The 57671-nt window shown below is 69.6% G+C and carries 29 protein-coding genes (1 of these 29 running past the window's edge); 14 read left to right on the top strand and 15 right to left on the bottom strand.

Going from position 1 to position 57671, the window contains the following annotated elements; all coding sequences use genetic code 11:
- The 6 genes from BEK98_RS29875 to BEK98_RS29900 all read left to right on the top strand — a co-directional run.
- Positions 1 to 2358: acyltransferase domain-containing protein (locus BEK98_RS29875; RefSeq protein WP_143684179.1), on the top strand; the 2358-nt coding region annotated here is incomplete at its 5' end.
- 44 nt (positions 2359 to 2402) lie between these two features.
- Entirely contained in the window at positions 2403 to 7919 is a 5517-nt protein-coding gene (locus BEK98_RS29880) for a type I polyketide synthase (RefSeq protein WP_094219815.1), read from the top strand.
- Positions 7920 to 7950: 31 nt separating this feature from the next.
- Positions 7951 to 9381 (top strand): FAD-dependent monooxygenase, encoded by a 1431-nt coding sequence (locus BEK98_RS29885; protein ID WP_094219816.1) that lies wholly within the window; start codon positions 7951 to 7953, stop codon positions 9379 to 9381.
- The gene (locus BEK98_RS29890) at positions 9378 to 10988 is read left to right on the top strand and encodes an acyl-CoA carboxylase subunit beta (protein WP_094219817.1); all 1611 of its coding nucleotides are present in this window, start codon (positions 9378 to 9380) and stop codon (positions 10986 to 10988) included. The genes BEK98_RS29885 and BEK98_RS29890 overlap by 4 nt, the downstream gene beginning before the upstream one ends.
- 16 nt (positions 10989 to 11004) lie before the next feature.
- A complete protein-coding gene (locus BEK98_RS29895; RefSeq protein ID WP_094219818.1) occupies positions 11005 to 11205 on the top strand; it encodes an acyl-CoA carboxylase subunit epsilon in 201 nt (66 codons plus the stop codon).
- A 17-nt stretch (positions 11206 to 11222) separates the two neighbouring features.
- Entirely contained in the window at positions 11223 to 12977 is a 1755-nt protein-coding gene (locus BEK98_RS29900) for an acetyl/propionyl/methylcrotonyl-CoA carboxylase subunit alpha (protein ID WP_094219842.1), read from the top strand.
- A 101-nt stretch (positions 12978 to 13078) separates the two neighbouring features.
- Here BEK98_RS29900 and BEK98_RS29905 read toward each other — a convergent pair whose 3' ends face one another.
- The 6 genes from BEK98_RS29905 to BEK98_RS29930 form a co-directional block, all read right to left on the bottom strand.
- Complete coding sequence (locus tag BEK98_RS29905; RefSeq protein ID WP_094219819.1) at positions 13079 to 13429, bottom strand: nuclear transport factor 2 family protein; 351 nt, start codon at positions 13427 to 13429, stop codon at positions 13079 to 13081.
- A 64-nt stretch (positions 13430 to 13493) separates the two neighbouring features.
- Complete coding sequence (locus tag BEK98_RS29910; RefSeq protein ID WP_094219820.1) at positions 13494 to 14741, bottom strand: cytochrome P450; 1248 nt, start codon at positions 14739 to 14741, stop codon at positions 13494 to 13496.
- A gap of 33 nt (positions 14742 to 14774) precedes the next feature.
- Positions 14775 to 16049: a cytochrome P450 gene (locus BEK98_RS29915; protein WP_094219821.1), complete on the bottom strand. Its 1275-nt coding sequence runs from the start codon at positions 16047 to 16049 to the stop codon at positions 14775 to 14777.
- 32 nt (positions 16050 to 16081) lie between these two features.
- Positions 16082 to 17788 (bottom strand): acyl-CoA dehydrogenase family protein, encoded by a 1707-nt coding sequence (locus BEK98_RS29920; protein WP_094219822.1) that lies wholly within the window; start codon positions 17786 to 17788, stop codon positions 16082 to 16084.
- Between the two features lie 183 nt (positions 17789 to 17971).
- Positions 17972 to 18316: a nuclear transport factor 2 family protein gene (locus BEK98_RS29925; RefSeq protein WP_094219823.1), complete on the bottom strand. Its 345-nt coding sequence runs from the start codon at positions 18314 to 18316 to the stop codon at positions 17972 to 17974.
- A gap of 272 nt (positions 18317 to 18588) precedes the next feature.
- Positions 18589 to 19314 carry a TetR/AcrR family transcriptional regulator gene (locus BEK98_RS29930; protein WP_094219824.1) on the bottom strand — a complete coding sequence of 242 codons (726 nt, stop codon included), beginning with the start codon at positions 19312 to 19314 and terminating at the stop codon, positions 18589 to 18591.
- 274 nt (positions 19315 to 19588) lie between these two features.
- On the opposite strand from BEK98_RS29930, the gene BEK98_RS29935 reads away from it, so the two are divergent.
- From BEK98_RS29935 to BEK98_RS29945, 3 genes are all read left to right on the top strand, one after another.
- A complete protein-coding gene (locus tag BEK98_RS29935) occupies positions 19589 to 21100 on the top strand; it encodes a GMC family oxidoreductase (RefSeq protein ID WP_167444289.1) in 1512 nt (503 codons plus the stop codon).
- A gap of 197 nt (positions 21101 to 21297) precedes the next feature.
- Positions 21298 to 22770: an MFS transporter gene (locus BEK98_RS29940; protein ID WP_208643270.1), complete on the top strand. Its 1473-nt coding sequence runs from the start codon at positions 21298 to 21300 to the stop codon at positions 22768 to 22770.
- Positions 22771 to 22872: 102 nt separating this feature from the next.
- Positions 22873 to 23622 (top strand): thioesterase II family protein, encoded by a 750-nt coding sequence (locus tag BEK98_RS29945; RefSeq protein ID WP_094219826.1) that lies wholly within the window; start codon positions 22873 to 22875, stop codon positions 23620 to 23622.
- 62 nt (positions 23623 to 23684) lie between these two features.
- On the opposite strand, the gene BEK98_RS29950 is transcribed toward BEK98_RS29945, so the two are convergent.
- From BEK98_RS29950 to BEK98_RS29960, 3 genes are all read right to left on the bottom strand, one after another.
- Positions 23685 to 26570 carry an AAA family ATPase gene (locus BEK98_RS29950; RefSeq protein ID WP_094219827.1) on the bottom strand — a complete coding sequence of 962 codons (2886 nt, stop codon included), beginning with the start codon at positions 26568 to 26570 and terminating at the stop codon, positions 23685 to 23687.
- Positions 26571 to 27207: 637 nt separating this feature from the next.
- On the bottom strand, positions 27208 to 28707 hold the full coding sequence (locus BEK98_RS29955) for an RICIN domain-containing protein (protein WP_244202067.1): 1500 nt from the start codon (positions 28705 to 28707) through the stop codon (positions 27208 to 27210).
- Between the two features lie 260 nt (positions 28708 to 28967).
- Entirely contained in the window at positions 28968 to 29966 is a 999-nt protein-coding gene (locus BEK98_RS29960) for a LacI family DNA-binding transcriptional regulator (RefSeq protein ID WP_094219828.1), read from the bottom strand.
- Between the two features lie 340 nt (positions 29967 to 30306).
- On the opposite strand from BEK98_RS29960, the gene BEK98_RS29965 reads away from it, so the two are divergent.
- The 4 genes from BEK98_RS29965 (at position 30307) to BEK98_RS29980 (ending at position 35554) form a co-directional block, all read left to right on the top strand.
- Complete coding sequence (locus tag BEK98_RS29965) at positions 30307 to 31224, top strand: carbohydrate ABC transporter permease (protein ID WP_094219829.1); 918 nt, start codon at positions 30307 to 30309, stop codon at positions 31222 to 31224.
- Between the two features lie 3 nt (positions 31225 to 31227).
- Positions 31228 to 32157, top strand: coding sequence for a carbohydrate ABC transporter permease (locus BEK98_RS29970; RefSeq protein ID WP_094219830.1), 930 nt, complete (start codon positions 31228 to 31230; stop codon positions 32155 to 32157).
- A 128-nt stretch (positions 32158 to 32285) separates the two neighbouring features.
- Positions 32286 to 33635, top strand: coding sequence for an ABC transporter substrate-binding protein (locus tag BEK98_RS29975; RefSeq protein WP_094219831.1), 1350 nt, complete (start codon positions 32286 to 32288; stop codon positions 33633 to 33635).
- 170 nt (positions 33636 to 33805) lie between these two features.
- Complete coding sequence (locus BEK98_RS29980; RefSeq protein ID WP_094219832.1) at positions 33806 to 35554, top strand: glycoside hydrolase family 35 protein; 1749 nt, start codon at positions 33806 to 33808, stop codon at positions 35552 to 35554.
- 87 nt (positions 35555 to 35641) lie between these two features.
- On the opposite strand, the gene BEK98_RS29985 is transcribed toward BEK98_RS29980, so the two are convergent.
- The 4 genes from BEK98_RS29985 to BEK98_RS30000 form a co-directional block, all read right to left on the bottom strand.
- Entirely contained in the window at positions 35642 to 35989 is a 348-nt protein-coding gene (locus tag BEK98_RS29985; protein WP_143684180.1) for a hypothetical protein, read from the bottom strand.
- Between the two features lie 4 nt (positions 35990 to 35993).
- Positions 35994 to 43142, bottom strand: a complete 7149-nt coding sequence (locus BEK98_RS29990) for a polymorphic toxin-type HINT domain-containing protein (RefSeq protein ID WP_094219834.1) — start codon at positions 43140 to 43142, stop codon at positions 35994 to 35996.
- Positions 43143 to 43402: 260 nt separating this feature from the next.
- Complete coding sequence (locus BEK98_RS29995; protein ID WP_094219835.1) at positions 43403 to 44395, bottom strand: class I SAM-dependent methyltransferase; 993 nt, start codon at positions 44393 to 44395, stop codon at positions 43403 to 43405.
- A gap of 91 nt (positions 44396 to 44486) precedes the next feature.
- On the bottom strand, positions 44487 to 53894 hold the full coding sequence (locus BEK98_RS30000; protein ID WP_094219836.1) for a non-ribosomal peptide synthetase: 9408 nt from the start codon (positions 53892 to 53894) through the stop codon (positions 44487 to 44489).
- Between the two features lie 393 nt (positions 53895 to 54287).
- On the opposite strand from BEK98_RS30000, the gene BEK98_RS30005 reads away from it, so the two are divergent.
- Positions 54288 to 55280, top strand: coding sequence for a glycoside hydrolase family 5 protein (locus BEK98_RS30005; protein ID WP_094219837.1), 993 nt, complete (start codon positions 54288 to 54290; stop codon positions 55278 to 55280).
- Between the two features lie 126 nt (positions 55281 to 55406).
- On the opposite strand, the gene BEK98_RS30010 is transcribed toward BEK98_RS30005, so the two are convergent.
- Both BEK98_RS30010 and BEK98_RS30015 read right to left on the bottom strand, forming a co-directional pair.
- A complete protein-coding gene (locus tag BEK98_RS30010) occupies positions 55407 to 57074 on the bottom strand; it encodes a glycosyltransferase family 2 protein (RefSeq protein WP_094219838.1) in 1668 nt (555 codons plus the stop codon).
- A 395-nt stretch (positions 57075 to 57469) separates the two neighbouring features.
- On the bottom strand, positions 57470 to 57671 hold the final stretch of the coding sequence (locus BEK98_RS30015; protein WP_094219839.1) for a beta-ketoacyl-[acyl-carrier-protein] synthase family protein. Its footprint extends 1022 nt past the window's final position; the window shows 202 of its 1224 coding nt (coding positions 1023-1224); its start codon lies off the right edge, out of view; its stop codon occupies positions 57470 to 57472.

The raw sequence follows: 57671 nt of genomic DNA on the forward strand, positions 1-57671 counted from the left end.
TCCAACATCGGCCACACCCAAGCCGCCGCCGGAGCCGCCGGCGTCATCAAAATGGTCAAAGCCATGCAACACGGGGTCCTCCCCCAGACCCTGCACGCCGACGAGCCTTCGCCGCTCGTCGACTGGGACACCGGTGCCGTCCGCCTCCTCGACCAAACACAACAGTGGCCCGACACGGGCCGCCCCCGCCGCGCCGCCGTCTCCTCCTTCGGCATCAGCGGCACCAACGCCCACGTCATTCTCGAACAAGCACCACCCGTCGAGGAGACCGAACCCGAGCCGGAGCAGGCTCCGCTGCCGGTCACCGTGCTGCCGCTGTCGGCCCGCTCCTCCTCGGCGCTGGCCGCACAGGCCGAACGGCTGGCGGGGGTGCTGGCCACGGAATCGGGCCGCGCCCTCGGATTCTCACTGGCGACCACGCGGGCGCGGCTCGACGTGCGCGCGGTGGTCACGGCGGCCGACGAGGACGGGCTGCTGCGGGGCCTGGAGGCGCTCGCGAACGGCGGCTCCGCGCCGACGCTCGTCCGGGGGCCGCACGGGGAGAGCGACGGCGGCGGCGCCCCGGCGTTCCTGTTCACCGGCCAGGGCAGCCAGCGGCCCGGCATGGGCCGCGAACTGTACGAGGCGTACCCGGTGTTCGCCGAGACGCTGGACACGGTCTGCGCGGCCTTCGACCGGCACCTGGACCGGCCGCTCATGGAGGTCGTGTTCGCGGCGGAGGGCTCGGCGGAAGCCGCGCTGCTCGACGAGACGCTGTACACGCAGACCGCCCTGTTCGCGGTCGAGGTGGCGCTGTTCCGGCTCGCCGAGTCGTGGGGGCTGCGTCCCGGGCATCTGATGGGGCATTCGATCGGCGAGGTGGTGGCCGCTCATGTGGCCGGGGTGTTCTCGCTGGCGGACGCGTGCAGTCTGGTGGCTGCCCGCGGCCGGCTGATGCAGGCGCTGCCGCCCGGCGGCGCGATGCTCTCCGCACTCACCGGCGAGGAGGAGGTCGCGTCCCTGCTGGCCGGTCGTGAACACGAGGTGGGCATCGCGGCCGTCAACGGGCCCGCCTCCACGGTGATCTCGGGCACCGAGACCGCCGTCGCCGCCGTCGACGACGAACTCGCGGCACGCGGCGTCAAGACACGCCGGCTGCGGGTCAGCCACGCCTTCCACTCACCCCTCATGGAGCCGATGCTGGAGGAGTTCAGGTCGGTGGTGGCCGGGCTGTCCCCGCGCGAACCGCAGATCCCGGTGGTGTCTAACCTGTACGGCCGCCCGGCCGAGCCGGAGGAGCTGTGCTCGCCGGAGTACTGGGTGCGTCACGTCCGGGAGGCGGTCCGCTTCCACGACGGGTTCACCGCGCTCGTCGAGGCCGGCGTGACGACCTTCGTGGAGCTGGGCCCGGACGCCGTACTGACCGCGCTGGCGCAGGAGTCGATGGCCGAGCGGCCGGAGGCGGTCGCGCTGGTGCCGGCCCTGCGCCGCGGCCGTCCGCAGGCCGAGACGTTCACTGCCGCCGTCGCCACCGCCCATGTGCGGGGCGCGGACGTGGACTGGCGTGCGGTGTACGCCGGTTCGGGTCCACGGACGGTGGAACTGCCGACGTATCCGTTCCAGCGGCGCCGCTTCTGGATGGAGGCGGCCCCGGCCGTCGCCGCGCCGGCGGCCGGCTCGGTGGAGGCGCGGTTCTGGTCCGCGGTCGAGCAGGAGGACCTGCGGTCGCTGGCGACGGAACTCGGCGCGCGGGAGCAGGCGCTGGGCGAGGTGCTGCCGGTGCTCTCGGCCTGGCGGCGCCGGCACATCGCACCGACCGCGCCCGGGAGCGAGGCGGAGTCCCCGGTGCGGACGGAACCGGTCGAGGACCTGTCCACCGCCCTGGCCGCCCTCTCCCCCGCCGACCGGGAGCGCCGGGTCCTGGACCTGGTGCGCGCCGAGATCGCCGAAGTGCTGCAGTACGGCGGCAAGGACGCCGTCGAGCCCCGCCGGCAGCTCAAGGACCTGGGGTTCGACTCCCTGGCCGCCGTGACCCTGCGCAACAGGCTGGCCGCGGCGACGGGGCTGACGTTGCCCGCGACGCTGGCGTTCGACCACCCGACGCCGGTGTCCCTCGCGGCGCATCTGGTGGAGGAACTCGGCCGGGACACGGCCGCCGTCGACGTGGACGGTGAACTCGACCGGATCGACGCGGCCCTGGCGGCCGCCGACGACGCCGGTGTGCGGGAGCGGGCCGCCGCCCGGCTGCAGGAGCTGCTGGCCCGGCTGGACGTCCCGGCCACGACCGCCGCGGGCGGCGACGACCTGGCGAACCGGCTCGATGACGCCGACGGCGACGACCTGTTCGACCTCATCGACTCCGAACTCGGCTCGGCCTGACCCCTCCGGACGATCACCACCCCCCTGAACCAGCGAGGAACACGATGTCTGAGTCTGACGAGAAGAAGCTCCGGGAGTATCTGAAGCGGGTGACGGTCGAGCTGCGCGAGTCCCGGCAGCGGCTCAAGCAGGCCGAGGAGTCGTGGAACGAGCCCCTCGCCGTCGTCGGCATGAGCTGCCGGCTCCCCGGCGGGGTCCGCTCCCCCGAGGACCTGTGGACACTGGTGGCGAGCGGCACCGACGCGATCTCCGAGTTCCCCTCCGACCGCGGCTGGGACGTGGACGGCCTGTACGACCCCGAGCCGGACCGGCCCGGCAAGTCGTACACCCGGCGGGGCGGATTCCTCTACGACGCCGCCGAGTTCGACGCCGGGTTCTTCGGGATCTCCCCGCGTGAGGCCCTTGCCATGGACCCCCAGCAGCGGTTGTTCCTGGAGTCGTCCTGGGAGGCCCTGGAGCGGGCCGGGATCGATCCGGCGGGCCTGCGCGGCAGCGACACGGGCGTGTTCGCGGGCTGTGTCACCTCCGACTACCAGGTGCTGCTGACCTCGGCGCCGGAGGAGATCGAGGCCTACCGGATGACGGGGTCCGCGACCAGCGTCCTGTCGGGGCGTGTGGCGTACCTGTTCGGTCTGGAGGGCCCTGCGGTCACGGTCGACTCCGCCTGCTCCTCCTCGCTGGTGGCGTTGCACCTGGCCGCGCAGGCGCTGCGTCGCGACGAGTGCTCACTGGCGCTGGTCGGTGGGGTCACCGTGATGGCCACGCCGACCGGCTTCGTGGACTTCAGCCGGCAGCGCGGCTTCTCGCCCGACGGACGCTGCAAGGCGTTCGGCGCCGGAGCCGACGGCACCGGCTTCGCCGAGGGGGTCGGGGTGCTGGTGGTGGAGCGGTTGTCGGACGCCCGCCGCAACGGGCACCGGGTGCTCGCGGTGGTCCGGGGCAGCGCCGTCAACCAGGACGGCGCCAGCAACGGCCTCACCGCTCCCAGCGGTCCCTCCCAGCAGCGCGTCATCCGCGCCGCCCTCGCCTCGGCGGGCCTCGCCCCCGACGACGTGGACGCCGTCGAGGCGCACGGCACCGGCACCCGGCTCGGCGACCCCATCGAAGCGCAGGCGTTGCTGGCGACCTACGGCCAGGGCCGGGACGTGGAGCGGCCTCTGCTGCTGGGCTCACTGAAGTCGAACGTCGGTCACACGCTGGCCGCGGCCGGCGTCGTCGGGGTCATCAAGATGGTCAAGGCGATGGAGCACGGCCTGCTGCCGCGCACCCTGCACGCCGACGAGCCCTCACCGTTCGTCGACTGGGACGCGGGCGCCGTCGAGCTGCTGACCGAGCAGCGGGCCTGGCCAGAGACCGGCCGGGTGCGCCGGGCGGGTGTCTCCGCGTTCGGCATGAGCGGCACCAACGCCCATGTGGTGCTCGAACAGGGGCTGCCCGCCGAGCCCGCCGGGGAACCCGCGTCGGCGGACCCGGAGGTGGTGCCGTACATACTGTCGGCCCGTGGTGAGGCTGCCTTGCGCGCCCAGGCGGCCCGGTTGCGCGCCCACGTGCGCTCCCGCCCCGAGCTTTCGCCCGCGGACGTGGGCCACTCGCTCGTGGTGACCCGCTCGGCCCTGGAGCAGCGGGCGGTGGTCCTCGGCTCGGACACGGGTGAACTGGTCGCCGGCCTGGCGGCCCTGTCCCGTGGCGAGGCGGGCGCGCAACTCGTCACCGGTGTGGCGAAGGACCGCGGGAAGACCGTGTTCGTGTTCCCCGGGCAGGGCTCGCAGTGGGCCGGGATGGCGGTGGAACTGCTGGACTCGGCGCCGGTGTTCGCCGAGCGGCTGCGCGCCTGTGACGCCGCCGTCGGCGCTCATGTCGGCTGGTCGGTCGAGGAGGTTCTGCGGGAGCGCCCGGGTGCGCCGTCGCTGGAGCGGATCGAGGTCGTGCAGCCGGTTCTGTTCTCGGTGATGGTGTCGCTCGCGGAGCTGTGGCGGCACCACGGAGTGGAGCCGGACGCGGTGGTGGGCCACTCGCAGGGCGAGATCGCGGCCGCGTGCGTCTCCGGCGCGCTCACCCTGGAGGACGCGGCACGGATCGTGGTCCTGCGCTCGCAGCTGTTCGCCGACGAGTTGGTGGGGCGCGGCGCCGTGGCGTCCGTCGCCCTGTCCCGGCGCGAGGCCGAGGAGTGGCTGGCGCCTTACGGGGACCGGCTGGCGGTCGCGGGCGTCAACAGCCCCCGCCTGGTGACCGTGGCCGGCGCTCCCGAGCCCCTGGAGGAACTGGTTGCGGCGCTGACGGAACGGGGTGTCCGGGCGCGGATCGTTCCCGCCACGGTCGCCTCGCACTCCCCGCAGGTCGACCGGCTGCGCGGCCGGATCGCCGAGCTGCTGTCCTTCGTACGTCCCCGCAAGGGGCGCGTGCCGCTGTACTCGACCGTGACCGGCGAGGTCCTGCGGGGCGACGAGCTGACGGCCGACTACTGGTTCGAGAACTGCCGCCGCCCCGTGGACTTCGAGCCCGTGGTGCGCAGGCTCCTCGACGACGGCCACGACGTGTTCGTCGAGTCCAGCGCCCACCCGGTGCTGGTGCTCGGGGTGGCGGAGACTGTCGAGGACGCCGGCACCGATGCCCTGGTGACCGGCACCCTGCGGCGCGGCAGCGGCGGCCTGAAGCGGTTTCTCACCTCGCTCGCGGAGGCATACGTGGGCGGACTGCCGGTCGACTGGCAGACGGTGCTCGGCACCGGGCGCCGCACGGTCGAGCTCCCCACCTATCCCTTCCAGCGGCAGCGCTACTGGGTGGAACCGGCCGCGGGCCGCGCAGGTGACGACGACGCGGTGGACGCCGCCTTCTGGGACGCGGTGGAACGCGGCGACCTGGAGGGCCTGGCCGCGTCACTGCGGCTGGCGGACACCTCGGCCCTCGCCGAACTGCTGCCGGCGCTGTCCTCGTGGCGGCGGGACAGCAGGGAGCTGGGTGCCGTGGACTCCTGGCGCTACCAGGTGATGTGGCGGCCCGCCGCCGAGCCCGCCGCGACCGCGCTGTCCGGGTCGTGGCTGGTGGTGCGGCCCGCGCATCCAGCGGCCGACGGTCTGTCCTCCCGACTCACCGCACTGCTGGCGCAGGCAGGTGCGCGTCCCCTCGCCCTCACGGTCGAGGACGGCGCGGACCGGGAGGGGCTCGCGCGGCGGATCGGCGAGGCGGTCGAGTCCCTGGAGGGCGTGCGGCCCGCGGGTGTCCTCTCCCTGCTGCCGCTGTCGCCGCGGGGGCACGAGGTGGTGTCCGCGGGACTCGCGGGGACGGTTCTGCTGCTGCAGGCCCTGGCCGATGCCGACGTGGCGACCCCCTTGTGGAGCGTGACGAGCGGCGCGGTCCGGGCCGTGGAAGACGACCGGGTCGCCGCGCCGGAGCGCGCCCAGGTGTGGGGGCTGGGGCAGGTCGCGGCGCTGGAGTCGTCGCAGACGTGGGGCGGTCTGGTGGACCTGCCCGAAGAGCCGGACGAGCGGGCGCTGTCCCGCCTGGTCGCCCTGATCGCGGCGGACGGCGGCGAGAACCAGGCGGCCGTACGGCCCTCGGGCGTATACGTACGCCGACTGGTGCCGGCTTCCTCGCCCGCGTCCGTACGGGAGTTGGCCGCCGAGCGGGGCACCTGGCTCGTCACCGACGGGGTCACCGGCCCGGGCGCGCACGTCGCGCGGCTGCTGGCCGGAGCGGGCGGGCCGCGGCTGTTGCTCACGGCCGGGCCGGGCACCGACGCGGGACTGATCGCCGCCACCGAGGCCGAACTGGCCGCACTGGGCGCCGAGGTGACGGTCGCCGTGTGTGACGTGGCCGACCGGGAGGCGCTCGCCGAGGTGTTGGCCGACATCGCGCCGGACGCGCCGCTGACCGCCGTGGTGCACACGGCCGGGCTGTTGGAGGACACCCCGCTGGAGAGCCTGACCCTGCCGGAACTGGAGCGTCTGCTGCGCACCAAGGTGCTGGGCGCCCGGAACCTGCACGAACTGACCAGCGGAACCGACCTGTCGGCGTTCGTGCTGTTCTCCTCGGTGACCGCCACGTTCGGCGGCGGCCTCGGCCTCGCCGCGCACGCCGCGGCCAACGCGCACCTGGACGCGCTCGCCGCCCACCGTCGTGCCCTGGGCCTGCCGGCGCTGGCCCAGGCGTGGGGCGTGTGGCGGGAGGAGCCCGCCGACGAGGCCGACCGGGAGCTGGAGGAGTCCCGCCGCGAGCGGCTGGGCCGTCGCGGGCTGCCCCTGCTGCGCCCGGAACCGGCGACCGCCGCGTTCGAGCGGGCCCTGGACTTCCCCTCCGCGTCGATCGTGCTGGCCGACGTCGACTGGGGCCGGTTCACGCGGGTCTTCGACGGCACCCGGCCCAGCCCGTTCGTCTCCGAGATCGCCCAGGTGCGGCAGGCCCGCAAGGACTCCGCGGATGCGGGCGGCGCGCCCGGCCTGCCGGCCCGCCTGGCCGGACTGCCCGCGGCTCGGCGCCGCGAACTGCTGCTGGACCTGGTCCGCACGGAGGTCGCCGCGGTCCTCGGGCACACCGATCCCGCCGCGGTGGTGGCCGGGCGCGAGTTCCTGGAGCTGGGCATGGACTCGGTGACGACCGTCGCCCTGCGCAACCGCGTCAACACGGCGACCGGACTCCAGCTGTCGGCCCGGACGATCCTGGAGCATCGCTCGCCGGACGCACTGGCCCGCCATCTGGCCGAGGAACTCGCCGGAGACGGCAGGGAAGACACCGCTGCCGACGATCCGGCCGCCCGGTTCACGGCGGCGTTCGCCGTCGGCGACGGCACGGACGCCCTGGACCGACTGGCGGGGGCGGCACGGCAGCGGGACTCGTTCACCGTGCCGAGCCCGGACGACCTGCCGCGACCGGTGCGGCTCGCGCGGGGCCAGGCCGGGCCGAAGCTGCTGTGCTTCCCGACGGTGCTGGCGACCTCGGGCCCGCACCAGTACGCCCGGTTCGCCGCTCCCTTCGCCGGCCGGCGCGACGTACTGGCCCTCGCCCTACCCGGCTTCCGGCAGGAGGAACGCCTGCCCGCGACGCTGGACGCCCTGGCCGAGGCGGCGGCGGGCGCGGTGCACAACAGCGCGGACGGCGGCCCGTTCGTGCTGGTCGGCTACTCCTCCGGCGGCATCGTCGCCCACGAGGCCGCCCGGCTGCTGGAGGCGTCCGGGGTGTTCCCCGAGGCCCTCGTCCTGCTGGACACCTACGCGCCCGACGACCCGGGGCTGCGCGCCGCCACCCCCTCGATCCTGGCCGGCATGGCAAGCAGGCTGGACGAGTTGGGGCCGGCCGACGAGGCGTCGCTGGTCGCGATGGGCGGCTATCTGCGGCTGCTGGACAGCTGGCGGCCCACGCCGGTCAAGGCCCCGACCCTGCTGGTCCGGCCGGCCGACCCGCTGCCGGGCGCGCCGGCCGAAGCACCGCGGCCGTCGTGGCAGCGGGAGCACGAGACCGTGGGCGTCCCCGGAGACCACTTCTCGATCATCGAGGAGCACGCGCCCGCGACGGCCGAGGCGGTCCTCACCTGGCTCGCCGCCCTCACCAGCCGGGAACCGGCGTGAACCCCCAGGAACGAACGGAGGCGACAGCGACATGACGAGCAGGACGACAGTGGTGATCGTGGGGGCCGGCCCGGTCGGCCTCGCCGCCGCCTGTGCGCTCTGGCAGCGCGGCATCCACGCACGCCTTCTGGAGGCACAGGACGGACCGCAGCGCGGTTCGCGCGCCGTCCAGTTGCACGCGCCGACCCTGCGGATCTTCCGCGAGCTGGGAATCCTGGAGGAGGCCGAGCGGCGGGGCCTCAGGATCCGCGCCAACGAGTACCACCTGGCCGGCGGCCGCACCCTGAGGATCGAACTGGGCACGCGCAACGAGCCGTTGATGCTCCCTCAGGAGATCACCTGCGAGCTGTTGGAGCGCCGCCTCAAGCAGCTCGGCGGCCGGGTGGAGCGCGGCGTCGAGGTCACCAGCACCATTCCCCACGACGACCTCGTGGCCGTGGAGGCGCACGGCCCGGACGGTGTGAAGCACCTCGAGGCCGACTGGCTGATCGCCGCCGACGGGGTGCGCAGCCGGGTCCGTGAGCAGCTCGGCATCGACTTCGCCGGCAGCCCGGTCCCCGTCAACTTCCTGCTGGCCGAGGGCAGGATCGACGGGCGGCCGGCGGACGACGCGGTCCACTACTTCCTGGGTCTCGCCGGGTCGTTGGTCTTCGCCTCTCTGCCCGGCGACCGGGTGCGCGTCTCCGGGGCCGTCCCGGCCGGCCACCCGCTCACCGAGGAAGGCGTGCAGCGGATCCTGGACGAGCGCGGCCCAGGTGGGCTGCGCGTCGCCTCCCTCGACACCGTCAACAGCTTCAGCAGCCAGGAGCGGATCGCCGAACGGCTGCGCGACGGCCGCGTCTTCCTGGTCGGGGACGCCGCCCACACCCACTCCCCGCTGGGTGGGCAGGGCCTCAACCTCGGTTTCCAGGACGTGCACAACCTGGTCTGGAAGCTGGCCGGGGTCATCGACGGCACGCTGGACCCCGCGGTGCTCGACAGCTACGCCACCGAGCGCCGGTCCGCCGCCGAGCAGATCGTCCGCAACACCCACCAGTTCCTGCGGGTGTTCACGCTGGGCCCGGCCGCCGCACGGGCACGCAACACGAGCTGGGCCACCTTGGAGTCCCTGGGCGTGCTGCGCCGTTGGTTCGCGCCGCTGCTGGCCGGCTGGCGGGTGCGCTACCCCGCCGACGGACGGGGCGGGCGCGGACTGCCGCGTCCGGGCACCCGCTCGCCCCACTGGTCCGCTCCGGCCGTCGTCGACGACCGCTACCGGCTGGTGACCCGCGGAAACCGCGGAACGAAGCTGCGCGGGCTGGCCCTCGCCGCACTGCGGCCCGGCCTGGTCGGCCACCGCCACATCGAGCGCGGCGGCCCCGGTTTCGTACTCCTGCGTCCCGACGGATACGTCGCCGCGAGTGGCACGACCTCCGCCGACTGGAAGCACGCCGAACGCCTGCTCGCCGAGAACGCGGCATGACCCGCCCGACCGCCTTGGTGCCGGATCCGGCACGACACGCCGAGAAGGAGCATGCCTTGACGACCCAGGAACGCCTCGACGAACTGCACTCCCTGAAGCAGGCGGCGCGGCAGGGTCCCGATCCGCGGGCCACCGAGCGGCAGCACGCCCGCGGCAAGCTGACCGCCCACGAACGCATCGAACTCCTGCTGGACAAGGGCTCGTTCCAGGAGATCGAGGCCCTGCGCCGGCACCGCGCCACGGGCTTCGGACTGCAGGAAAAACGCTACCCGTCCGACGGCGTCGTGACCGGCTGGGGCACCGTGCACGGCCGGACCGTCTTCGTCTACGCCCATGACTTCCGCGTCTTCGGCGGCGCCCTGGGCGAGGCACACGCCGCCAAGATCCACAAGCTGATGGACCTCGCCGAGGCGTCCGGGGCGCCGCTCGTCAGCCTCAACGACGGCGCGGGCGCCCGCATCCAGGAAGGCGTCACCGCCCTCGCCGGATACGGCGGCATCTTCCGCCGCAACACCCGCAACTCCGGTGTCATCCCCCAGATCAGCGTGATGCTCGGCCCCTGCGCGGGCGGCGCCGCCTACTCCCCCGCCCTGACCGACTTCGTCTTCATGGTCCGCGACACCGCGCAGATGTTCATCACCGGGCCCGACGTGGTGCAGACGGTGACCGGCGAGTCGGTCACGATGGACGGCCTCGGCGGCGCCGACGTGCACGCCTCGGTCTCCGGTGTGGCGCAGTTCGCCTACGACGACGAGGAGAGCTGCCTGGAGGAGGTCCGCTACCTGCTGTCGCTGCTCCCCGCCAACAACCGTGAACTCGCCCCGGTGACCCCGACGTCCGACCCGGTCGACCGGCGCAACGACGCGCTGCTGGACCTCGTCCCGCAGGACCCCAACCAGGCCTACGACATGCGGGCCGTGATCGAGGAGATCGTCGACGACGGCGAGTACTTCGAGGTCCACGCGGCCTGGGCCACCAACATCCTGTGCGCCCTGGCCCGCCTGGACGGGCACGTGGTCGGCATCGTCGCCAACCAGCCGTCCTCCCTCGCCGGCGTGCTCGACATCCACGCCAGCGAGAAGGCGGCCCGCTTCGTCTCCACGTGCGACTCCTTCAACATCCCCCTGGTCACCCTGGTGGACGTCCCCGGCTTCCTGCCCGGCGTCGGCCAGGAGCACGGCGGCATCATCCGGCACGGCGCCAAACTGCTCTACGCGTACTGCAACGCCACGGTCCCCCGGGTCTCCCTGGTCGTACGCAAGGCCTACGGTGGCGCGTACATCGTGATGGACTCCCGCTCCATCGGCACGGACGTGGCCCTGGCCTGGCCGTCGAACGAGATCGCCGTCATGGGCGCCGAGGGCGCGGCCAACGTGATCTTCCGCCGCGAGATCAACGCCGCGGACGACCCCGACACGATGCGCCGCCAGAAGATCGACGAGTACAGGACGGAGTTGATGCACCCGTACTACGCGGCCGAGCGCGGGCTCGTCGACGACGTGATCGACCCGCGGGACACCCGACAGGTGCTGATCCGCTCCCTGGACATGCTGCGGACGAAACACGCCGACCTGCCGTCGCGCAAGCACGGCAACCTTCCGGCGTGAGAACGAAGGCGGAGAGATGAACGCTGTGAAAGTCGTGCACGGAAATCCCAGCGAGGAGGAGCTGGCCGCGGTGCTGGCCGTGCTGCTGTCGGTCGGACAGCAGCACGGCCACGCGGCTGCCGCCGAGGGGCCGAAGCCTTCGTCGCAGGAGGCCAGTTGGAGCCGGGGCGGTCGCGCGTACCCGGCGCCTGCCGCGTCGTGGAGGTTCGGGTCATGAGTGTGCCGAGGAGCAGGCTGCGCAAGGTGCTCATCGCCAACCGGGGCGAAATCGCTGTCCGCGTGGCCCGCGCCTGCCGGGACGCCGGGATCGCGAGCGTGGCCGTGTACGCCGACCCGGACCGGGACGCTCTGCATGTCCGCGCCGCGGATGAGGCGTTCGCCCTGGGCGGTGACTCCCCGGCGAGCAGTTACCTGGACATCGCCAAGGTGCTGGCCGCCGCCGAGGAGTCCGGTGCGGATGCCGTCCATCCCGGTTACGGCTTCCTGTCGGAGAACGCCGAGTTCGCGCAGGCGGTCCTGGACGCGGGGCTGATCTGGATCGGGCCGCCGCCGCAGGCCATCCGGGATCTGGGGGACAAGGTCGCGGCGCGGCACATCGCCCAGCGCGCCGGGGCTCCGTTGGTGGCCGGTACGCCGGACCCGGTGTCCGGTGCGGACGAGGTCGTCGCCTTTGCCGAGGAGCACGGGCTGCCGATCGCGATCAAGGCCGCGTTCGGTGGTGGCGGGCGCGGTCTGAAGGTGGCCCGGTCGCTGGAAGAGGTGCCCGAGCTGTACGAGTCGGCGGTGCGTGAGGCGGTGGCCGCGTTCGGTCGCGGTGAGTGCTTCGTCGAGCGCTATCTGGACAGGCCACGGCATGTGGAGACGCAGTGCCTGGCCGACACGCACGGCAACGTGGTCGTCGTGTCGACGCGCGACTGCTCGCTGCAGCGCCGGCACCAGAAGCTGGTCGAGGAGGCCCCGGCGCCCTTCCTGTCGGACGCGCAGGTCGCCGAGCTGTACCGCGCCTCCAAGGCCATCCTGCGGGAGGCGGGGTATGTGGGTGCGGGGACGTGTGAGTTCCTGGTCGGGCAGGACGGCACGATCTCGTTCCTGGAGGTGAACACGCGCCTTCAGGTGGAGCATCCGGTCACCGAGGAGGTCGCCGGCATCGACCTGGTGCGGGAGATGTTCCGGATCGCCGCCGGCGAGGAACTGGGCTACGGGGACCCGGAGTTGCGGGGGCATTCGTTCGAGTTCCGGATCAACGGCGAGGATCCGGGGCGGGGGTTCCTGCCCGCTCCGGGCACGGTCACCCGGTTCGACCCGCCTTCCGGCCCGGGTGTCCGGCTGGACGCGGGAGTGGAGTCGGGCTCGGTCATCGGCCCGGCCTGGGACTCCCTGCTGGCCAAGCTGATCGTCACCGGCGCCACCCGCGAGCAGGCCCTCCAGCGCGCCGCCCGCGCACTCGCCGAGTTCACGGTCGAGGGCATGGCCACCGCCATCCCCTTCCACCGCGCGGTGGTCACCGACCCGGCGTTCACCTCGGACCCGTTCACGGTTCACACCCGCTGGATCGAGACCGAGTTCGTCAACGAGATCGAGCCCTTCGCCGCCCCGGCCGAGGCCGAGGCGGAGGAGGAGACGGGCCGCGAGACGGTCGTCGTCGAGGTCGGCGGCAAGCGCCTGGAGGTCTCCCTCCCGGCCTCCCTGGGCATGTCCCTGGCCCGCACCGGCCTCGCGGCGGGCGCCAAGCCCAAGCGCCGCGCGGCCAGGAAGTCCGGCCCGGTGGCCTCCGGCGACACCCTCGCCTCCCCGATGCAGGGCACGATCGTCAAGGTCGCGGTCGAGGAGGGCCAGGAGGTCAAGGAAGGCGACCTGGTCGTCGTGCTCGAAGCGATGAAGATGGAACAGCCCCTCAACGCCCACAAGGCGGGCACCGTCAAGGGCCTGAGCCTGGAGGTCGGCGCGTCCGTCAGCTCCGGCGCCGCCATCTGCGAGATCAAGGACTGAGATCAGCCAGAAGACCCGAGCGCCCCCAAGGAGGCAGCCGACACCGTGCACGCACAGGACCGCCGGGCCGAATGGCCCGGCGGTCCTTTGTCGGCCTGTGTTCAGGAGAAGAACCCGTACAGCCGCCGCACCCGCCCGTTCTCCAGCGCGATGAAGTCGTGGCCCACAGCCAGCGGCGCCCCGCCGGCCGGGCCGACCTGCCAGCTGAACCGGCCGAGGTCGTGATGCGTGCTCACCTCGCTCACCAGCGCGAACACACTGCCGGGAAGCTGCTTCTGGGTCTCCGCGATGTAGGCGTCCAGCGCGGCCCACCCCTCGATGTGCACGTTGGGGTCGGCGTACTCGACGTTCTCGGTGAACAACTCCTCGATCGCGGCGCGGCGTTCGTCGCCGTCGACGATGTTCCAGGTCTCGATGTATCGCTTCACCACGGTGGTGATGTCACTGCTCACGTGCCGGGTCTCCTCTTTCTGCGGTCTACGGTTCTACGGGCGGCCGGGGTGGTCCGGCGCCGGTTCAGGAAGCGGTGCGCGGCCGGATCGTCACCGGCAGTTCGGCCAGGCTCCGGATGGCGAGGGCTCCGTTGGTCGGCGGGGTCTGGGTCTGCAGCTCGACGTCGTACTGGACGAGGGCGTTCAGCGCGACCTCGATGACCAGCTTGGCGATCGGGGCGGCCACGCAGTAGTGGATGCCGTGCCCGAACCCGAGGTTCCTGGTGCCGCGCCGGGTCAGGTCGAGACGATCGGCGTCCTCGTACGCCGCAGGGTCGCGGTTGGCCGCGCCGAGCAGCATGAAGACCTCTTCGCCGGCCTTGACCGGGACGCCGCCGACCTCGGTGTCCTCCAGCGCCGTGCGGTTGATCAGCTGCACGGCCGCGTCGTACCTCATCAGCTCCTCCACCGAACCCGCGCCCTCCTCGGGGTGGTTGCGGTACCACTCCAGCTGGTCGGGGTGGCGCAGCAGGGAGAGCGCGGCCAGGCCCATCGCGGCCTGCGGTGCGCTGAAGCCGGCGAGGAAGATGTTGGCGACCGTGGTGAGCAGCTCGATCTCGGTGAGCCGCTCACCGTCCTGCTCGGCCAGGACCAGTTCGCTCATCAGGTCGTCGACCGGCTGGGCCCGGCGCTCGGCGATCAGTTCCTCGGCGATGGCGACGTAACCGTCCCGGGCCTTGAGCCGGTTGGCGAGGGCATCGGGCGAGAGGGTGTAGGCCGGGTCGAGGCCACGGCCGGCGTCGTTGGCGTACTCGATGCACTGGGCGAGGTACTTCTCCGGTACTCCGACCAGGATGTTCAGCACGCCGGCGCCGAGCGGCCGGAACAGCACGGGGGTGAGGTCGACCGTGCCGTGCGCGGCCGACTCGCCGGCCGCCTGCGCGACCAGCTTGGCCGCGAGTTCCTCGGCGGGCTGCCGCAGCCGCTCGATGGCACGCGGGGTGAACGCCTTGTTGACCAGAGCCCGTATGCGGGTGTGGTCCGGCGGGTCCATGAACATCACCGCGGGCCGAAGGCCCTCGGGGGTGGGTATCAGGGTGTCCTGGTAGCCGGCACCCTCGCCGCGGCCCAGCTTGGGGTTGCGCAGTACGGCGTGGACCTCGTGGTAGCCCAGGGCCGCCACACCCGCTCCGGTGCGGATCACGGATCCGCCAGTGGCTCGCAGCCTGGTGTAGGTGGTGTACGGGTCGGAGTGGAAGGCGGGGTCGAACGGATCGTAGGGCAGGACCTCCGGGAGGTCCTCGGTGGCCGTGGTCTCCACGGTCTCGGTCATGTCAGGTATCCCGTCTGGTCTGAAATCGGATGATCAGCCGGCGTCCGTGTGCGGAACCAGTTCCACCGGCATGTCGAGGATCACGGTGTGTTTGTTGTTGGGGGCGTGGACGACCGGCCCGGTGAGACGGATGTCCGCCACCTTGTCCAGCAGGGCTTCCAGGAAGAGCCGTATCTCGAGGCGGGCCACCTGGTCGCCGAGGCAGAAGTGGGTGCCGGTGCCGAAGGAGAGGTGCGGGTTGTGGGTGCGGCTGATGTCGAAGGCCGACGCGTGGTCGAAGACGTCCTCGTCGCGGTTGGCCGACGGCCACCAGAAGGTGACCTTGTCGCCGGCCTTGATGTGGTGTCCGTGGAGTACGACATCGCGGGTGGCGGTGCGCCGGTTGTACGGGTTGGGCGGGGCCCAGCGCAGGATCTCCTCGATCGCCCGGGGCAGCAGCGAGCGGTCCTTGCGCAGGGCCTGCCACTGGTCCGGGTGCTGGGCGAGGGCGAGGACGCCGCTGGCGATGGTGTTGCGCGGCTGCTCGAAGCCGGTGATCAGGATGAGTACGGCGTTGGCGTCCCGCTCCTGACCGGTGAGCGGCGGCTCGCCGCCTCCCGTCTCGATGGCGCCGCCGGCGAGGAGCGAGCCGAGGTCCTGCGCGGGTGCCTCACGCTTGCGGTCCAGCAGGTCCTTGAAGTAGGCGGACATGGCGTGGAAGATCTCGGTCGAACCGGCGTCGACCGTGCCGGTCAGCCGGTTGACGAACCCGAGGTTGAGGCGGCCCCAGTCCGCGAGCCGGTCCCAGTCGTCCCGCGGGGCGCCCAGCAGGAGGGACACCGCGCGCAGGGCGTAGGGCTCGCTGAGGTCCTTCATGAAGTCGACGCGGCCGCCCCGGTCCAGTGCGTCCGTCAGCAGCTCCTGCGCGATCTCTCGCAGCGGGTCGGTCAGGCCCTCCGCCACCTCGCCCGTCACGGCGGGCCTCAGCAGCCGTCGGATCAGGTCGTGGCGCGGATTGTCCATCATGGCGAACAGCACCCCGGCGTGCACACCGACGGGCAAGTCCTCCAGGTGGGAGCCACCGCCGGCGCGGTCGCCGCCGCCCTGGGCGGAGAAGTCCGGGGACGCGGCCGCGGCCACGATGTCGGCGTGCCGGGTCAGCACCCAGAATCCGTCGCCGTCCGCGGTCCGTCCCCCGGGGTGGAAGAGGACGGGCGCCTCCGTGCGCAGCCGGGCGAACAGGCCGTAGGGAACTCCGGCAGCGAACCGGGACTGGTCCGCGAGGTCGAACCCGCCCAGTACCGCCGGGAGTTCGTGGTCGGTCGTCATGTGGTCCTCTCGGGTTCGGCGTGCGCCACGGTTCAGTGGCGGACGAGTCGGTCGTGACTGCCCGCGAGCCAGCGGCGACTGATCTTGGCGTGGTCGGGCTCGGTCTCGGTCCTCAGCCGGGCGAGGAGACCGGCGAGCCGGTGGCGCGCCTCGACGCTGTGCACGTCGGCGAGTTCCTGGTGCTGCCACGGCTCGTCGCCGGTCGGGGCGTCGTCGGACGCGGCACGCGCCAGTACGGCGACGGCGTTGAAGAGTTCGCCCGCGATGCGGCCGAGGAGCACGACCGTGCGCTCTTTGGCGTACAGCTGCTCGGGGTCCGGGTACCGGCGCACCAGGCCGACGGCGATCTCCCGCACGCTGTGCACGAGTCGGGTGAGAACCCGCAGATGGTCCTGGTTCGCCGGTGACAACCCCGGTGCCCCGGTCTGCGCGTGCCGACCGGCGGTCTCCGTGGCGGTCCGCGCGTCGGCGTAGTACTGCGCGAGCAGCATCCGGCCGAGCTGGTTGTCGAGCTGGAAGTCGACGTTGCCGGCGACGCGCAGTCCCCGCGCGTCACGGAAGGCCCGCTCCAGCGGCACCGCGGGCGCGCCCCGGCGGACCTTGCTCGCGACCGTCTCGAAACCCTCGCCCCCGTGCAGGGACACGGTCCGGTCGACGGTCCGCCAAGCCCCGCGCACCAGGAGGTTCTTGGTGACGAACCGCTCGAACCAGCGGTCGGCCAGACCTCCGGCGAGGCTCCAGCGCACCGCCGACTCCATGGCGTACACCTCGGCGAGGGTGGCCGTGACCGTGCGCTGGATCTCTTCGTACTCGCCGAGCGGGCGTCCGTCGATCGTGCGTCGGGCGATGAACTCGCGTGACCAGGCGAGGCAGTTCCTGGCGATCGCCATCGCGGGGGCACCGGTGAAGTGGATACGGCCGAGCAGCGCCACCAGGCCCACCAGTGGCGGGAGCTGGTCGCCGTCGGGGTCGAGGAGCGCCTGGCCGGCCGGGACGAGTACGTCGTCGAAGCGCAGCGACGCGTTCGGCAGCCCCCGGCTGCCCATGAACTCCACGCGCGACCCGACGGAGAAACCGGGGGTGCTGGTGTCGAGGAAGAAGGCACCGACCTTGGGTGCGCCGTCGCCGGGTACGGTCGCGGACACCGCGATCAGGTCGGCGACGGGACCGTTGCCGGTGAAGAGCTTTTCACCGCGCAGCAGATAGCCGCCGTCGACCGGGGTGGCGGTGAGTGTCGGGCGGGCGTTGTTCTGCCCCGAGCGGTCGGTGTCGCCGAACCCCGAGACGGTGCCGGCGGCGATCCGCCCGCTGACGAACTCCCGCAGGGGGCCGGGGGGCAGGGCCGGGAGCATCGCCGCCGCGCCGACGCCGTTCTGGATGGCCACGATCTGCCCGACGGGCACGGAGTGGGCGCAGGCCTGGGCGATCACACGGAAGGCGGTGTACGGCGCCAGTCCGAGGCCGCCGAGTTCCGGCGGAACCACGAGCCTCAGATAGCCGCGCTGCTGCAGCTCGTCGAGGAGCCCGTCGGGCAGGACGCGGGTGTCGTCCAGCTCGGTGGGATCGACGCGCTGCGCGAAGAACTCCTCGGCCTCGGCGACCAGACGGTCGCCGAGTTCCTCCTCGGCACGGCTCGGCCGGGGAAAGTCACGCCAGGCGTTCCAGTCGAGATGCCCCTTGAGTAAATCCGCCAGGAGAGAATGGGGTGCTATTCCAGCATCGGATGGTGCGGCGGTCATCGGAGAATCCTCTTTCGGTCGACGCGCGGCACCTGAAAAGCTAGTGACACTCTCCCCCTATCGCCAACCCCAGTTTTCACCGGCGCCGACCCCTATTTCCCGGAGAAAGCCGTACGGGCCGGACGCGGAGAACGCGTCCGGCCCATACTGGGTTCAGTGTCGCGGGCGGGTGGCCCGGTCTGCTCAGCCGAAGAAGTTGTACGCCAGCTCGATAACGCCATCCTCGAGCTGGAGGACTCCGTAGCCCTTGGCGATCGGCTCGGCGGCGGGGCCGAGGTGCCAGGTGTACAGCACGGCGTCGTTGTGGGAGCCGATGACCGTGGTCAGGTCGAGCGGCAGGTCACCGAGCTTCTCGCGCGCCGCGCCGATGGCCTCCACGATGGCGTGCACACCCTCGGCCACCCAGTCGGGGTCGATGATCTTGGCCTTCTTGGCGAAGATCGACTCGAGGGTGGCCTTGCGACTGTCGGCATCGAAGTCGTTCCACGCCTTGAAGTAGGTCTCAACGATCTGAGTGGCATCGCTCATGGGAAAAGGCCCTTCCGAATACAGGTAAGAACCCCGTGAAGGCAGATCGCCTCCACAGGCGCCCCGGGCGTCGCGGCCGCGGGTGAGCGCACATCGGCCGACTAGTGAAGTACACGCCGTTCAGTTGCACTACGGCCAACAGTAGCGCAACGCCGTTCACTGTCAAGTGCGCTGATTTTCGAGCCAGTTGACGGAAAATCGACCACGAAAAACAGCGCTGGGACCGCACCCGGAGGTGCGGTCCCAGCGCTGCGCGAAGGAAGCCGGCGGGGTCAGTCGGCCATGGCGGACACGGGTGCCGTGAGACCCAGCAGATGCGTGAGGTCGACCAGTTCGGCGTGGTAGAGCCTGGCCGGATCCTGAACCTGGGGCCGCAGATGGCCGTAGATCTCGAGCGAGACGAGTCCGTGCAGACGTCCCCACAGCCGCATCGCCAGGGCGACGGCGGACGGATGCAGGTCAGGGAAGGCCGAGCGCACCGTCTTGATGAACTCGGGGTCGTAGTCCTCCCAGGTGTAGCCCTGGTCGGCGTGCAGCCGCTGGGCCCAGGGCCAGGCCGAGACCACCACTCCGGTCAGCGCCGTACAGGCACGGTGCTCGGCCTCGGCGGCGGGACCGCACAGCGGGACCTGGTAGTCCGGCACGGGATCGCCGTAGACGAGCCGGAACTCCTGCGGATTGGCCACCGCCCAGTTCCGGTACGCCTGTCCGTACGCCATCACCTGGGCGACGGGCCCCTCGGGCGCGGCGGCGACGGCCTCCTCCAGCGCCTGCGCCAGGGAGTTGTAGACATCGGCGACAAGGGCCGTGATCAGGTCGTCCCGGGTGTCGTAGTAGCTGTAGATCGCACCGGCGGTCATCCCCATCTCACGAGCGATCGCGCGCAGGGACACGGCTGCCGTGCCGTTCTCCGCCATGTGCTTCAGCGCGATCGTCTTGATCTCCTGGGCGGCTTCTGCGCGGAGGCGTTCTCGCCTGCTCGGTTTCGGGTCTGCCATGGCGCCATCGTAACAGCGTAAAGTTCGATAGCTGCCGATCAGTTAGTGATCGGCGTGTACTCTCTGCTCGGCACACGGCATGGCCAACCTCGCCGTCCCCAGGCCGGAACCCCTATCGGAGGCCGTTCCGAGCCCGCTGCGGGGACGTGATCTAGGGGTTGCCCTTAGGGGTGAGCCTCCCCATAGCGTCGGCTCGCACAAAACCGGCGGAATTCACCCCGAGGCAGGCCGCCATTGCCGAAAGCGCTCTCCCATCACCTGCGGAAGGTTGGAAATGGTCAGTTCTACTACGGAATGGGATTACATCATCGTCGGCGGCGGTGCCGCCGGGTCGGCCCTCGCGTCCCGGCTTTCCGAGGATTCATCGGCGAATGTTCTCCTACTGGAGACGGGAAAGGACATCCGTCCGGCGAACAGGCCGCAGAATTTCGTCGGCCGTGAATTCGATCTGGACATGGGAGCCCAGCCCGACTTCTGGTGGCACGGCCTGCAGACCAGGATCCATCCCACACTCGACCCGATCCCCTTCCAGGCGGGTCGGGGTGTCGGCGGCACCTCTCAGGTGAACGGGCTCTTCTCCATCCGCGGAGTACGAGACGACTTCGACCGCTGGGTCGCGCAGGGAGCGGAAGGCTGGTCGTTCGACGAGGCCCTCCCCTACTACCGGAAGCTGGAGGACGATCTGGACTTCCCGGACGCCCCCTACCACGGGCGGGGCGGCCCGCTCCCCATCTACCGCGAGCCCCAGAAGAACTGGGGCGGCGCCGACAACGCCTTCCGGGACGCGGCGCTCGACCTCGGCGTGCCCTGGCACGACGACACCAACGCGCCGGAGGCGACCGGCCTCTCACCGTTCGCCATGCACCTCCGCGATGGCAAGCGCGTGGCGGCCAACGACGGCTACCTGGAGCCCGCACGCGAGCGCGGCAACCTGACCATCCGAGGCGAGGCGCTGGTGGACAGCGTGACCTTCGGCCCCGGCGGAAAGGTCACGACGGGGGTGCGGCTGGCGGGCGGGGAGACCATCCGGCTCGCTCCGGGCGGCGAGGTGATCCTCTCCGCGGGCGGCACGCTCTCCCCCGCCCTGCTGGTGCGTTCGGGCATCGGCACCACCGAGGACCTGACGAGGCTCGGCATCGACCAGGTGGCCGACCTTCCGGTGGGCCAGGAGCTGACCGAGCACCCCTTCATCGTCCTCGCCCTGCCCATCCCGCCGGAGAAGGCGGCCAGCCCCTTCGGGCGCACCGTGAACGTCACTTGGCGCTACTCGTCGGGCCTGGCCGACGCCGGCGCCAACGACATGATGATCATCCCGAACAACGGCTGGCTCGGCATCCCCGGCATCTGCATCTGGCAGATGCACGCCGTCAGCCGCGGCAAGCTGCTCTTCACCTCGCGCGACCCGCTCGCGGGCCCCTTCGTGGAGATGCGCATGCTCACCGAGCAGAGTGACACGCTGCGCGCGAAGGACGCCCTGGAGCGTGTCGGCGAGCTGGTCCACCACCGCGCCTTCGCGGCCATCCTGGCCGACAAGCCCGAGCTGCCCTCCGCGGAGGAGCTGCCGAACGTGACGTTCGCCAGTCATCACGTGGCCACCACGGCCCGGATGGGCTCGCCGTACGACACGACGACAGTGGTCGATCCCGACTGCCGCGTCCTGGGCGTCGACGGCCTGCGCGTCATCGACCAGTCGGTCATGCCCGAGGTCATCCGGGGCAATCCGCTGCTGACCGTGTTGATGCTCGCCGAGCGGATGGCGGACCGGATCAAGGCCGCCCGCACCTGATTCCGGCCATGCGGGGCCAGGCCCAACAGGCCTGGCCCGTACACCGTTTGACAGTCGAGCACCGTTGAGTCAGACTCCACCGTGTTGTTACTGAACACCGTGTACTCAAAATGCTGAACACCGTGTACCGCAACGTCGCTCACCACCGCCGGGCCCACCGTGAGCACCGGCCCCAGTGACAGAAGGAAGCCCCTGTCGTGGTTGACACCGTCCCCAAGAGCCAGCACCGGCCCGGGCTCATGCTCGCGCTGCTGGCATTCGCCCAGTTCATCGTTGCCGCCGACTACAACATCGTGTACGTGGCGCTCCCCGACATCGGCAGCGCACTCGGCTTCACCACTCAGTCGCTGCAGTGGGTGGTCAGTGCCTATGCCGTGGCCTTCGGTGGTCTCCTGCTCTTCGGCGGCCGGCTGGTCGACCGCATCGGCGGCCGCCGGATCTTCATCCTCGGCGCGGTGGTCTTCGGTCTGGCCTGCCTCGTCGGCGGTCTGGCCAAGGACCCCGGTGTCCTGATCGCCGCCCGCGCCGTCCAGGGTGTCGGCGGCGCGCTGCTCTCGCCGGCCACGCTCATGCTGGTGAACACCAAGTTCGAGGAGGGCGCCGAGCGCAACCGCGCGCTGGCTGTCTGGGGTGCCTGCGGCAGCGGTGGCCTGGCGGCCGGCGCCCTGCTCGGCGGCCTGCTGACCAACGCCTGGGGCTGGGAGTGGGTGCTGTTCATCCTGGTCCCGATGGCTCTGCTGGCCGCGGTGGCCGCCCCGTCCGTCCTGCCCGCCGACGAGCGCTCCGGCAGCGACGCCAGCTTCGACGTGCCCGGCGCGGTGCTCGCCACCGCCGGTTCGTCTCTCCTGGTCCTCGGTCTCGTCAGCGGCCCGGAGGCGGGCTGGGGTTCGCTGCGCGGTGCCGGTTCCATCGTCGCCGGCGCGGTGCTCCTCGCCGTCTTCGCCCTGGTGGAAAGCAGGACCCGCGCACCGCTCGCGCCGATGCGCCTGTTCACCAACCGCAGCCTGGTGACCGCGATCCTGATCATCCTCGTGTTCCAGAGCGCGTTGTCGGGCTCGTACTACCTGTTCACCAACTACGTGCAGGACGTGCTCGGTTACGACGCGCTGGAGGCGGGTCTCGCCTTCCTGCCGCTCACCGTCATCTCGATGCTCGCCTCTCTCAAGCTCACCGGCATCCTGCTGGCGAAGTGGGGGCCGCGGACGACGCTCTTCATCGGCATGCTGATCAACGGCGTGGGAATGATCGCCCTCGCCCTGGCGATGACCACGGACGCCTCCTTCTGGCAGCTCCTGATCGGCCTGGTCATCTGGGGTGTCGGCGGCGGCGTCACCTTCCCGGCGATGTTCATCTGCGCCGCGTCCGGCGTCGACCCGAGCGAGGCGGGCATCGCCTCCGCACTCGCCAGCGCCTCCCAGCAGATCGGCGGTGCCGCGGGGCTCGCCGTCCTGGTGGCCATCGCCAACGCGGGCCTCGATCTGAGCTCCGACGCCAAGCCGGCCGTCTCCGCAGTCGCGGACGGCCTGCGTACGGCGACCTGGGTGGGCGGCGTGGCGGCGGTCGTCGGCGGTCTGCTGGCCTTCACCCTCAGGAAGCCCGGCAGCGCGGCCCAGGAGTCGGCCGACCGTCAGCCCGACCAGGCCGATGAGATCGGTGCCGTCTCGCACTGAGCACGACCGAGCGGCACCGCACCACGAACGCGGGGCCGTGGCCGGGCACATCCCCCGACCGGCCACGGCCCCGCCCTGCTTCCGGCATGGAGAGGTCGACGCATGCAGGTCAGCACAGAAGAGCAGAGCTCTTGGACTCGCCGTTTCATCGAGCCGGTCGACAGCGAGTTACGACTCGTCTGCTTTCCACACGCCGGCGGGTCGGCGGCGTACTTCCGGCCGTTGGCGCAGTCCCTCGCGCCCCGCGTCGAAGCACTGTGCGTGCAGTATCCGGGGCGGCAGGACCGGCGCCACGAACCCCTTCTCGACAGCGTTCCGGCGCTCGCCGATGCCGCCTTCGCGGCTCTGCGCCCCACTCTCGACGGGCCGTTCGCCTTCTTCGGTCACAGCCTCGGTGCGCTCGTCGCCTTCGAAGTGGCCCGCCGCTTCGAGCAGTTGACCGCGCAGGGGCCGGTACGGCTGTTCGCCTCGGCTCGGCGTGCCCCGTCCGTCGCGCGGGATGAACGGGTACATCTGCGCGACGACGCAGGCCTGATCGCGGAACTGACCCGTCTGGGTGGTACGGCTGACGCCCTGCTCACCGACGACGATCTGCGCGCACTGGTGCTCCCCGCCGTCAGGGCGGACTACCGAGCGGCGGAGACCTACACCGCCGTACCGGCCAACGCCCGGCTGACGTGTCCCATTTCGGTCTTCGTCGGAGACGCCGATCCCGTCGCCCTGGTGCCCGAGGCCCGCGCCTGGGAAGCCCACACCACCGGAAGTACCGACCTTCGGGTGTTCACCGGCGGCCACTTCTACTTGGACGGGAACACCGCGGCGGTCGCCAGGGCGGTTCTCGACACGCTATGACACACGACGAGGCCTCCCAAGCGGAAAACCGTTCCTGCCAGGGAGGCCTCGTCGTGTTCGCGCTAGCTGGCCAGTTCGTCGCGCTCCGTCGGCTCGACGTTCTGCAGCGCGCCGACGAGATCCGTCCTTCGCCTTATGTTGAGCTTGCGGTAGACCCTCGTGAGGTGCTGCTCCACGGTGCTCACCGTCACGAACAACCGACTCGCGATCTGCCGGTTGCTGTAACCGCCGACAGCAAGCTGCGCGACCCTCGTCTCGGCGTCACTGAGAGCCTCGGTGGCGCCCATGTCCCCGGTCCCCGGCTGGGGACTCGGGCTGCTCTGCTCGTCCCCGACCGATCGCATCGCAGCCGGCGACGGGATCCGCACGCCCCGGCGCTCGGCCATCAGGCCGGCCCGGCGCATGATCTGCCGCCCCTTGCTGTACTGCCCCTGCTCCTGCCACGCCCATCCGAGATCATGGAGCGCAAACGACAGTTCGAGCGGAGCCTCACACATCTGCAGATACTCGGACGCCTTGGTCAGCAGCCTGGGCCGCTCGGAGATGGTGTTGGTGGCGGCCAGCACCCTCAACGTCTCGGCGTGGATGCGCGGATACTCGGGACCGCACCTGCGCAACTGTTCGACGAGAAGGACCTGGGCCTGTTTGCAGTCCCCGAGCCGTATGAGGGCCTGCGCAGCACTCGATCGCCATGGAATCACGACCGGATTGTCCAGGCCCAGTCGCTCGGCCAGCTCCCCGGCGGCCAGGAAGTCATCGAGCGCCGCCGAGACCTGCCCCGACGCCAGATACCGATGACCGCGAGCTCGCAGAAGACGCATTCCGTACGGCGTCTCGAAGATGACCTGGGGCATGGCGCACTGTGCTTCTTCCGCCACTGCGCTGGCATGCCCCGTCAGGGTGTTGGCATGCAGCACGGTACTCAACGGCAGGCCCAGCATGACGCCCCAGTTCCGCGCGGGAAGCAGCGTCAGGGCGTGCTCGACCTCGCGTTCGGCGGACGCCGGCTCCCCCTGACGCAGGAGGATCTCGGCACGTGCCGCACGAAACATGGCATGCCATACGGTGAAGGAGCCCTGCCGGGCCTGGGCGATCAGCTCCTCGGCCCATTCATGAGCCTCCTGCAACCGCTCCGCGTACATCAGGGTGTACAGGGCGGCCATCAGGAGCGGTGCGGTGCCCTCGGTGAGTCCGTAGTGCCGCAGCGCCTGCTGCGCCTCGTTCAGCTGCCTGACATCGGGCGCCACGGTGAGGTTGCCACGGAATATCTCAGCCGCGCGCCCCTTGGCCCAGGCCTCTGGCGAGACACCACTGGCGGCCGGTTCGCCACCATGGGGAATTCCCGGCGCCCGTCCGTTCCCACGGCGCGGATAGATCGTCTCCAGCCAGGCCTTGGACGCCTCGAGATGAGAGGCCGCCACCATGTCGTGGGCCTTCGACGCCGCTTCGAACCCGCGCAGCAGCAGCTCGTTCGCTTCTTCGGGGCGCCCGAACCAGATCAACGCGTCGATGACGGATGAAGCGCGCCATCCCGAAAGATGTCCCGCCCGCGAATCCTCGATCAGTCCGCCGACCAGTCGATATGCGGCATAGGGATCCCGGCGCCAGGTAGCCCTCACGATCATCGCCGTGGTGGTCGCCTTCCGCCGCTCGTCGGTGTCGTACTGGAGCGCGATCCGAAGGCAGTCCACCGCGAAGTCCACATTCCCCTCGGACACCGCCTGCTGGGCCGCCTCGTGGAGAATCGGAATCGCGCAGTCGGTGTCGACACGGCTCGCTCCCAGAAGGTGGCCCGCCACCGTCATGGCCGGAAAGCCCTTCTTGAAAAGGACATTGGCGGTGTGGACGTGGAGATCGGCCCGTTGCACCGCCGTCATGCCACTCAGCACCACCCCCTTGGCGTGAGAGTGCCGGAACATCCCTCCGGAGAGGAGCCCGGTCTCGTGCAAGAGATCCAGGGCCTGGGCAGTGGTCTCCTGGTCCATGTCCGCGAGCTGGGCGAGCACCGGGACCGAGGGAACGTCATCGAGCACCGCCAGATGGCGAGCGACCTGCAAGACCTCGGGTTCGCAGCGGAACAGGCAGCTGATCAGGGCCTGGCCGAATCCGTCGGCCACCCGGAACTGCGGTGCGTCCGCTTCGACGGTGCTGCGGTTGTCCTCGATGAGCCCGTGGAGCAGTGCCGTATTGCCTCCGGTGACCCGAAAGGCGTCGGCTGCGAGCACCTGAGCCGCCGCGCGCCCCAGGTGAAGGGCCATCACCTCCTCGACACCCTGCGGAGACAGCAACGGCAGCTTCAGGAAACGCACGAGCGGCTCGGCCGGCAACTCGGCTTCGGACAACGTTGCGAGTCGACGCGAGTGGGGCGACTCGTTCAACACGACGAGCAACCGTGCGGACCGAAGCCTGCGAACGACGTACGACAGGCAGCGCAGTGACGCCGTGTCGGCGTAGTGCACGTCGTCGATACCGAGCACCACAGGACTCTGCGCCTGCTCCACGACGTCCAGCAGCGTCATGCACATCTCATGGAAGATCCGCGGCGCCACATCATCCGCGGAGTCGCCCACGCCATCACGGCCGGTCGATTCGGATCGCGCCGCGGCTGCGCAGCGCTCGACTTTCTCCCTCAAATGAGCATTGATCTTGTCACTGTGCAGCAAATGGGCGAGCAGCCCAAAGGGCACCGTCTGCTCGGCCCGGGAAGCGATTGCTCCGAGGTAGACCCCCTCTCGGGCTTCCACGTAAGCAGCGAAGTCATTCAGCAACTCCGTCTTGCCACACCCTACGGGCCCGTAGACGACCGCAACCCTGCTGTCTCCGCGTCGACTCCCTTCGAACATCCTGCGTAGTTCGCCAAGTAACCTGACTCGCTCAGGCAGTTCGTACGAGCAGTCTCGGTCTGCGGAGCGTTCACGGCATTTTTCAGGCATGCCAGCAATAGCCATACTCGTTCGTTCCCCCTGAAGACGAGTGTCGGCGTCAGGGACATAGATGCCCCTTGAATGACTTCGACATTAAAATACCTGGCGATCGCCCCTGTCAACGGTTATTGATCTTGCCCTTACACGCCGGAAGCCTGCGATTCACCCCAGGCCAAGCGCCCCGGAGCCGACCAGTCCAGGCCATCGAGCAGGCGCAGTGAAATGCGTCACACAATGAAGTGAACGCCCCGATCTGCAGAGATGTGTGTCAGTCATTTTAAGCGTGGATTAAAAATTCACGGTCAAGGTCCGCACGCATGAGCCCAATGGGCACACTGTTCACAATTCAGACAAATATCACCACAATCGGAATCAGACCTTCCGACTTCTTATTTGAGCGCCCTCGACGTGGCACCGCGCATTTGCTGCGCCATTTCGAAGGGCCATAATCGCACAGGTTTTATATCCGCTCCCTGATTTATCATGGCGCCGTGAATCAATTGTGTGGCCGTCTACATAGTGATGACACTCATCTCACTCCTGGGCCGGCGACATAAGACAGGCCTCCCGCGGTGCGGCCCGCGGAGATCGACTTCCGCGGGCCGCACCTGTTCCCGAGCCGTGCCGGCGGTCGGACCTCGGCCCGAGCGCGACCGGATGGCTAGGACAGGTTCCACTGCTGGCTCGAGGGGCCGGTGCCCGTCTCCTGGTCCACCGCGGCTCCGGCCGTCGTGGAGCCGCCGGAGACGCTGACGGTCAGGTTGTTCTGCACGCCGATGAGCATGTACTTGCTACCGGTGTAGCTGCCGACGAGGTCGAGGAACCACTGCTGGTTGGCGCCGCCGTTGCAGGTCCACTGCTGCAACTGCAGCCCCACGGTGGAGGACTGGTCCGGTACGTCCAGGCAGAGCCCGCTCTTCACGCTCCTGACCGTGTAGACGTTGTCGGCGACCTTGGTGAAGGTCCACTGCTGGTTCGTGCCGCCGTTCGACTGCCACTGGATGACCTTGGCGCCGTCCGCGGTGGACCCGCCCGACACGTCCATCAGCTGCGAACTGCCGGCGTTGCTGAGCGTGTGGGTGCCGGAGGACGGGAGGCCGCTGCCGGGTGTCCATGTGCCGGCGGTCGTGTCGAGCGACCAGGTGGGGTACTGGCCCATGTTCACCGTGGTTCCCCGGATGGTCAGGGGCAGCCAGATGAGCTGCGAGGAGCCGAGGTCCGAAGGATTCCATCGGTCACCCGCGTAGATGTAGCTGGTCCCCGAACTTCCCTGGACGGTGATGATGTTGGCCGTCTGGCTGCCGTAGGTGTTGGTGCCGGGGGCCGCGAAGGTCCGGACCGGGGACCAGGGGCCGTTCAGCGATGTCGCGGTGGTGTAGACGTTGTCGTTGACGCTCCAGCCGGTCAGATGCGAACCGAAGAGGTAGTAGGTGCCGTTGACCTTGATCATGGCCGGCGCCTCGTAGTTGTCGGTGCCGCCGCCGGTGCCCACCTTGGACACGGCGCTCGCCACCGACAGGTAGTCGTCGGAGAGCCGGTAGACGCGCAGACCGTTGTTGCGGTCCTCGCTCAGCAGGTAGCCGGTTCCGTCGGTGTCCTGGAAGAGGCTGATGTCACGGCTCTGGTTGCCCAGCGGCTGGAAGCTGCCCCGGTAGGTGTACGGGCCGCAGGGGGTGCTGCTGGTGGCGACACCGACCTTGGCCTCGGAGTAGTTCGTGTTGTCGATGTGCACGTACATGACGTACGTGTTCGTCGAAGCGTTGAAGATGACCTTCGGCCGCTCCACGATGCGGTTCGGCCCGAGGTCACCGCTGCTCTGCAGGGTCAGGGCGTTGCTCTGGCGGGTCCAGTTGGCCAGATCGGTCGAGGTGTAGCAGGCGACGGCCTGGAAGGTGGCGTCGGACGAGGTCTTGCCGGTCTTGTCCTCGCCGAAGCCGTACCAGGTGCCGCCGACCTTGATGATGCCGAGGCCGTGGAGTTGGAGTGTGTTGCCCGCGGTATCGGTGCGCGCGGCACCCACGGTGAACGTGGCCGTGGCGGCCTGTGCCTGCGTGGCGGGTATCAGAAGCGCCGCGAGGGCGCCGAGGAGCGTCAGGAACGTGGCGGCGGCTCGTCCCAGCGGGCCGGCCGGTCTGGCGGAAACTCCCTTGGGCATGGTCATTTCTCTTCCATGGGGGTGATGTTCCGGCGTCGGGCGACCGACCCGCGGTGTCAGTCGCCCGAAACGAGCCCATGACAGTCCTGAAACCTGCCTGCCGTCAAGGCGTCATCTCGCATTTTGTTGGTTTTTGATAGAAGGCTTCTGCGCGTTACTGCTTGATTCTGGTGGAAGTAGAGCCATCTGAGGCACCGTCAGCCCTGCCGCTCGTTCGGGCACGCCCCGGAAGGCCGATGAGGCCACCCCGCGAGTGCTCCGACCCCCTACCGGGCCCGACGGTCCGGCGGAGCGGCGGTACTGTCCCGCAGGACAAGCCGGGTGGGGACGAGGGTGGTGCCCTGGTCAGCGGCCTGGTTGCGGATCTGCCGCAGCACTCCTTGGACGCAGAGCCGGCCGACCTCGCCGAAGTCCTGGTGGACGGTGGTGAGGGGAGGGATGAAGTCGGACGCGTCGGCGATGTCGTCGAAGCCGACCACGCTGACGTCCTGCGGAACCCGTTTGCCGCGCTCGTGGAGCGCGCGGAGCAGTCCGAGTGCCATCTGGTCGTTGGCCGCGAACACGGCGGTGCATCCGGGCTGGTCCGCCAGCCACAGGCCCGCCTCATAGCCGGACTTGGCGGACCAGTCGCCCCGGACGAGGGGAGGCACGGTGCGGTTCGCCTGCTGAAGAACCCTCTGCCAGGCGTCCGCGCGCCGCTGGGCCGCGAAGGATCCTTCCGGCCCCGTGAGATGCCAGACGGTGTCATGGCCGAGGTCGATCAGATGCCGGACGGCCATGCGCGCGCCCTCGCTCTGGTCGGTGTCGACCACGCTGTACCGATCGCCCGCGTCGGAATCAGCGACGACGACCTGGATGTGCGGGGGAAGCGAAATGGTGGCGGCGTCGAGGAGGTGGACCTCCATGATCGCGATGATCCCGTCCACGGCGAGCTCGCCCAGCCTGGTGAAGGCTCCGTGCAGGCCGGTCTGGGTGGGCACGGCCACCGGCATGAGCGTGATGGCGTAGCCCTCCATCGCCGCCGACTCCGTGATCGCCTCCAGGGTGCGGACGTTGCCCGTCGTCGAGAGGGTGAACAGGATGACGCCCAGCGTGCGGAACTCGCCGGCCTTCAGGGCGCGGGCGGCGCTGTTGGGCCGGTAGCCCAGTTCCTTCATGGCGGCCAGGACGCGCTGACGCGTCTCCTCGACCACTCCCTGGCTGCCGTTCGAGACCCGGGAGACGGTCTGCGAAGAGACACCCGCCAGATGTGCGACGTCGGCCATGGACGCCCCTCGCCGCCTTCGGCGTCCGCCCTCCGCGACGTCCGCGGGGGATGCGACGGAAGCGACTTCCGTGGACGGCACTACGTCCCTTGCCCTGCTCACGTATCCCCCTCCTGGTGGTAACCCGGCGTAACACGCCCGCAACACGCAGCGGGCCCAAGTCCGCCCTTGACGCTTCTCCAGGTGCAGTGTAAACATCACACCCAATCCCATGTTTACGCAAACGTCACGCACTCGAACCCGTCGATGTTTACGTAAACATCAGCCACTGCCGTACACGCCGCGTTGTAGCGGGCGCCGTGGGCGAGCAGCGCGACACCACCTTCATCACGGGACGGTTATGACGATCACCTCACCCCCCGCTGCCGGCCGCGCAGCCCCGCCGCGCAGACGGAACCGAACCGGACTGGCCGGCTGGGGCTTCATCGGGCCGTTCCTGGCCGTCTTCGCTCTGGTCTTCCTCGCGCCCATCGGGTACTCGATCTACCTCAGCCTGTTCCAGGACCGCCTCATCGGTGGCACCACCTTCGTCGGACTCGACCACTACCGGCAGGCCTTCGAGGACGCGCAGTTCTGGTCCGGCTTCGGGCGGGTGGCGCTCTTCCTGGCCGTCCAGGTCCCCGTCATGCTCGGCATCGCCCTGCTGGTCGCCCTGGCACTGGACAGCGGGCGGCTGTACGGAAAGAACTTCTTCCGCATCACGGTGTTCCTGCCCTACGCGGTCCCGGCCGTCGTGGCGACCCTGATGTGGGGCTTCCTCTACGGCTCGCGCTTCGGTCTCGTCGGGGACATCAACCGCACCTTCGGCGTCTCGCTGCCCGACCCGCTGTCGCCGGGGCTCATCCTCGCCAGCATCGGCAACATCGTGACCTGGGAGTTCGTCGGCTACAACATGCTCATCTTCTACTCGGCGCTGCGCGTCATCCCCGCCTCCCTGTACGAGGCGGCCGAGATCGACGGCGCCGGGCAGTGGCGGGTCATCACGGCGATCAAGCTGCCGGCGATCCGCGGGGCCCTGGTCATCGCCACCATCTTCTCGATCATCGGCACGTTCCAGCTGTTCAACGAGCCGAGCATCCTCAAGAGCCTGGCGCCCAACGCGATCACCACCTACTACACCCCGAACGTCTACACCTACTCGCTGTCCTTCGCGGGGCAACAGCAGAACTACGCCGCGACCGTGGCGATCGTCATGGGTGTCATCACCATGATCGTCGCCTACGCCTTCCAGCTGCGCGGCATGCGAAAGGAGGCGTGACCGATGTCCACCGTCACCGACGCCCCGACCCGGCCCCGTACACCGTCCGCCCCCGCATCTCGAACAGCACGTCTACGTCGTTCGGCCGATCGCCCCCGCCGGAGTCTGCCGCTCACTCTCCTCACCGGCCTGGTGCTGCTCTACACGCTGGTTCCGCTGGCCTGGCTCGTGATCAGCGCGACCAAGACCGAGAAGACCCTGCTCGACTCCCCGGGCATGTGGTTCAGCGGCCACTTCGCGCTCTGGGACAACATCAGGCAGACGCTCACCTACAACGACGGCATCTTCGGCCGCTGGCTGCTCAACACCCTGCTCTACGTGGTGCTCGGTGCCGGCGGCGCCACGTTCCTGGCCGTGCTCGGCGGCTACGGCCTGGCGAAGTTCGACTTCCGCGGCAAGAAGACCGTCCTCGCCGTCGTCATGGGCGCCGTGGCCGTTCCCGCGACCGCCCTGGCCGTCCCCACGTTCCTGATGTTCAGCAAGATGGGCCTGACGAACACGCCGTGGGCCGTCATCATCCCCTCGCTGATCTCCCCGTTCGGGCTCTACCTGATGTGGGTCTTCGCCACCGAGTCGATCCCGGGCGAACTGCTGGAGGCGGCACGGGTCGACGGATCGAGCGAGCTGCGCACCTTCTTCCAGATCAGCCTTCCGCTGCTCGCCCCCGGCATCGTCACCGTGCTCCTGTTCACCACGGTCGCGACATGGAACAACTACTTCCTGCCGCTGATCATGATCAAGGACCCGGACTGGTACCCGCTCACGCTCGGCCTCAACGCCTGGAACGACCAGGCGGCCACCGCCGGCGGCGAACCCGTGTTCAACCTCGTGATCACCGGCTCTCTGCTCACGATCCTTCCCCTGATCGCGGCCTTCCTCCTGCTCCAGCGGTACTGGCAGTCCGGCCTGTCCGCGGGAAGCGTCAAGGAGTGATCCCGCTCCCGGGCACATCCCTGCTCTCCTGACACACCCCCTCCACACGACCCGCGGCGCAGCATCGCCGCCGGGCCATCCCGACCTGCCACCCCCTCCTCCACCCACCTCTGCATCGGAGTCCTCCCATGAGAACCAAGGTTGTCCGCCACACGCTGCGTGGCGCCGGTCTGGTGTGCGCCGCCGCGCTCGCCCTCACCGCATGCAGCAGCAACTCCAGCTCGGATTCCGGCTCCGACGGCGGCGCGGTGTCCGCCTCGGCCCTCGACGCGGCGCTCAACAAGGGCGGAACGATCACCGTCTGGGCGTGGGAGCCCACCCTCAAGAAGGTCGTCACCGACTTCGAGGCCAAGTACCCCAAGGTCCACGTCAACCTGGTCAACGCGGGTACGGGTGACAAGCAGTACACCGCCCTGCAGAACGCGGTCCAGGCCGGCAGAGGCGCGCCCGACGTCGCCCAGATCGAGTACTACGCGCTCGGTCAGTTCGCGCTCGGCAAGTCGCTGCAGGACCTGTCCAAGTACGGCGCGTCCAGCCTCTCCAAGCAGTACTCGCCCGGCCCGTGGAACTCCGTCAGCCTGAACGGAGGCGTGTACGCGCTGCCCATGGACTCCGGGCCGATGGCGCTCTTCTACAACAAGAAGGTCTTCGACAAGTACAAGCTCAAGGTGCCCACCACCTGGGACGAGTACGTCAGCGACGCCCAGAAGCTGCACGCCGCCAACCCCAAGGCGTACATCACCAACGACGCCGGCGACGCCGGCTTCACCACCAGCATGATCTGGCAGGCCGGCGGCCACCCCTACACGGTGAACGGCACCAAGGTCTCCGTCGACTTCGGCGACGCGGGCAGCAAGAAGTTCGCCGGCACCTGGCAGAAGCTTCTCTCCGACAAGCTGGTGGCACCGATCACCTCCTGGAGCGACCAGTGGTACAAGGGTCTGGGCGACGGCACCATCGCCACCCTCGCCATCGGCGCGTGGATGCCCGCCAACCTCAGCTCGGGTGTCCCCTCGGCCTCGGGTGACTGGCGCGTCGCACCGCTGCCGCAGTGGCAGAAGGGCCAGACCGCCAGCTCCGAGAACGGCGGCAGCTCGCTCGCGGTCATGAAGTCCAGCACCAAGCAGGACCTCGCCTACGGGTTCCTGAAGTTCGCCAACGCCGGCGCGGGCGTCCAGGACCGCATCAAGGGCGGCGCCTTCCCCGCCACCGTGGCCGACCTGAACTCGCCCACCTTCCTGAACACCCCCTTCCCGTACTTCGGCGGCCAGAAGGCCAACCAGGTCTTCTCCGCATCCGCCAAGAACGCGGTGACCGGCTGGCAGTACCTGCCCTTCCAGGTCTACGCCAACTCGATCTTCAACGACACGGTGGGCAAGGCCTACGTCTCCAAGACCACCCTGTCCTCCGGCCTGAAGTCCTGGCAGGACGCCTCCGTCAAGTACGGCAGCGAACAGGGCTTCACCACCGGCAAGTAACACCGCCGAGCCGGACCCCGGCGGCACACCTCCCCCGCGTCTCGCGGGTGTCCTCCGTGCCGCTGGGACCACCCGGCCCAGGGGCGGAACCCCTGACCACCGCCGCAACGAGCGGATCAGCTGCATCCGGCCCCCTGGGCCGCCCGACGACTTACGGAGTACCCAGCGCCATGCCCGTCCTGCAGATCGAAGGCGACAACTTCACGCTCGACGGAGAGCCGTTCCGGATCATCTCCGGTGGCCTGCACTACTTCCGCGTGCACCCCGACCAGTGGGCCGACCGTCTGCGCAAGGCCCGTCTGATGGGCCTCAACACGGTCGAGACCTATGTCCCGTGGAACCTCCACCAGCCACGGCCCGACACCTTCCGCCTCGACGCGGAACTCGACCTCCCGGCCTTCCTCGACCTCGCGGCCGCCGAAGGCCTGTACGTCCTGCTGCGTCCCGGCCCGTACATCTGCGCCGAGTGGGAAGGCGGCGGCCTGCCGTCCTGGCTCCTGTCCACCCCCGGCATCCGCCTGCGCAGCCAGGACCAGACCTACCTCGACGCCGTGGCGGACTACTTCTCCCGACTGCTTCCCCCGCTGCTGGACCGACTGGCCACCCGTGGCGGTCCCGTCCTGGCGGTGCAGGTGGAGAACGAGTACGGCGCCTACGACGACGACACCGCCCACCTCGCCCACCTGGCCGACCTGCTGCGCGGCCTGGGCGTGGACGTCCCGTTGTTCACCTGCGACCAGCCGGGCGATCTCGCACGCGGCACCCTCCCCGGCACGCTCGCCACCGCCAACTTCGGCAGCCAGTCCCGGCGCGGGCTCGCGGCCCTGCGCGCCCACCAGCCCACCGGCCCGTTGATGTGCACCGAGTTCTGGAACGGCTGGTTCGACCGCTGGGGCGGTCACCACGTCACCCGTGACCCCGCCCAGGCCGCCCAGGAACTCGACGAACTGCTGGGCATGGGCGCGTCGGTCAACCTGTACATGTTCCACGGCGGCACCAGCTTCGGCTTCACCAACGGCGCCAACGACAAGCACACCTACCGGCCCACCGTCAGCTCGTACGACTACGACGCCCCCCTCGACGAGAGCGGCGACCCCACCGACAAGTACGACGCGTTCCGCGAGGTCATCGCCAAGTACGCGCCCGTGCCGACGGATCCGGTACCCCGGCGCGGCGCGAAGTTCACCGCACTCGGCGTCGCCCTGGCCGAGAGCGCCGCGCTGTTCGACAACCTGCCGGCCCTGGGCGCCCCGGTGACCGCCGAGCGCCCGCTGACCATGGAACAGCTCGGGCAGGACTTCGGATTCGTCCTCTACGAGACCGTCCTGCCCACGGCAGGCCCCGCGCTCCTGGAGCTGGAGGACATACGCGACCGCGCCCAGATCTTCGTCGACGGCCAACCCGTCGGCGTCCTGGAGCGTGAGAACCACGAGCACGCCATCGCTCTCGTCGTCCCGCGCGCGGGCAGCGTCCTGCGCCTGCTGGTGGAGAACCAGGGACGGGTCAACTACGGGCCGGCCATCCACGACCGGAAGGGACTCCTCGGGCAGGTCCGCCTCAACGGCACCGAACTCACCGGCTGGACCCAGCACCCGCTCCCCCTGCACTCGCTCGACGGGCTCGCCTTCACGAGCGGCCCGCCCGCCGTGGGTCCGGTCTTCCACCGCGGCACGTTCGACGTCGACGTACCGGCCGACACCTTCGTCCACCTGCCCGGCTGGACCAAGGGCAACGTGTGGGTGAACGGCTTCCACCTCGGCCGGTTCTGGTCCCGCGGTCCCCAGCGCTCGCTCTACGTGCCCGGACCCGTCCTGCGCCCGGGGCCGAACGAGATCACCGTGCTGGAGCTGCACGCCGCCCACCTGGCGCGCACCATCGATCTGCGTGCCACACCCGACCTCGGACCGACAGAGGAATAGCCGGACGTCCACCACGACGCAATGGGGTGCCTGGAGAGGACGTTGCCCCCTCCAGGCACCCCTGGTCGCACACCGTCGGATCCCGGTTCACTCCCTAAGGACGTGAAAAGTTCCACACACTACGAACCCTTCGCCAACCCCGTCCGAGACGATGAGCTTCATGTAGCGAGAGCGATGGCGCTCGGGGATGTTCACGAAATCGTCGATCTCGGCAAGGTGTTCGGCAGGGGCGATCGACAAGCTGGCGTAGTTGGATTTCAGTTTCATCCCCAACACGTCCAGGAACACGACGTCCACCGTCTCGCCGAACTCGCCACCGGCCTGGCTTCGCAAGACGAGTCTGCGGTGAGACACCTCGTACAGCCACGGGCGAAACGGGCGCCCGAAGTGCAGAGGAAGTTCCTCTTGGTGATCATCCATCGCCAGATCCTTCACGGCTTCAGCCTCCGGAGAACGGGTTGCCGACGACCTCGCCGTCCGAATACCAGGTTACTCGGGCTTGCGCAGACGCTGGGGCGGCCTTGATCTGCGCCAGCTCCCAAGCCGTGTAGTCACCAGGGTCGGGAGAGGCTACGCCTTTTTGTGATTCGGCGAGCCCGACAGGGTCCTCGATTCCGTCGAGATTGAAGTGAATCTGCGTACTGCTCTTCGGAGCAAGAGAGTTCCTGACAGTCGTCATCCAACTCGAGTCCTGAGGCCAGTCGGTGTACATCTTGGCGCCGGTGCGGTCTGCGAAGTCGGCGAGCGAGAACGGGTTGTCCTCGGTTTCCGTAAGTCCCAGCGCAATGGACGTGGGGCAGCCGTTGGAATTGTGAACCAGGATCGGCGTGGTACCGGCCAGCACATAGTACGTGTGCAGTTGCTGGACGGTGAGGTTGTACATGTCCGCCGCGCCCGGGCGTGCCCGGACGGTGAGGATGCGGACGTGCCCGTTCGTGGCGGTGTTCAGGACGTGGTCGGTCTTGAGGTGGCCCGCCGGCACCCACGTGTGATCCGTGTCGTCCCAGAAGGGGTGATGGGACGTGGTGTGGATGATCGAGGAGTGGCCTGGTGCGGTCTGAACGGTGATGTCGACGAGGTCGTCGTCGTGGTGGACGAGTCTGGCCAGGACCTTACGAGAACCCTGGTGTCTGCCGGTGTGGGGATCGGCGGCTTCGACGCGGTCACCCGGTTTGATCTTGCCGATGGGTTTGGTCTTCCGGCCTGCCATCAGCACCGGTGTCCGCGGATCGAAGCTGCAGAAGGGAACACCCTCCAGCACAGCCTCTTCCTCCAGGCCCTCGAGGCCGCCGCCGGCCATACCCGCGGCCAGATCACCGAGAGACTGGCACAGGCTTATGGCCTCGCAAGGGTTGCTCGGGACGTGCTTGATGTCGTCCCAGTGGTGATAGAACTGCTGGAACCCCTGGCAGGAGCTGGTCCACAGAAGATCTTCACCGTTGCACCGCTCACGGAAATAGAGCTCGACGTTACGCAGCGGGGAGAGGTCCGCACGGTAGGTCCCGTACCGCGCCATCATCCTGACGGTCGGGATGGGATGGGCCCGGTTGAAGCTCTTCAAGAGCTTCATCGGAGGCAGTGAGCCCTCGTCACCGGGGGCGTCGTAGCTGGTCCCGTCGTAGTCGGACGACTCCGGGTCGTTGTGCGACTTGTAGGTCCCGTAGGTGCCGTTACTGCCGGAGCAGAAGTGCGGGTAGCAGGATTCGAGCCCGCTCGGGTCGGACGAGGCGACCGGGTTGTCAGCGGCGTAGGTGTAGCCGCCCAGCTGCTGGGGGCTGGTCGTTTCCAGTATCGGGTCGGCGCTGATGAATTGGCCGAGGGTGGGGTCGTACTTGCGGGCGCCGATGTCGGTGTAGCCGGTGCTGGTGTCCTGGGGTTTGCCGAGGTAGGAGCGGGTGGGGTCGGGCCAGGCTGTGGTGTTGGCGCTGGAGCGTTGCTGGCCGTAGGGGGTGTACTGCTGGCGGGCGACCTGCTGGGTGGTGGCGTCCATGGCCAGGGCCGCGGTGCCGTGCGGGTCGGTGAACAGGTACTTCAGTCCGCCGCCGGACAGGCTGGAGCGGACCGCGACGGGCTGTCCGGCGGCGCCGCCGTGGGTGTAGGTGCGCAGCGCCCCCAGCAGGACGTTGGGGGTGACGCCGGTGTTGACGACGATCTCGGTGTCGCCGGCGAAGAGGGTGGTCTGCGCCGGGTCACGGCGGATGAGCTGGTTGCCGTCGGCGTCGTACAGGTACTTGGTCGCGGTCGGGCTGGAGCCGGTCGTGTCGACCTCGGCCAGGTGACCCTCGTCGTCCCAGCTCAGGCTCTGACCCGGACCGGTGGTAGGCGTGCGCGTGTGCAGGTTGCCGTCGGCGTCGTAGACGAAGTTGGTGGGGTTGGTGCCGCCGGTGGTGGCGGTCAGGGTGTGGGGCTGGGCGCCGGTGGGGGTGCAGTTGGTGGTGCAGCCGTCGGTGTAGGTGGTGGTGCTGGTGGTGCCGGAGCTGCCGATGGCGTGGTCGACGCTCTGGTGGCGGTTGCCGATGGCGTCGTAGCTGAAGGACTGCCAGTAGGAACCGGGGCTGGTCGTGAGGGTGCTGCTGGTGGGCGGGTTGGCCGCGCAGTTGTCGTTGGCGGTCCAGGCGTCGGTCAGCCGGTCCAGGGTGTCGTAGCTGTAGCACTGCTGGTCGGTGACCGTGTTGCCGGTCTCCGACTGCTGGTCGGTGGTGGACGTCGGGTTACCCGAGGCGTCGTACGAGTACTTCGTGTCGTCCACCGTGGGTCCGGGCGCCTGGGTCCGCTCGACCAGACGGTCGGTCAGCCGACGGGTCTGGTCGTCGTAGCTGTACGTCGCCCACGCCGGGTTGGTCGAGGCACCGAAGGTGACCTTGGACGGCTCGGCGTAGTTGGTGTAGACGGTCGCGTCGACGTAAGTGTTGATGCTGCTGCTGGTCCTCGCCGGATTGCCCAGCGCGTCGCGGTCGTAGGTGATCGTCTCGTTGTTCAGGCCCTGCGTGCGCGGGTCGGCCTGGGTCTTCAGCAGCTGGTCGTTGGTCGAGTACGTGTAGGTCGTGGTGTACGTCGACGGCAGCGGCGCCTCGGAGGCCGGCAGGGTGATCTTCGTGCCGGTGGGCTTGCCGAGGGTGGTGTAGCCGGTGGTGGCGACCGTGTAGCCGCCGGTGGTGCCCTGGACGTAGCGGGTGGAGGAAGTCGGCAGGCCGATGCGCAGGGTGTCGTACGCCCAGGAGGCGAACTGGAAGTTGGACTTGGACTTGTCCGTGGCGGTGAGCTTGCGGCCCAGGAGGTCGTAGGTGTAGTCGAGTTCGACCTTCTTGGCGTCCGTGGCAGAGGTCAGGTTGCCCGCGTCGTCGTAGCCGTAGCTGCTCCCGCCCGCGTCCGGGTCGGTCTGGGACTTCTTGCGGCCGAGCAGGTCGTAGTCGAACGTCCACACCGACTTGTCCGGGCCCGTGACCTGATGCTGCTGACCCGCGGCGGTGTAGCCATAGGTGGTGGCCGAGGTGGTACCACCCGTGGTGGTGAAGCCGGAGGCGGCGGACCCGGACAGGCTCGGCGCGCTGGTGTACTGGTCCAGCTCGGTGGTCTGACCGCGGGCATTGACCACCTTGGAGGAGGCAACCCCGCCCTTCGGGGGCAGGACGGTGGTCCTGTCCCCGGTGTAGGCGGTGGTCGTGGCCCAGGTCTTGGCGCCGTCGTGCTCCTCGGTGACCAGGTCGGCCCGGCCCTGCCCGTCGTAGTCGGTGACGGTGGTGTCGGGGAGAGAGACCTGGGAGACCGAGATCAGAGCGTTGCCGGGGTTGCCGCCCACGGCGTAGGCGTTGTTGGTGGAGACCGTCCAGCCGTGCGAGTCATACTGGGTGTCCGAGACCTCGGTGCTGGAGTTCTCCCCCGTCGCCTGGACCTGGAGCGGCCGCAGCATGGCGTCGTACAGCGTCTCGCTGGTCTGGTAACTACCGCTGTCCAGCAGCGAGTTGGATGCGACGACCGACGGTGCCGACTGGGACAGGCTGTAGGTGTAGGTCATGTTCGCCGGCGCGCTGTTGGCCTTGACCTCGTTCGGCAGCCACACCGCCGTGAGGCGGCCGAGCGCGTCGTACGTCAGTGAGGTCAGCAGGCCGGCCGCGTCCGTCTTGGCGGTGGGCAGGGCCCGGGCCGGGTCCAGGGTGGCGGTGGTGAGCTGGCAGTCCTTGGACGAGACCGTGACCGTGGAGCAGTCCACCCCGGGCGTGACCTGGGTGATGGTCGTGTTGCTGGTGGGAAGCGCGCCGCTGGCGGGAGTGTAGGAGGTGAGGACGGTCTGGGCGAGGCTCTTGCCGTCCGGCGAGGTGGAGTTGGGGGTTCGGGTGGCCTTCGTGGCACGGCCGTAGGAGTCGTATCGGGTGGCGGTCTGGTCGACGAAGGCCGTGCCGGTCGCGCCACTGGCGGACGACGCCTTCTGGACCAGGGTGACGTCACCCAACTTGGGCAGGGCCGGGTTCTGCTGGCCGTCGCCGTCATAGGCGAAGCCGTTGGTGTCGTAGGAGGTGCGGGTGTCGGCGATCAGCGTGCCGCTGGGGGTGGCGCCGGCGCTGGAGCAGTCCTGGGCCGTGGTGATGGTCTCGGCCGGCAGCACCAGGGTGTCCGGACTCCCGGTGAGATAGCGGGTGTAGGTGCACTTGGCGACGTTGTCGCTGTCAGCGGTCTCGCCCCGGTCGTCGGCCTGAACGGCCATGCCCGTCGTGGACTTGCCCAGGGTCGTGTTGTAGAAGGTGTCGGCCTCTGTCTTGCGCCAGCCGTACGACACGGACTGACGGGTCAGGCTCTTGGCGGGGCGGACCATCTGTGCCGTCAGGTCCGGCAGGCCGCTGCGGTTGCGGCTGGCCGTGGGACCGATGACCGTGGGCACGCTCACAACAGCCTTGTCCAGGCTGCCCGTGGCGCTGGTGTAGGTGTCGGTCTCGAACGTCTGCCCCGCCAGCGCGTTGTCGTCGGCGACCGACGTGGCACCGTCCTGGCTGGTCAGGGCGGGCACCGAACGGGTCTTGCCGCCGGGCAGGGTGTCCCCGTTCATGCCCAGGAAGTAGTACGTCTTCGTCAGCGTCTTCTGGTCGTGGACCTGGGCGCCGTTCGTTTTGTGGAAGACGTTGGGGTCACCGGTGGTGACGTCCACCTCCGGGTAGCCCCGGAACTGCCCCCAGGTGCGGTTCTTGGCCTTGACGAGTTCGTTGTCGTCGTGGTGCCAGCCGGGGTTGCCCTTGTAGGCGTAGTCCGTCTCCAGCTCGGGCTGGGTGCCGTCCTGGTAGGAGTTGTGCTTGTCTTCGGTGACGACCGAGCTGACCTTGTACCTGTAGAACCAGTCCATCCATGGCGCCGGCTGACCCGTCGGCGTCCAGTACACCGGGAAGCACGAGAGCGTGTTGGTCGACGCGAACGTCTGGGCTGCCGCGTCCGTCGGGTCGTTCGGGTCGCTCGCCGGGGCGCTGGAACAGTCCGGGCGGTCGTAGGTGACGGTGGTCTCGGCGCCCGTCTCGCTGGTGACCGTCTGGATGCGGTCGTGGTACATCAGCGGCATCTGCGGGATCGTCCCGACCCGGTTGGGCAGTTGCAGCGGCGGGTCGAAACTCACCGTCGGCGTGGAGGTGCTGCCAGTGGCGCCGCCCAGGGTGTCCAGGCCGGTGTGCTGGACGGAGTCCAGCCACAGGGTGGGGGCGTGGTCGCCGCCGTCCGGGAAGGACTCGGTGAAGCTGTACTTGTCGACCTGCTTCGTCGCCCCGCCCACCTGGATCTGCGTGGTGATCGTGGTCAGCCGCTTGCGCGACCAGAAGCTCGGGCCGTGGTTGGTGCAATTGGTCGAGCCCGAGGTGCAGTTCAGGTCTACCGGCACGTCCGGCCAGTACGCGGCGTTGGCGGCGGTGAACTGGCTGTCGGCGCATGTGTTGCCGGACGGGGTGCCCGGGATGCAGCGTTCCGCGGTGTCGAAGAGGATCTGCGCCGGCGCGGTGCCCGAGTAGACCGTCGACGACGTCATGCCGTAGTCGATCCGGGACAGGGTGCCGCCGCGGATGTAGGAAACCGCGGTGTCCTTCACGTCCGCGCCGTAGTAGCCCGTTTCCGGCGAGTAGTACCAGGCCGTGGCGTTGCCATGGGTGTCGACCGCGTAGTCCAGGTTGAACCGGTACCCCAACGTGCACGAGGTGGACGCGAAGTCCGTGCTGTCCGGGCAGTCGGATACGCCACCGTGGGCGTGGTAGACCGGCTCGGTCCACACGGACTTCGTCTCGTCCTTGCCGCTGGACCAGCCCGGCAGCCGGTTGAGGCCGAAGAAGTACTGCACGCCCCCTTCGGTGACCTTGAAGTACTCGCCGTTCGCCGTGCCGTTCGTGGCGTTGGTCAAGTCCTCGATCTTGGTGGTGGCGCTGTCGTCAGCCGGGTGGAACGTCTTGGTCGAGTCGTCGTAGACGATGTCGGTGGACTTGCCGTTCAGCGACAGAGTGAGGATCTGGCCCGCCCAGCACTGGTCGCCGTCGTTCTTCGGCGCCCCGGACGAGGAGTCGTCTTTGCAGGACTTGTACGTGCGCTCTACGTAGTTCTCCGTCGAACTCCAGCCGTCGCCCAGCCACGAGGACTGGTTGTTGGTCCCCTCGGTGCGCGCGTCCTGGCTGGAGGAGCTGTAGGAGAGATCGACGTTCGGGACCGCGCCGCCGGTCGCCGGTGGCACCGAGATCGGGTAGCTGTACGTGAACGCGCCCGTGTTTCCCGAGGTCGACCAGGAGCCGCCCGGCGACAGGCTCGTCGCCGAGTAGTCACCGGCGGAGCCCGAGGTGCCCGAGGTCGCGGCCATGACGACCATCGCGCCGGACGACGCCGTCGCCGACCGGGCCGAGCCGACGGCACTGGAAGCGGCCACGGCCGCACCAGGTACGGAGACCTGCGCGGACAGCGGCGTTCCGGGAGCGGTGCGCACCGGAGCCTGGACCTGGCACTTGGCCAGCTTCGGCGTGGTCAGCGCGCAGGCGGGCAGCTGTACCAGGTGCAGGCGCGCGGCGAAGTCGCCGCCGAAGGCGTAGCGGAACGACGAGTCGTCGACCCGCAGTGCGACCTTTCCGCCACCCGGGCGGGTGCGCTGGAGAGTGAAGAGCAGACCGTGAACACCCGCCGCGTGCGCGGCCTTCTGGTCCAGCACGGTCACCCGCACGCGCTGGGCTTCGGTGACGGCGGTGGCCGCAGGCCGAGTACCGGCTCCGGCGGCGAGCAGGACGGGTGTGTGACCGGCCCGCACTTGAGTCGCCCTGGCGGTCAGCCGCGTGGAGGCAGCCGCGACGGGCAGCGTGACCTCGGCGCTGCCCGGCGCGGGGAGCTTCGCGTGCCCGGCCGGGTCGAAGTGCTTGAACCCCTTCCGCGCGGGGCCGCGCTTGGGCGTGGCGTGAGTGAAGGGGATCCGCTTGTCGTGCGGAGCCGCCGGCGCCGACACGTGTCGGTGTTCCGGAGAGGCCGCGACGGCCACACCGGCCGGCAGCAGACCCAGCACCAGGGTGCCTGTGCTGATCACCGCCGTGCGCCGAACCCGCCGGGCGACCCGGGTCGCCCGGCCGGATCTCCACCCCGTGGTCCACGCCATGTTCTACGTCCCCTCCTGGTCCAAGAGGGAGACACAAGTCGTCCACGCCCCCCGCAGGCGCTCACGCTAGGGCGTGGAGTCGACACAAGTCGCAAAGCATCTGCACATGAACAGCAAAGGAATCATCCGGACTCGAACGCAAGTCAGTGCAGATCCATCAATTGCAGTCTGTGAACTGATACTTGACGATCCATGGGCGATGGACGGACCCCCGGCAGCAGGACCCGGGCGGGGGCCGTCGGCCCCGCACCCGCTGTGGTTCAGTGCTTCTTCGCGATGAACAGCCGGCCCGTGGGGAACCGGTGCGGCAGGCACCGGACGTCCGAGAAGCCGGCCGACAGCAGCTTGTCGGTCCACTCCTGCTCGTTGAGCAACCGCCTACGCATGAACTGCTGGTGGTAGTACGTCACGATCGCGCTGAACCGGCGTTCCCTCGGGTCGGGCACGTACGGCACCGCCTCCGTGAGCGCCATCATGCCGCCCGGCCGCAACGCGTCCCGGCAATTGGCCAGGGTCCGGTCGGCGATGTCCTCCTCCTCGGGCATCATGTCGTGGAAGACGAACCCGGCGTGCACCACATCGGCGTCCTTCACCGGCGTCGGGTCGGAGGCCACCGACTGGATCGACCGCTCGTACACGGTGATCCGGTCGGCCACCCCCGCTCGCTCGGCCGCCAGCTGCGCCTCCCGGCACGCCTCGGCGTCCAGGTCGAGCGCCACGGCCGTGGTGTCCTGCAGGGTCAGCATGATCTCGATGAGCAGCCGGGCGGTGCCCGCACCGAGGTCGACCACGTGCGAGGGACGGGCGTCGAGGATGGTCCGCAGCGCCACGGGATAGAAGCCGAACGAACCCATCCACTGCGAACTCACAGCGACCTGCCGGCCGTCGCGGCTGTGCCGCTTGCCGGCGGCCACGTTGTCGGTGAGGAACTCGACCGCGTTCTCCACGAAGGGCCGGTTCGCGTTGAGCGCCCAGGACAGGTACCCGGACTCGTACAGGATCTGGTCGAAGTCCGACGCCACCTGGTACGTCCCGTCCGACTCGACCACCAGCGCCGCCGAGGTCAGAGCCTCCAGGTAGTTCGCCACGCTCTGCCTCGGCAGCCCGGTGGCCGACACCAGCCTGTCGACGTCGACCCGCTGGCCCTTGTCGATGTGCGGCAGCACCCCGATCCGGTCGCCGATCTCCAGCAGCGCGGCCGCTCCCGCCGCGTCCGCTGCCGTCTCACGGGCCGGGTTCTGGTTCGCTGTCATCCAGGGGTTCCTTTCAGTCTTTTCTCGATCACTGTCGGAATGTCTCGAACAGATCGACCAGCGACTTTCGGAGTTGCCGCCCGCAGGTCGGTCACGGATGCCGCGTCTCCCGGAGCATGCGGTTGACGACACGGCTGATCTCGGCCGCGTTGCGCGGCCAGTACATCTCGTTGTGGGCGCAGGCGACGTCGAAGCGCTGGACGTGACCGTCGACGTACGCGTGCCACAGCACGTCCATTTCCGCGTCCAGATGGCGTTTGTCGTGGGTCTCCGGATCGAGGAGCGCGTTGAAGAAGACGACATCGCCGCGGTACCGGGGCGAGGTGTAGCGCCGCATCTGCTCCAGGTGCTCGATGAAGATCTCCGAAGCGGTGCCGACCAGGAACTCGTACTCCTCCATTCCCTTGAGGTGGCCCATGTAGTTGACGAGGAACATCCGCACCATGTCCTCGTCGAGGAGTTCGAGGTCGGCGAAGTGGCTGGCGGGCGCCGAGTCCAGCAACGCGAGCAGGGCGACCTCCTCGCCGCGGCGCTGCAGCTCCGCTGCCATCGCGTGGGCCAGGGTGCCGCCGAAGGACCAGCCGAGCAGGTAGTACGGTCCGTTCGGCTGGACGTCCCGCACCTGCCGCACATAGTCCTCGACCATGTCCTCGATGGAGGTCGCCCGGGGCGTGACCCCGTCGAAGCCGCGCGCCTGGATGCCGTAGAGCGGCCAGGACGGGTCGATGTGCCGCCCGAAGCTCAGGTAGGGCCAGCTCAGGCCGCCACCGGGGTGCAGCCACCACAGTGGCGGCCTGTCCCCCTCGGTGCGGATCGGCAGGAGGGCGGCGAACGGGTCCTCGAAGGTGACCTCCGCGTCCGCGGACAGCCGCTCCGCCAGTTCGGCCACCGTGGGGTACTGGAACACCGTCCGGATCGGGACCTCCATGCCCAGCTTCTCGTGGATCTGCCAGACCAGACGGGTCAGCCGCAGGGAATGGCCGCCGCAGGCGAAGAAGTCGTCGTCGATCCCGATCCGGTCCAGGCCCAGCACCTCGGCGAACAACCCGGCCAGAGCCTCCTCGCGCGGTGTGCGCGGGGCGCGGTACTCACCGCCGGTCGGGTCGGGGTCGGGCAGTGCGGCGCGGTCCACCTTCCCGTTCTTGGTGAGCGGCAGCCGGTCGAGGAGCATGATCTCGCTCGGCACCATGAACGCCGGCAGTTCGCGGGTCAGTTCCTCGCGCAGCTGCGACGGCAGCCGGGACGCACGGCCGGAGACCGCGGGCGTGTTGACGAGCCGCCCGGACGGCGTCGGCGCGGGCCGGTACACGCCGTCGCAGACAGGGGCGTCGACGTCGGGCAGCAGCACCGCCTCGAAGTGCTCCGCCGACTCCGGCGACCAGGTGCAGTACACCGCGAGCCCCTGTGCGGTGCCCCAGGCCTCCAGCTCGGCCGGGTCGAGCGCGCCCCGGTCGTCGATCGGACCACCCCACTCGCCGGCCTCGCTGACCAGCCTGGCGTTCGGCACCCGGGTGAGGCGGACCCGGCCGTGCCGCGCGAGCGCGGTCGCCACGTCGGACAGCTGGTGGACGTCGCTTCCCCAGGCCGCCACCGGCAGGTCCGCGAGGTCCAGGGCCCGGTTCGGGCCCTTGTGCAGTACGACCTCGTAGCGGTGACGGGTCAGCTCGTTGTGGTGGCTGCCCTGCTTGAGACGGATGTCGGTGGCGACCACGTCCGGATGCGCGTCGGCCCACTGCGTGAAGTAGTCCGGATCGATGACCAGTTCCTTCTCGTCCACCAGCGCGCGGGACACCGCGGCCTGCACGGCGGCGGCCCGGTCGTCCGGGTGCCGCGAACGGTGGACCGCCGCGGTGAACGCCTTCTGGGTGCGGTGGTTGCGGATGTCACCGACGACGATCCGCCCGCCCGGGGCCAGCCTGGCCAGCGCGATGTCGAGCACCCTGGCGAGGTAGTCGGCGTCCGGGAAGTACGACACGATCGAGTTGAGGATCACCGTGTCGAAGTGCGCGAGGGGAAGGTCGCCCGCCTCGTCGGCGGGCCCGCAGCGCAGGGTCACCTTCTCCGACAGTCGCCGGTCGGCGCCGACCTGGGCCCGCAGCCGCTCGATGACGGGGGCGGAGAAGTCGACGCCCCAGTACTCCGTCACCTCCGGCGCGAGCGGTCCCAGCAGCAGGCCCGAACCGACACCGATCTCCAGCACCCGCCGCGGGCGCAGCGCGCGCACCCGCCCCACCATGGCATCCCGCCACTCCCGCATCTCGGGCAACGGGATGGCCTGACCGGTGTAGGAGCTGTTCCACCCGGTGAAGTCGTCGCCGACTCCGCCCAGGTCCACCTCGGTCTCGCCGTACACGGAGTCGTAGATCTCGCGCCACTCCCCGACCTGCTGGTCGGCCTCGTCGTCGGACGACCCCGACGCGTCGGGCACCACGTAGGCGACGAGATGCCGTTCACCGAGCCGGTCCTCGCGGCCGACCACGACCGCCTGTGCCACACCCTCGCGCCTGCGCAGCGCCGCCTCGACCTCACCCGGCTCCACCCGGAAACCCTGGATCTTGATCTGGTCGTCCACCCGGCCGACGTATTCCAGATGCCCGGCGGAACTCCAGCGCACCAGGTCACCCGTGCGGTACATGCGCGCCCCGGGCGACCCGAACGGGTCGGCGACGAACCGCCCCCCGCTCAGGCCCGGGCGGCCCGCGTACCCGCGAGCCACGCCGGCGCCCCCGATGTACAGCTCACCGACCACGCCGGGCGGCACGGGCTGGAGCCGCTCGTCCAGGACATGCAGCACGGTGCCCTGCATGGGGCCACCGATCGGCACCGGGTCGGCACAGTCGTCGACCGAGGTCATCCGGTACCTGGCGGCGAACGCCGTGGTCTCCGTCGGCCCGTACCCGTTCACCACGGTGAGGCCGGGGCAGGCACCGAGCACCTGGCGGACGGCGGAGGGCGGCATGACCTCACCGCCCGCCCACACCTCGGCCACGCCCGCGAAGCACTCCGGGTGCTGCTCGACCATCACGGCGAACAGGCCCGTGGTCAGGCACACGTCGGTCACTTCGCGCTCCACGATCACGGCGGCCAGCACCGCGGTGTCCAGCTGACCGGCGGCCGCCACCACAGCGGTGCCGCCGTTGAGCAGCGGCACCCACAGCTCGTAGGTGGCCGCGTCGAACGTGTGCGCCGAGTGGATCAGGACGCGACGGTACGTCCCGTCCGCCCAGCAGTCGTCGAGCGCGAGGTCGACCACGTTCCGGTGGGTCACCTCGACACCCTTGGGCTGGCCCGTGGAACCGGAGGTGTACATCACGTACGCGGTGCTGTGCTCCCCGACGCCGATTTCGGGTGCCGAGTCAGGGTGAGCAGTGAGGTCCTCGCCCGCGAGGGTGTCGTCCACTACGACGGCGGGGGTGAGGTCGGCGAGCATGAACTCGATGCGCTCGGGCGGATAGGTGGGGTCGACCGGCACGTAGGCGGCGCCCGTCTTCAGCACCCCGAGGATCGCCGCGACCAGCAGGGGCGAGCGTTCGAGCACGAGCGCCACCCGGGTGTGCGGGCGGGCGCCTCGTGCCCGGAGGTGGTGGGCGATGCGGTTGGACCAGCGGTCCAGTTCGGCGTAGGTCCAGCTGTGCGCGCCGTCCGCGGAGACCAGAGCGGTCGCGTCCGGGGACGCGGCGGCCGTGGCGGCGAACCGCTGGTGAACGGTGCCGGCCTCGAACCCGGCGTCCCGGCCCTGGCCGCCCCACCGGGTGAGCGTCCCGCGCTCGCCGTCGGCGAGGATGTCCACCGACCCGATGGGCGTGTCCGGGGCGGCCACCACCTGACGCAGGAAGTGCAGCCATCGGTCGAGCATCGTGGTGATCGTCCCGGCGTCGAACAGCTCGGTCGCGTACTCCGCGAACCCCTCGATCCGGGCCCGTGCGCCGTCGTCGTCCTGTTCGCCGAGGTTGATGGACAGGTCGAAGTGCGCGACACCCGGGCTGAACAGCTCCTCGGTCACGCTCAGGCCCGGCAGGGTGAACTCCGCTGCCGCGTTGTTCTGCAGTACCAGGAGCACCTGGAAGAGCGAGTGGTGCGCGGTCGAGCGCACCGGGTTCAGCACCTCGACCAGGTGCTCGAAGGGAATGTCCTGGTGGTCGTACGCGGCGAGGCTCATCTCCCGTACGCGGCCGATGAGTTCGGCGAACCCGGGGTCGCCGGAGGTGTCCGCGCGCAGCACCCAGGTGTTGACGAAGAAGCCGACCAGTCCGTTGAGTGCCTCGTCGGTACGGCCCGCGATCGGCGAACCGATCGGCACGTCCGTGCCCACACCCAGCCTGGTGAACAACGCCGCGAGCCCGGCTTGCAGCACCATCGACACAGTGGCGCCGGTCTCCCGAGCCACCCGCCGGATGCCCTCGGTCAGCTCCTCGTCGAGTTCGATCGGAACCAGGTCGCCCTCGAAGGACGCCACCGCGGGCCGTGACCGGTCGGCGGGCAGCTCGATGGCTTCCGGCAAGCCGGCCAGGTGGGTGGTCCAGTAGTCCAGTTGACGCCGGTACAGGCTGTCCGGGGTGTCGCTGTCCCCCAGCAGGTCCCTTTGCCACAGCGTGTAGTCCGCGTACTGCACCGGAAGCGGTTCCCACTCCGGCTGCCGGCCGTCACGTCGGGCCGCGTAGGCGGTGATGAGGTCCTTCGCCAACGGGCGGGCGGACCAGCCGTCGGACGCGATGTGGTGCGCGCCGATCAGGAACACCGACTCGCTCGCGCTGAGCCGGAACAACCACGCGCGGATCGGGATCTCGGCCGCCAGGTCGAACGGCAGACGTGCCGCCTCCCGCAGGACGTCGGGGAGTTCGGCCTCGGTGACCTCGCGTTCCTCCCAGGGCACCTGGATCGCGGTCGGCGGGAGGACCCGCTGGTAGGGCTGCCCGGCGTCCTCGCCGAAGACGGTGCGCAGAGACTCGTGCCGCACCACGACGTCACGCAGGGCCCCGCGCAGCGCGACCGCGTCGAGGTCACCGCGCATCCGCAGAGCGAGCGAGACGTTGTACGTCGCCGACGGCCCCTCGAACCGGTGGATGAACCACAGTCGCTGCTGCGCGAAGGAGACCGGAAGCCGCTCCGGCCTGACCTGGGGGACCAAGGGCGACCGACCGGTGCTCGCGGTCGTCAGATGAGCCGCCAGCTCGGCGACCGTGGGCGCCTGGAAGACGATCCGGATCGGGATCTCCACGCCGTGCTCGGCTCGGATACGACTGACCAGCTTGGTCGCCAGCAGCGAGTGCCCGCCGATGGAGAAGAAGTTGTCGTCCACCCCGACCCGGTCGAGTCCGAGCACCGCGGCGAACAGCGCGCACAGCGACTCCTCCTCCGGTGTCGACGGAGCCCGGCCGCTGCTGCCCGCCGAGTAGTCGGGTACGGGCAGCGCGCGCCGGTCCGGTTTGCCGTTGTCCGTCAGCGGCACACTGCCGATCGGCACGATCGCGGACGGCACCATGTACTCGGGCAGGGTCTCGCGGAGGTGGGCGCGCAGGGTGGGCAGCAGTGCGGTGATGCCGCTCGCGACCGCGGGGTTGTTGACCGGCGCCCGGTCCCCTTGCCCTGGCACGTACGACCCGGTCAGGATCCGGCCGGCCACCGGGCCGTCCCGGAAGGCGAGCACGTCCACCTGGTCGACCGCGGTCGCCGAGAGCGTCACGAGCGCTTCCCATCCGTGCCGCTCGGCCCACGTGCGGATCTCGGGTGGGTCCAGCGGCGGGACCGTCGGCGCGCCGGAGTCTTCCTGGCCCAACTCGCGTGCCGCCGCAGCCTCTTCGGTCAGGCGCGCGTTCGGGACGCCCGTGATGCGTACGACTGCCTCGTCGTGATCGGTGAGGCGGTCGAGGTCCCCGTCCCACACCAAGGAGGGCACGGCCGCCAAGGACAACACATCACCCGACTTGTGCAGCACAACCTCGTACCGGTGCCGGGTCAACTCGTTGTGGGCGCTGCCCTCCTTGACCCGGACATCGACGGCAGCTCCTCCGGCACGGTCGGCCCAGCGCAGGAACCACTCCGGGTCGACGACCAGTTCCTTCTCCAGCAGCACGGCCTGCTCCACGGCGCTGCGCTGCACGGCCGGTGTGGCATCCGGGTGCTTGGTCCGCTGGACGCCCGTCTGCAGGACCCGCAGCGATGCCGCCCGCCGGATGTCGCCGAGGACGATCCGGCCGCCCGGCGCAAGCAGTTCCCAGGCGCCGTTCAGGACCTGCTCCAGATACCGCTCGTTCGGGAAGTACTGCACGACCGAGTTCAGCACCACCGTGTCGAACCCATCACGCGGAAGGTCTGACAGATCGTCGGCCGCCTGGCACCGCAGCTCGACCCGATCCGCCAGACCCGCCTCCGCCACCTGCTGCCGCAGCCGCTCGATCACCCGCGCCGAGAAGTCCGTGGCCCAGTACTCCTCCACCCGCCCCGCGAGATGCGCGAGCAACAGCCCCGATCCGACACCGAGTTCAAGGACCCGCTTCGGCGACCAGCACAGGACACGGTCCACCGCCGCATCCCGCCAAGAGCGCATCTCCTCCAGCGGAATCGGCTCACCCGTGTACGAGCTGTTCCAGCCGACGAAGTCCTCGCCGAACTCGTGGTCGCCGGCGTCCAGATAGGCGTGGTCGTAGACCTCCTGCCACTCCCCGACCTGCTCGTCCGCCCCGCCCGCGCTGTCCACGGCTTCGGGGTCGGCGACGACGTAGGCGACCAGGCGCAGGTCTCCGGGCTGGTCCTCGCGGGCGGTGACGATGGCCTGGCGGACAGCCGGATGGCGGGCCAGGGTGTGCTCGATCTCGCCGGGCTCCACGCGGAATCCACGCAGCTTGACCTGGTTGTCCGCGCGGCCGAGAAAGCAGATGTTCCCGTCCGGGAAGAAACTGGCCCGGTCACCGGTCCGGTAGAGCCGGTCACCCTCCCGCTCACTGAACGGATCCCGGACGAAGCGCTCCGCCGTCAGATCCGGCCGGTTGACGTAGCCGACGCACAGGCAGTCCCCACCGATGTACAGATCACCCTCGACACCGACCGGACACGGCTCCATGTCCTCGTCGAGGACGTAATAGCGCGCATTGTCGATGGGACGGCCGTAAGGAATGCTGCGCCAGTCCGGATCGATCTCGCGCACGCGGAAGTAGTTCGACCACACCGTCGCCTCAGTGGCCCCGCCGAGGCTGATGATCTCCGCGTTCCGGAACACCTTGCGGATCTCGTCCGGCAGGGACAACGGCGTGTAGTCACCGGAGAGGAACACCAAGCGGAGGTCGTCGGTTCCCTCCCACTCGTCCTTCTGGGACAGCAGGGGCGGAAGCTGGTTGAGGGTGGTGGGCACGGAGTCCCAGAAGGTGATCGGCTCGGTGAGCAGCACGTCGAGCAGCAGTTCGGGATCGCGCTGCTCGGCCTCGTCGGCGACGTACAGACCGCCGCCGCAGCCCAGGAGACCGAAGATGTCGAAGACCGACAGGTCGAAGCCGAGCGAGGTGACGCACAGCGCCACGTCGTCGGGGCCGAAGTCGAAGGTGCGGTAACACCAGTTGAGCAGGTTGTGCACCGGGCGATGGGTCACCACCACGCCCTTGGGCTTGCCCGTGCTGCCGGAGGTGAAGACGACATACGCGGTGTTGTCCGGCCCGGCGACCGGCTCAGGATCGGGAAGCCCCGCCTGCGCCGCCTCGGCCCCGTCCACCTCGACGAGCTGGACGCCCTCAGGGAGAGCCAGGGGCTCGGTGTCCGAGGTGGACAACACGAGGTGCGCCCCGGTGTCGGCGAGCATGCCGGCGACGCGGTCGGCCGGCAGCGACGGTTCCAGGGGCAGGTAGGCCCCGCCGGCCTTGAGTACGCCGAACACCGCGGCGATCATGATCGGGCCGCGGCGGATGCCGATGCCGACCACGGTCTCGGGGCCGACCCCGCGTTCCTTGAGATCCCAGGCGATCCGGTTCGCCCGCTGGTTCAGCTCGCCGTAGGTCATGGTCCCGCCGGCCCAGCGGACCGCGATCGCGTCCGGCCGTAGTCTCGCCTGCTCCTCGAAGAGGAGATGGAGCGGGCCCGGGCAGGGGAAGTCGCGGGCCGTGTCGTTCCACTCGACGAGGATCTTGTGGCGCTCATCCGCGTCGAGCGGGCGGGCCGCGACGTCCGGCAGTGCCGCCTCAGTCCCGACGGCCGGCACGTCGACGGCGCCGACGGTGATCCCGGGGTCGGCGGCCACCTGCTCCACCACGCGCACGAACCGCGCCGCGATCTCCTCCACCGTCGAACGGTCGAAGAGGTCGGTGGCGTATTCGATCTCCCCCATCACCGAACCGTCGGACTCGTCCGGCGCCAGGTTGAAGAACAGGTCGAACTTGGCGGTGCCGGTCGGGATGGGCTCCATCGACACCGTCAGACCCGGCATGTCCAGTTCCGGCGGCACGTTGTTCTGCCACGCGAGCACCACCTGGAACAGCGGATGGTGCGCGGCCGACCGCTCCGGCCGCAGCAACTCGAGCAGTCTTTCGAACGGGACGTCCTGGTTCTCGTACGCCGCGAGCGCCTTCTGCCGGACCTGTCCCAGCACCCGCTCGAACGACGAGTCGGAGGACAGCCGGACCCGCAGCACCCAGGAGTTGACGAAGAACCCCACCAGATCGTTCAGTGCCTCGTCGGTGCGCCCCGCGATCGGCGAGCCGACCGTCACGTCGTCGCCGCTGCCCATCCGGTGCAGCACCACGGTCAGCGCGGCCTGGAACACCATCGACACCGTCGCACCGTGCGCGCGGGCCATCGCCTCGACCCGCGTCCGCGTCCCGGTCGAGAGGCCGATCTCCACCGATCCGCCCCGGTGGCTGGCCACCTCGGGCCGGGGCCGGTCCAGCGGCAGCGGCAGCGGCTTCGACACGCCGGCGAGTTCCTCGCGCCAGTACGCCGCCTGGACCGACAGGAGGCTTTCCGGGTCTGTCAGGTCCCCCAGTTCCTCCCGCTGCCACACCGCGTAGTCCGCGTACTGCACCGGCAGTTCCGTCCACTCCGGCGCACGACCGGCCACCCGCGCGCGGTACGCGACGGACACGTCCCGTGCCAGCGGCGCCAAGGAGGCACCGTCACCGGCGATGTGATGGATCACCAGCACCAGCAGGAACTCTTCGTCACCGCTCTGGACGAGGCTTCCGCGCAGCGGTACGTCGGCCGACAGGTCGAACCAGCCGCTCGTGACCGAGGAGATCACACCGGGCACCCGGTCAGGGGCCACCCGCCCCCAGTCCTTCCAGGGCAGCTCGACCTCGGCCGGGTCGAGGATGCGCTGGAACGGCTCGCCGTCCACTTCGCCGAAGACCGTGCGCAGGACCTCGTGGCGCGCCATCACGTCCTGGAACGCCGTACGTAACGCGGCCGCGTCCAGCGTTCCGTGGAACCGCAGGAGCAGCGGGATGTTGTACGTCGAGGACGGGCCTTCGAAGCGGTTGATGAACCAGATACGACGCTGCGCGTACGACAGGGGAATCATTTCCTCGTTCACCTTTCGATCACTCTGCGCACCTGCTTTCGAGAGGCCGGCAGCGCCTGCCCGCCCAGCGCGAGGAAACCGTCATCAGATCAACGGGGCACTCATCGCACCCACGTTAGGGCGGCTCGGGGAATTGGCCACCGAGGTGAAAGAAGTTGGTCAGAGATCGCACTTCGGAAGGCCGGACGTCCTGACCAGAGCTGTGCACCCGGTGACGGGGGGCTTCCGTGCCCCGTGGGAGTGAAATTCTCTGTCCCTCGGACGAAGCGCGCTGGTGCTGCCTCAGTTACCGCGTCTATTTCGTCGAGTGTGCTGTGCAGAACTGTCCCTAGGAAACCGGAGGCCGAGGTGCGCTCACTACCTTTCCGAAACCGTTGGGTCCCCCGGAGCGCCATGGCTCTGGCGGCGGCCCTCGGTCTGCTGTCCGCGACCGCGGCGCACGGAGCGGAGAACCGGCCGGCCGCCAAGCCCAGGACTCCGGTCCAGGCGTACGGCAAGCTCCGCGTCTGCGGCACGCACCTGTGCTCCGCATCGGGCAAGCCGGTCCAGCTGCGCGGTATGAGTTCGCACGGTACGCAGTGGTTCGCCCACTGTCTGAGCGGCCGCGCCCTGGACGTGCTGGCGCACGACTGGAAGGCGAGCGTCCTGCGTGTCGCGACGTACGCGCGCCAGGGCGGGTACGAGTCGGATCCCAAGAAGTTCACCGACCTGGTGGACCGGTTGATCGAGCGGGCGAGCGCCCGTGGCATGTACGTCATCGTCGACTGGCACATGCTCAACCCGGGAGATCCGTACCAGGACCTCGAGAACGCGAAGAAGTTCTTCAAGGACGTCGCGCAGCGGCACAAGAACGCGCCCAATGTGATCTACGAAGTCGCCAACGAGCCCCACAGTGTGAACTGGCCGACCATCAAGAGCTACGCGGAAAAGCTCATTCCGGTGATCCGCTCCCAGGACCCCGACAGCGTGATCCTCGTCCCGACGCCCGGCTGGTCCACGTTCAGCGCGTCCGAGGGTTCCGACGAGCGGACGGTCGTCAACGATCCCCTTGCCGCGAAGAACATCATGTACACCTTTCACTTCTACGCGCGAGTAGCGGCGGAGGGGTACATGGAAATCCTGGACCGTGCCTCGTCCAAGCTCCCGGTTTTCGTCACCGAGTGGGGAATCGCGTCGTGGTCGGGCTACGGCAGCGACCACGCCATGGCGCAGAAGTGGGTCGACCTGATGGCGAAGAAGAAGATCGGCTGGACGAACTGGAGCTACTCCGACCACGACCGGGAACACGCGGTCTTCAAGGACGGCACGTGTCGTGCCGGCGCCTTCTCCCGCTCCGACGCCCTCACGTCGAACGGCGCCTGGATCCGGAAACGGATCAGAGGCTGAGGTCGCCGTACCCGCCGGGAAGACCCGATGGACCCGGAAGACCCGGACGACGCCGAGAGGTCCTCAGAGCCCGGATCCGGGCTCTGAGGACCTCGTCGTGGTGCACGCTCCCCCGAGATGCTCGTTTCACGCTCCCCCGAGACTCTCCGCGGGCTCCATCAGCTTCCTCGGCGCGATGAGGGGTACCCGCGCCTTGGTCGCGGCACGCGGCTGGACGAGGACGCGGCCCACGATCACGGCGTAGAACAGGCCGGAGGCCAGCACCATGAAGAAGTCCGGCGGGTACAGGGTGACGGTTCGCCAGATCGCGCCGCACACCCACAGGAGAGCCGTACCGCCGTTCCAGCCCCAGACACCGATCCAGAACCGTCGGTTCGTGCTCCGGCCCGCGGCCGCCGAGCCGGTCGGCCGCCAGGACTGGCGCCTGCCGCGCACGATGTCCCAGATGGCGAACAGGTGCGCCCAGCCGTACAGCATGCGCACGGCCCATGCCTCGAGCCGGTAGCGGCACCGGTGCCACCACGGGAAGATCAGCACCGTGTAGATGACGCTGGGCAGGACCAGCACCGTGTTCACGGCCTTGAGCTTGTCGGGCATGGCCACCAGCAGCACGATCGGGATCAGCGGCGCCACGAAGGTGAAGAGTGCCGTGTGGAGGTAGTAGAAGAAGCCCGACACGTAGCAGAGCCGGGTGGTGAGCCGGAGCTTGGTGTCCCAGAACTTCTTGCTTCCCAGCAGGCTCATGGACCCGGCACACCAGCGGTACTGCTGGTGGTAGAACGCGCTCACGTTGTCCGGGCAGTTGCCGGTGGCGAGCGGGATCGGCACATAGCGCAGGGCCCAGCCGAGGCGACGCAGGTCGAAGCCCGTGTGCACGTCCTCCGAGTGCTCGATCAGGGTGGTGCCGCCGTTCGCCTCCAGCGCTGTCCGCCGGTACACGGCGCAGCTCCCCACACAGATGGCGCCGCCATGACGCTGACGGGACATCTGGACCGCCCGGTAGAACAGCTCCTGGACGGAACCCGCACCGCGCTCGATCCACGTCTGCCGGTCGAGCACGCGGAAGTACTGCGGTGACTGGACGATGCCGAGTTCCGGGTCCTGCTCCATGTAGGGCAGCAGCTCCTCCAGGAGGTCCGCCCGGGGAGCGAAGTCGGCGTCGAGGATGAGGATGTACTCCTCGTCGGAGATCCCCAGCCCGTAGTGCAGGTTGCCGGCCTTCTTGAACCAGCCCCGGTTGGGCCGGCTGCCGTAGACGAAGCCGAACCTCTCGGCCATGACGGCGAGTTCCGGGGTCGCGGAGTCGTCGAGCACGTACGGGGTGGCCTTGCCGGGGTAACGGTCGGCGAGCCGGCGCACATGCGTCCAGGTGTTCTCCAGGACGTCGACGGGCTCGCCGCACACGGGCAGGAAGACCGCGACCGTCGGGTATGCCTTCGGCCGCCAGTCCTGGACCAGTCGGCGGTGGGCCTTCAGATCGAAGTCGGCGGTGAAGGCGTTCACCCGCATCGAGGTGACGTAGTAGAGGACGGTGAAGCCCAGGCACGGCAGCAGGACGATCAGCCACGGCGAGGAGTGGAGCAGCCTGAACTGGCTGTAGACGAGACAGCTCATGCTGATGACGGAGGCGGTCGTGAGCACCCAGAGGTGACGCCTGACGTAGGAGTACTTCTCCTTGTCGTTCGGGGGTTCGGGGAGTACGGGGTTGCCGGTCTGCCCGGACCGGGGAGCTGTCTGCCGGGCGACCGTCGGCGGGGTCTCTGTCGCGATGACCTCATGTGAATCGAGGCTCATCCGATTGTCCTTGAAATCTTGGTCACCTCCATCCTGTAGCCAGCCCGGGCGCGAGCCTTGCGCTCGGATGGGCCGATTGCTGCACGGATCGCTCGAAGGGAGGATGCGGCGAAGCGACGCACCCGCCGAAGAGCCGGCAAGGCTGTCCGCTCGTGCGCGTCGGAGCGCTTCTCAGCAGGCCTTTTGCGTTCCCCCTCAGCAGTCGGGAGAGCGGGCGGTGACCGCCGGCGCCGGCTCGACGACGCCCGTCCGTGCGCCGGGACAGCACCGATCGGGCTACTCGCGGGCGGTCCGCCGCTGGGTCGCGCTGCGAACCTGGCCGGATGCTGCTACGCGGCCGGCGCCTCGGTGCGGGTTTCCGGGCCCCGGTTCCGAGCCTGGAGGAAGCCTTCTGGTCAGTCGGCCGTGAACAGCAGGACGGCGTTCTGGCCGCCGAAGCCGAACGAGCAGCTGAGGCCCGTGTTGCCGGCCACCGGGCGCGGTCGGCCGGCGACGACGTCCAGTTTGTGGTCGCCGTCCTGGCCCTCGAAGTTCGCCACCGGCGGCACCGTCCGACCGCGCAGGGCGAGGACGGTGTACGCCGCCTGGATCGCACCC

It is taken from the genome of Streptomyces diastatochromogenes (assembly GCF_002242805.1).
GTDB lineage: Bacteria > Actinomycetota > Actinomycetes > Streptomycetales > Streptomycetaceae > Streptomyces > Streptomyces diastatochromogenes.

Bases quoted from the DNA above. Each gene is read 5' to 3' on its own strand.
- BEK98_RS29970 (WP_094219830.1), top strand. From the start codon at position 31,228: ATGTCCACCGTCACCGACGCCCCGACCCGGCCCCGTACACCGTCCGCC.
- BEK98_RS29930 (WP_094219824.1), bottom strand. From the start codon at position 19,314: ATGGCAGACCCGAAACCGAGCAGGCGAGAACGCCTCCGCGCAGAAGCC.
- BEK98_RS29990 (WP_094219834.1), bottom strand. From the start codon at position 43,142: ATGGCGTGGACCACGGGGTGGAGATCCGGCCGGGCGACCCGGGTCGCC.
- BEK98_RS30010 (WP_094219838.1), bottom strand. From the start codon at position 57,074: ATGAGCCTCGATTCACATGAGGTCATCGCGACAGAGACCCCGCCGACG.
- BEK98_RS29895 (WP_094219818.1), top strand. From the start codon at position 11,005: ATGAACGCTGTGAAAGTCGTGCACGGAAATCCCAGCGAGGAGGAGCTG.
- BEK98_RS29960 (WP_094219828.1), bottom strand. From the start codon at position 29,966: ATGGCCGACGTCGCACATCTGGCGGGTGTCTCTTCGCAGACCGTCTCC.
- BEK98_RS29920 (WP_094219822.1), bottom strand. From the start codon at position 17,788: ATGACCGCCGCACCATCCGATGCTGGAATAGCACCCCATTCTCTCCTG.
- BEK98_RS29880 (WP_094219815.1), top strand. From the start codon at position 2,403: ATGTCTGAGTCTGACGAGAAGAAGCTCCGGGAGTATCTGAAGCGGGTG.
- BEK98_RS29915 (WP_094219821.1), bottom strand. From the start codon at position 16,049: ATGACGACCGACCACGAACTCCCGGCGGTACTGGGCGGGTTCGACCTC.
- BEK98_RS29965 (WP_094219829.1), top strand. From the start codon at position 30,307: ATGACGATCACCTCACCCCCCGCTGCCGGCCGCGCAGCCCCGCCGCGC.
- BEK98_RS29885 (WP_094219816.1), top strand. From the start codon at position 7,951: ATGACGAGCAGGACGACAGTGGTGATCGTGGGGGCCGGCCCGGTCGGC.
- BEK98_RS29995 (WP_094219835.1), bottom strand. From the start codon at position 44,395: ATGACAGCGAACCAGAACCCGGCCCGTGAGACGGCAGCGGACGCGGCG.
- BEK98_RS29890 (WP_094219817.1), top strand. From the start codon at position 9,378: ATGACCCGCCCGACCGCCTTGGTGCCGGATCCGGCACGACACGCCGAG.
- BEK98_RS29935 (WP_167444289.1), top strand. From the start codon at position 19,589: ATGGTCAGTTCTACTACGGAATGGGATTACATCATCGTCGGCGGCGGT.
- BEK98_RS29945 (WP_094219826.1), top strand. From the start codon at position 22,873: ATGCAGGTCAGCACAGAAGAGCAGAGCTCTTGGACTCGCCGTTTCATC.
- BEK98_RS29975 (WP_094219831.1), top strand. From the start codon at position 32,286: ATGAGAACCAAGGTTGTCCGCCACACGCTGCGTGGCGCCGGTCTGGTG.
- BEK98_RS29980 (WP_094219832.1), top strand. From the start codon at position 33,806: ATGCCCGTCCTGCAGATCGAAGGCGACAACTTCACGCTCGACGGAGAG.
- BEK98_RS30005 (WP_094219837.1), top strand. From the start codon at position 54,288: ATGGCTCTGGCGGCGGCCCTCGGTCTGCTGTCCGCGACCGCGGCGCAC.
- BEK98_RS29925 (WP_094219823.1), bottom strand. From the start codon at position 18,316: ATGAGCGATGCCACTCAGATCGTTGAGACCTACTTCAAGGCGTGGAAC.
- BEK98_RS29910 (WP_094219820.1), bottom strand. From the start codon at position 14,741: ATGACCGAGACCGTGGAGACCACGGCCACCGAGGACCTCCCGGAGGTC.
- BEK98_RS30000 (WP_094219836.1), bottom strand. From the start codon at position 53,894: ATGATTCCCCTGTCGTACGCGCAGCGTCGTATCTGGTTCATCAACCGC.
- BEK98_RS29950 (WP_094219827.1), bottom strand. From the start codon at position 26,570: ATGGCTATTGCTGGCATGCCTGAAAAATGCCGTGAACGCTCCGCAGAC.
- BEK98_RS29955 (WP_244202067.1), bottom strand. From the start codon at position 28,707: ATGACCATGCCCAAGGGAGTTTCCGCCAGACCGGCCGGCCCGCTGGGA.